Raw genomic sequence first — 56,423 nt, 5'->3', positions numbered from 1 at the left:
AGCGAGGCGGCCTGCCGGCCGGCCTGAGCTCAAGCGCCCGCGTTCCCCTGTTGATCGTGCCCACGCTCCGCGTGGGAATGCATCCTGTGACGCTCCGCGTCACCATCGCACAAGACTGAAGTCCAGTCCCAGAGCCCAGAGCGGGACCCGGAGCGTCCCCGGCGGCATTCCCACGCGGAGCGTGGGAACGATCAGTCTCGGGTGTACGCACAGTAAGCAGGCCGGCCGGTCGGCGCCTCGCTTTTGCTTTTGCGGTACACGCCGCCTCGAGCGAGGGCATGCCGAGCCACAGCGAGGCACCGAACGTCAGGGGCAAGAGCCCTTGGTTACTTGGGGCTTTTCCAAGTGACCCGCCGTAAGGGCGGAACCAATACCCGCCGTGACCGAAATAACGGATATGCCCCCCTCTCGATCACACCAAAAACAGCTAGCCGACGAACTGAACACATCACTCATCATTTCATTGGAACTCCCCATCACCCTCCTTCGTCATCTGCAGTGAGGGAGCCTGGCACTCACTGCGAACTCCCGGAACGCTTGATTAAAAAAGACAGAAGGCGAGGGACGACATGAATACTTCAGACAACACCACCGGGAGTCAGCCAGACCAGCCCAATTCCCCAGGGCCGGAGCCAGGCTATCAACACTTGAAGGAGGACGTAACCGAGGCACTTGAGGGCGCACGACAACAAGCGGACGCTCAATTCGGCCAATACCGCGACACCGCCGCCGACCAGATCGAGGCCCTGGCCAAGGGCGCGAAATCAGTCGTCTCCGAACTCGAAAGCAAGGACACCCTCGGCATGTCCGATTACCTGGCCGAAATGGCGGAGTCCATGAGCGGCCTGGCCGGAAACCTGCGCGGGAAAAGTGCCGAACAGCTGCTGCATGACGGGGCCGAGCTGGCCCGCAGCAATCCAGGGTTGTTCATCGCCGGCAGCATTGCGCTGGGCTTCGGCCTGTCGCGATTCCTGAAGGCCGGCAGTTCCCCGGCGGCAACCTTCACCGATGCCAGCAACCCGGCAGCCGGCCACTCGATGCCACCGTCAGGCGGCTTTGGTGCGCAACGTCCCTATGAAACCTCCGTCGCGTCACGCACTGACAACACGCCGGCCTCACCGAGCGATCATGACCATCCTTCGGACTTCGCGACGACCTCGACACCGGGTTCGACAAACTTCAATGGAGCACTGTGATGAACAGAGAAGATCCAGATTTTCCAGGCTCAAGACCTGTGCACGCGCCTGACCATGACGCTTCGGTCGTCGGCCTGTTACGTCAGTTATCCCGTGAAGTGCCCGCGCTGTTCACCAAGGAACTGGCGCTGGCCAAAGCCGAGCTTCAAGCCAGTCTCACGACGCTGAAAGCCGGCATTGCCGGGGTTGCGGGGGGGGCAATTGTCCTGTTGGCGGGGTTCATCATTTTGTTGATGTCCGCGGTCTATGGCCTCAGCACCGTGATGGCGCCGTGGCTGGCGGCGCTGATTATCGGCGTGGTGGTGATGATCGTCGGGTTCGCCATGCTGCAGTCCGGGAAAAAACAATTCGAGCCGTCCCACTTCAAGCCTGATCGCACGCTGGATGCCTTGAACAAAGACCAGGAAGCCCTGCGGAGGAAAGTCTCATGAACAATGAATTCGACACCGAAGCGGAAAAAAGCCCCGAAGCCATCGAGCGTGAAATCGATGCTCAGCGGGCGAGTATCGGCAACATTGTCGATGCGCTGGAAAGCAAGTTCACCCCTGGCCAGATGTTCGATCAGGCGCTGACGATGATGCAGAGCAACGGCACGACATTCCTGACTAACCTGGGGACCAGCGTTCGCAATAATCCGGTTCCCGCCGTGCTGACATCCGTCGGTTTGCTGTGGTTGATGATGAGTCAGAATCGCCCGCCGTCACCCCGTCCAGGCTATCGCGTAGGTCCGGATCAGGACAAAGTCGGAGAATGGGCCGATGGCCTGGCTGACGGCATCGACAGTGCGCGTGACCATTTGCACCAGTCGGCTGACACGCTCAAGGACGGTTATCAGAACATCAAGGGCAAGGCCGCCCACCTGGGCGACAACCTGGGGGCTGCCACTGACAACATCAGCCATGCCGTGCATGACGCCAGTGACCGATTGGTCCGCAGTACGCAGGTGCTGGGCACTCAGTTCAGTCAGTTGTTGAAGGAGCAACCTTTGATGGTCGCGGCGGCGGGCATCGCCTTGGGCGCCATGCTGGGCGCGGCATTGCCTTCGACAGCGACCGAGCAACGCTACATGGGCAAAACCAGCGCTGGCCTGGCCGACAAGGTAAAGCAACAGGCGAGGGAGGGATTCGAGGCCGTGCGCGATACCGTGACCAAAACCACCGACCACTCGGACGTAGATACGAAACCGGAAGGGGAGTACCGCGCGGCCTCCGATACGCCAGCCGATCTGTCCCGAGGTTTGGGTACCTCATAAAGCGCGGCATGAACGGCGGGAGGTCTGGCACACATCTCCCGCTTTTCTTCCGATTGCCGAGGCCCGTTGAATGATGAAAACGCCTCCGGGAAAAGTGGCGGTTGGCTGAGCCTGTTTCTCGGGTCGGCCCTTGTGGGTATCACCAGGCAGCAGTATGCAAGGCGAGAGGAGAATCGATGGACAGACACCTGAAGTTTGGCATTGAAGAGGAATACTTCATTACTGACCTGGACACCCGGCGTATGACCGAGAATCCTCCCGCCGCATCGATCGAAGCGTGCCAGGGGGTGGTGGGCGATTGTTTCGCGCATGAGATGTTCAAGGGGCAAATCGAAGTTGCGTCCCCCATTTTCACCAGCGTCGCACAAGCAACGGAGTACCTGTTTTCTGCGCGCACAAGGTTGCGGCAAACGCTCGAAGGGTACGGGCTGGGACTGCTCAGTGCCGGCAGCCACCCGTTGGCCGATTGGCGTTTGCAGCATGCCACCGACCTCCCTCATTTTGTTCAACTGTTTGAAGACTACCTGCACGTGGCAAGGCGTAGCGTGCTGTCCGGCCTGCACGTGCATGTTGAAGTGCCGGCGCATGTGGATCGTATTCAGGTGATGAACGAAGTCTTGCCGTGGATGCCGTTGTTGTTGGCACTCAGCACGTCGTCACCCTTCTGGGACGGCGCCGACAGCGGTTTCATGAGCTACCGGCAGACCGCGTGTGATGAGTGGCCGCGGATGGGCATTCCAGAGTTCTTCGAAGATCAAGGCGCCTATGACGCCTACGTCGCCTTGCTGATCCGCACCGGCACGATCAAGCAGGCGGGTGATTGCTGGTGGGGTTTACGTCCTGCCGCGAAATACCCGACGCTGGAGATGCGCATGACGGACGCCTGTTCGCGCCTGGATGACGTGTTGTGCATTGCCTCTTTGTTTCGCTTGCTGGTGGCCCATGCCATTGACCAACCTCGCCCGGGATTGAGCTATTCCCAGACGTCGCAATGGATCCTCAAGGAAAATCGCTGGCGGGCGAAACGGTCCGGCATCCACGCAGCATTCATCATTGAAGGCTACGAACGACCGTTCTCTGCCGAACAATGGTTGTTCAGGGCGCAACAGATTCTTGGGGATACAGCGCAGAAGATGGGCGTGGAGGACGTGTTCGCCCAGGCCCGCCGAGTTCTCCGGGACGGCACCAGTGCAGACCGGCAGCGGAGCGTCTATGCGCGAGCCTTGCGCGGGGGGGACAATGTTGACGCCGCACTGTCGCAAGTCGTGGGTCAGCTGCTGATGGAAACAGTGCAAGCGCCGTGCATCAGTGAAAGGGTGTTCACTTAAGACAATCTCCAGTCGAACAAGGCCCCTGTGGCGAGGGGGCTCGCCCCCGTTGGGTCGCGAAGCGGCCCCCAGCGTCCGTTCAGACAGAACAAGTTGTCCGGTTTTGCGACTGCTTCGCAGCCGAACGGGGCGGTGCGACGTGTCGCCAAGCCCCCTCGCCACAGGGGGCTTGCTCGGCTGAAGTCCCGCGCGCAGCTATTTCAGCCCTGCAACGGCGGTGTCCGAGGCGGGATCATTCGTTTGCTGTCGATCGATTCAAACGCCGAAGCAAAGCGCAGCAGCGCTGAATCGTCATAGGCTCGACCGGCAAAGGTCAGCCCGACCGGCATGCCAATGTCCGGCATGACGCCCATCGGCACCGTCACCGTCGGCACACCGAGGTGGCGGATGGCGAGGTTGCCGTTGGCGACCCACACGCCGTTACTCCAGGCGATGTCCGCCGACTGCGGATCGACATCGGCATTGGCCGGCCCGACGTCGGCCACTGTCGGGAACAGCACCGCATCGAGCCCCAGCCGGTCCATCCAGTCTTCCAGGTCGATTCGACGTGTCTCTTCCAGCCCGCGCATGCCGTCCGGCAGCGTGGTGATCTGGTCCCACGGCGTGATGCCACGCTCGGCCATCTTCACGTATTCGTCCATGCCCGCGGCGAGGTCGTCTTCGCGATTGGGCAGGGTGCCCGGGTCGTGGGGGAAGATCAGCGGCCCGTCGACATCGGCCAGGCGGTTCAGTTTAGGATCACCGTTGGCCCGCAGAAAATCATCGAACGCCCAGGCCGACAGGTCCCACAACTCATGGTGCAGGAACTCCTTCGATACCAGGCCGCGGGTGAATACGGTCGGCGCACCCGGACGATCGCCTTCGCAATTGGAGACCAGCGGGAAGTCGACTTCGACCACCTCGGCGCCCGCGGCTTCGAGTGCCTTGCGAGCGTCTTCCCAGAGGCCGATCACGCTAGGGCGGGTGTTGATTTTTTGCCCCGTCGGGCCACCGATGCCCGGCGCCTCGCTGGTGCCCGCGTCAGGATCCGCATTGATGTACATGCGCGGCACGCCGAAGCGCTTTCCAGCGAGCGCATCGGTGGTCGCGGCCAGCCCGGCATAGGACGCGGGGCGCACCGAAGCGACGCTCGGAATCGGCACCCAAGGTTGCAGCCGCCACAGATCGCCGCGGGTGTCGGGATCCTCCGCCACCACCACGTCGAGCACCTCGAGCAGGTCGGCCATGGTTCGCGCGTAGGGCACGACCACGTCCATCGTCGGTGTCAGCGGCCAGTTGCCGCGCACCGAGATCACCCCGCGCGAAGGGGTATAGGCGCACAAACCATTGTTCGAGGCCGGACCGCGTCCGCTCGACCAGGTTTCTTCCGCGAGGCCGAAGGCCGCGAAACTGGCGGTGGTAGCAGTCCCGGCGCCGTTCGATGAGCCCGACGCAAAAGGGGCCGTCAGGTAGTCAGCGTTGTACGGGCTCTCGGCACGGCCATAGACCCCGCGCTGCATGCCGCCATTGGCCATCGGCGGCATATTGGTCTTGCCCAGGCAGATCGCCCCGGCGGCGCGCAGCCGTTCGATGGTGAAGGCATCGCGATAGGCAATCAGGTTTTTGAAGGCCGGACTGCCAGAGGCCGCGGTGAGGCCTTTTACCAGGTAACTGTCCTTGGCCGTGTAGGGAATGCCATCCAGCGGACCGAGCGTTTCGCCCTTCGCCCGACGGGCATCGGACGCCTGCGCTTCGTTGAGCGCCTCGGGGTTGCGAACCACCACCGCGTTTAGCGCGGTAGCCGTGTCGGGACCGTCGTAGGCGTCGATCCTGGCAAGGTAGGCCTGGACCAGCTCAACCGCCGTGGTCTGGCCCGACGCCAGCGCCGCACGCAATTGGGCAATGGACACTTCGGTGACTTCGATCATGCTGTTACCACTGACGGCTGATGGGGGAGGAGGTGAATGTGTGCCTCTCGCCGGGACTTGGGCTCAGCGGCATCACTTGTCTCAAAAGGGCTGTTCATATCGATTTCTCGTTGCACGGCAATACGCGACAGGGTCTGGTCTTGAAACCTGGGCCGTCTATTTAGCACCAAGGAAGGCACAGAAGGAACCGCTGAAACGGTTTATGCCTGTCACAAAGCTTCCTGTTCCAGCCATTCCAGGAGCTCGGAAAAGCCGCTTGAGCGCTTCACCCGCTCTGGATAGACCAACGTGTAACGTCTGCCGATGATGATACGGCCGGCATGCACCCGCGTCAGTTGCTGGGTGAGCAACTCGTCGCGCGGGAGCACGACGTCGACGAGCGCGATACCCTGGCCGCCTGGTTCGCGGTAATGTTGATGAAATACCAGAGCTGGGTGTCGCCGGGCTTGATGTCCATGATCCCAACCCGCTGGTCGAGGCGTCCGAGCGCTTGATTCAGAGGAGATGCAACATGGACCGAATCACCGGCGGCTGCCTGTGCGGCAATGTTCGAATCGAGGCGTCAGGACGGCCCTACCGGGTTGGCCTTTGTCACTGTCTCGACTGCCGCAAGCATCACGGTTCCCTGTTCAACGCCAGCGCGATCTTCCCTCAGGAGGCGGTGAAGATCGAGGGCGAAACACGCGACTACGCCGGCCGGCATTTTTGTCCGCGCTGCGGTTCATCCGTTTTCGCGCGTTCCGCCGACGAAATCGAAGTGAACCTGGGATCCCTGGATGCGCCTGATCAACTGATACCCACCTACGAAAGCTGGATCGTGCGTCGTGAATCCTGGTTGCCGGCATTTGCGCTCACCAGACACTACGAACACGACCGTGAGGGTACGGGGCGTTTTGAGGATTAGGCTGTTCTGCGAAAGCAGTCAGGCCTTGACCCAGCGTTGACGGCTCCAGCTGCTCAATGAGTCGACGGCGAACACCAGCAGCAACATGGCCAGGATCACCGTGCTGGCTTGAGCTTCCTGGAACAGGCTGAGGCTGACATACAGCATTTGCCCCAAACCACCGGCGCCGACGAAGCCCAGCACACTGGCCATACGGATATTGTTTTCCCAGCGGTACAGGATGTAGGCCAGCAGCTGCGGCAACAGGTTGGGCAGTGTGCCGTAACAGAACGCCCAGACGGCATTGCCACCCTGCAGGCGGATGGCGTCTGCCGGTTCGGGCGGGGTGTTTTCCAGCGCTTCGGCAAACAGCCGGCCGAGCACGCCGGTGGTGTGCAGGGCCAAGGCGAGGGTGCCGGCATTGGGGCCGAGTCCGGCGGCCAGCACCATCAGCGCCGCCCATACCAGTTCCGGGACCGCACGCAAGGCATTGAGGACCAGACGCGACGCACTCTGGAAAGGCCAGCCGAAACGCCCGGCCGCGGGCAATGCCAACAGCAGCCCGAATACCGCCGCGAGCAGGGTGCCCAAGGCGGACATGGCAATGGTTTCCAGGGCGCCATGGACGATGGCTTGCAGATGGCTTGCGCTCAGGTCCGGGCTGAGAAAACGCTGGGCATAGGCGCCCATCTGCTTCAGATTGCCGGCGCCGCCGAGTTCGCCGAGGTCGATGCCCAGGTAGATGAACGAGGCGACGACCGCGGCGCCAATGCCCAGGACCAATGCCAGGTTGATCAGGCGATTCATGTCAGCCTCCAACGCAGCAGGCGGCTGAGTTGATCGGCGAGCAGCACCAGGACGAGGAACGTCAGTAACAAACTGGCCACTTCCCCCCCGGCGAACATGCGTAACGACAGATCCATTTGCTGGCCCAGACCGCCGGCACCGACGAAGCCCATCACCACCGAGGCGCGGATGGCGCACTCCCAACGGTACACCGTGTACGACATCAGCTCCGCCGCGACATTGGGCAGGATCCCGTAGCAAAACGCTGCAAGCCGACCGCTGCCTGAACGCAGTAATGCATGGGCCGGGCGCTGGTCTACCGACTCGAAAATTTCCGCGTAGACCTTGCCCAACATGCCGCTGTAGGTAATCGCAATGGCCAATACCCCGGCGGTCGGGCCGAGGCCGACGGCGCGCACGAACAGCAGGGCCCAGACGATTTCCGGCACGCTGCGCAGGAAGATCAGTAATCCGCGTACCGGCCAACGCAGCAGTTGGCCGCCGAAGCTTGGGCGACCGGCACGGGAGGTCGCCGACAGCGACAGGGCGCGACTGGCCAGCAGGCTGGTGGGGACGGCTAACAGCAACGCCAGGGCCATGCCGGCCGTGGCGATGGCCAGGGTCTGCAGAGTGGCCTGCAACAGCAGCTCGATGAACTCCGCGTCATGGGCTGGCGGCCAGAAGGCGGAGACAAACCGGCCCATCTCGCTCTGACTGTCACTCGCCACTAAAACGCCGAGGTCCAATTCGCTGAAGTGGATGCCCGGCCACAACAGGGCGATCGCCAGCAGGCTGAGGAGCAAACGGGGCAGGGCGGCGGGATCGCGCGAGGCAGACGTCAGCATCGGGGAATCTGCACACTCAAGGACACGGGAGGCACCGGCGAGGTGTGCAACTGCTCATTGGCGTAGAGCTTGTCGAGCAGCTCGCGGTCGACGTCGCTGGCCGCAAGGTCGAACAGGATCTGCCCGTCACGCAGGCCGATGATCCGCGAAAAGTGCGCCAGCGCCAGCTCCACCGCATGCAGGCTGGCGACCAGGGTGACGTTGTGCTCCCGGGCATGGCGGCAGAGCACCGAAAGCGTGTGCTCGGCCAGCACCGGGTCCATCGCCGAAACCGGCTCATCGGCCAGCAACACCTCGGGCGCTTGATACAACACCCGGGCAATGCCCACCCGCTGAAGTTGTCCGCCGGACAGTTGCTGGCATTGGGCGAACAACTTGTCGCTCAGGTCGAGCCTGGCCAGCGCCGCGCGGGCGCCCGGAATATCCAGCGGATGCACCAGGTTCAGCAGGCTCTTGCCCAGGCCCCACTGCCCCAGCTTTCCGGCCAGCACCGCGGTGACCACACGCTGGCGCGGTGGCAGGGGCGGCGATTGATGGATCAGACCGATGCGCGCGCGTAAACGCTGGCGCTGCCGGGCAGACAGCTGCCACGCTCGCTCACCGAGCACCTGCAACTCGCCGTTGTCCGGTCGCAAAGCAGTGGCCAGCAAGTTGAGCAGGCTCGACTTGCCGGCGCCAGACGGGCCGATGATGGCAACCTGTTCGCCTGCACCGATGTGCAGGTCCACACCACGCAACGCTTGGACGCCGTTGGCGTGGGTCAGGGTCGCCTCGGTCAGACGCAATGTCATTTCAGCAGTTCGGCAGCGCGTGCGGCTTCCTCGATGCCTTTGTAATTGTCAGGATTGGTCTCGATGAACCGGCTGGCAGCCTGCAAATCGAGAATTTCCTTGTCCTTCGGGTTTGCCGGGTCGAGTTCGAGGAAGGCGGCCTTGATCTTCGCCGCCAGCGCCGGGTCGAGGGTTCCACGCACCGTCCAGTTGTAGTCGAAGTAGGTCGGGGTAGTCGCAAACACTTTGACCTTGTTGGTGTCGACCTTTCCGGCAGCGACCAGTTTTTCCCACACGCTGGCGTTCAGCACCCCGGCGTCCACCTTGCCGGCCTGGACCCAGGCGACCGTGGCGTCATGGGCGCCGGAGTAGCCGACGCGGCTGAAGTAGGTTTCGGGCTTGATGCCATCCTTGAGCATGAAATAGCGCGGCATGAGACTGCCCGACGTGGAGGACACCGAGCCGAAGGCGAAGGTCTTGCCCTTCAGGTCGGCGAGGGATTTGACGTTCGGGTCGGCGGTGATGAATTTGCTGGTGAACTGGGCGTCCTGTTCGCGCTGCACCAGTGGAATGGCATTGCCGGTCTTCAGGCGTGCCTGCACGAACGTGAAGCCGCCCAGCCAGGCCAGGTCGATGCGGTCGGTGGCCAGCGCCTCGACCACCGCCGGATAGTCGCTCACGGGCACGAACTCGACCTTCATGCCCAGTTTTTGCTCCAGATAAGCGCCAAGCGGCTTGAACTTGCGCAGCAGTTCGGTAGGGGCTTCATCGGGAATCGCGCTGACTTTCAAGGTGTCGGCGGCCTGCGCCAACAGGCTGCCAAATGTCAGGGTCAGGCCGACGGCCAATGCCAGGGTACGCTTGAGCATGGAAGCTCTCCGGTGAATGAACAGAAAAATATCGATGCGCCTGGCACAAGCTGAATCGAGCCTGGCGCTTTGTGAGGGTAGACGAAGCGGGGGCATATTAACCGCTTTTGACCTAGTCAATATGTGTCGCGAAGGACTGCACAACCATCGCTCGAACTGAACCTTGACCGCACTGTTGGCATTCAACCGGCATTTTAATCTCTCTCATTGTTTTCTGACGCAAACAGGCCTGCGTGTAGGCTTTTGGGCGAGAGCTACCCGTCCCTGTTTTTTAATGCCTTAAACATGTTTCAGCGCTCACGTTTAAAGACACTCGGCGTTACGTCCTGACGGCTACAACGCCTTGCGTCGTTGCCTACGCGTGCGCCGGAATCCGCCGGCTTGTGCGGCTTTTGGGGTGGGCTAAATCGTTTCCTGGTCACTGCAAAACAGTGATCGGGTTTGGTAGCCCGCCTGCAAATAGCCGTATTTCAACCCCTTATGCAGCCTCTTTTTTGGGGCTCGGTTTTATATGGTGGTCATGCGCGGGGCTCCTTTGTGAGCGCCGGGTTTCCTATTGCAGCCGGTCTACCAACCCGCGTATAGCCGCCACCCTCGTTTGGTAGCAAGGGTGATGGTTTGGGCGGCTCCGCTAGCCAACTGACAGGTTAGGATCGTCCGCTCGCGGACACCCAGTCGGCGGCTCGTTCGGCGATCATGATTGAAGCGGCATTGGTGTTTCCGCCAATCAGTGTCGGCATGATCGAGGCATCCACCACGCGAAGCCCCTCGATCCCATGCACACGCAATTGGCTGTCCACCACCGCATCCTCGTCGATTCCCATTTTGCAGGTGCCGACCGGGTGATAAATGGTGTCGGTGCGCTGGCGCAACAGCTCGATCAGTTTTTCGTCGCCGTGTATCCCTTCGCTGTGCATATCCTTCAGACCGTAACGTGCCATTGGGGCTTGCTGGATAATCTCCCGGGTCATTCGGTATCCAGTGAGCAGGGTCTCCACATCATCGTCATGCCCCAGAATGTTGGGATCGATGCGCGGTGGGGCGCTCGGGTCATTCGATTGCAGGCCGACGCTGCCGACGCTCTTGGGGCGCAGCACGCAGACGTGGCAACTGAAACCGTGTCCCCAGTGCAGCTTGCGGTTGTGGTCGTCAACCATCGCGATCACCGAATGCAACTGGATATCCGGACGCGCAAGGCTGGCATCGGTTTTCAGAAAACCGCCGCCTTCGGCGAAGTTGCTGACAAAAGGACCGCGTCGATGCCGGACATAGTCGATCAATGCCTTGCCCATCTTCGCGCTGCCGCGCAGGGAGACGCCCAGCAAGGACGTATCGTGGCTTTTGTAGCTGAGTACGACATCCGGATGGTCTTGCAGGTTTTGCCCGACCCCGGGTAGTTCGTGCTGCACCGCAATCCCCTGTGGCTTGAGTTCCGCTTGCGGGCCAATCCCCGAGAGCATTAACAATTGCGGGCTACCAAAGCATCCGGCACTGAGGAGTACTTCCTGGCGAGCCTTGATCGTCTGGCGGTTGTCCCTGATGCGCAGCTCAACGCCGACGGCCTTCTTGCCTTCCAGCACGATGCGCTCGGCGGCGACTGAAGTCAGCACGGTGAGGTTCTTGCGGATAGGGCGAATCGGTTTGAGGAAAGCGGTGGCCGTGCTCCAGCGCCGACCGTCGCGGATGGTCACGTCGAACTGACCGATGCCTTCCTGATCGATGCCGTTGAAGTCGGGGTTATGGCGGTGTCCGGCCATCTGCCCCGCCTCGATAAAGGCTTGGGTGGCCGGATGTAACGGGTTCCTGCCGACATACAGCTCGCCTTCTGCCCCGTGAAAATCACAGGCTCCGCGGTGGTTCATTTCACTCTTGCGAAAGTACGGCAGGACGTTGGAGTACGACCATCCGGGATTCCCTAGGGCCTGCCAGTCGTCAAAGTCGCTGTGATGACCACGAATGTAAACCATGCCATTGATAGAGCTGCTGCCACCCAGCACCTTGCCGCGCGGTTGATAGCCGCGGCGCCCGTTCAGACCAGGTTGCGGTACTGTTTGAAACGCCCAGTTGACATGTCGGCTCGGCAGGATCGCAGCGACGCCCACGGGGGCATGGATCAGAGGCGAGCGGTCTTCGGGACCAGCCTCCAGCAAACAGACCGTGACGTTGGGGTTTGCACTCAGGCGATTAGCCAGGACGCAACCCGCTGAGCCGGCACCGATGATTACGTAGTCGAATTCCATCACAGAACGATCCCGAGCAAGTGAACAGGGGCTGCTTCGCAATGAAGCAACAGTGGTTACCTGGGTGGATTGTTGGCTTAAACGCTCAGAAAATTATTGATCTCTCGTGACATTTATTTGATCTTTGATGACATGACATCTTTGATCAGAACGACCTCATTTACCGGATTCCGTGAAGTGACGAGCCAGCTCGGCGGGAATGCTGACCTTATGCTTGAACGCTTCCGCATCAATCCGTACCTGCTGATGGACGAGGACGCGCGCGTGCCGTTACGTTCGTTGGTAGGGTTGTTGGAGTTTGCTGCGCGAGAGCTGGAGTGCCCTGATTTTGGTCTGCGCATGGCCGAATATCAGGACTTGCATATACTCGGGCCGATTGCGGTGATTGCCCGAACTTGTGCGACGGCGGGAGAAGCGTTGGCGCAAATCATCCGTTTTATCGGTTACCACAGCCCGGGCATCCAGCTTGATCTGGACCTGAGTGAGGCCAAGGCGCCGCGCTTGGTGATCGATATCCGGCTATCCGGACTCAGCCCGCGACGGCAAATGGAGGAGCTGGCGATGGGGGTGGCGCATAACGGCATGAAGGTGCTATACGGCGACAACTTCGTTGCCCAGTCGGTGTTATTTTCAGCGCATCACTCACTCGCGCAGGCACGTTATCGGCGCTACTTCAAAACGCAGGTGTACACCGGCCAATCCTGCAATGCCCTGGTTCTGCGTGACGAACAATTGAGTCAACGCATCGAGCAGCAGGCGCCTTACCTGCATCACGCACTGGAACGCTATTTCGATCAGTTTGACTTGCAAGCGACATCCGATGTTGTCAATCAAGTTGAGCGTCTGGTGCTGCGCATGATGCCGATACAGCGGTGCCGTTTGCCATTAATTGCCGAGCAACTCGGCATGCACGTGCGTATGTTGCAACGCAGGCTGGCCGAGGAGGGGCGAAGCTTTGACGAACTGGTCGAGACGCTGCGCCGCGAGCGTGCCGACCACTATCTGGCGGAAAGACACATGCCTATGTCTCAGGTTGCCGGTCTTCTCGGCTATAGCGAACAGAGTGTGTTCAATCGCGCTTGCCAGCGCTGGTTTTTCATGTCCCCGGGCGCCAGACGTCGTCAGTTGCTCGAATGAAATCGGTTCATGTCCCAGTCTTTTAACCCCCTTGCGGTACCACCCGAGCATCATTACCTGAGCCCTCGATATAAACGTTCATGCCTTTACCCAGAGACGGATTGATAGGCTGGGTCACCGATACGAGCACGCCACTTTTGACCCGCACGATGATCTGCTGTGCCTGGACAGGTTGGTCGTACTTTTTCTTCTCTGCATAATTGCCGCCAACGGCACCGGCCAGTGCGCCAGCTACCATGGCGACATCCCGCCCGGTGCCGCGGCCGATCAGGCTGCCGATACCGAGACCACCAAGGCCACCGAGTACAGCGCCGACTCCACTGTCGTGATTGGTCTGCATCTGCGTCAGAGAAATCTGCTCAATCTTTCCTGAGCGAATTTCAATTTCACCGGCACCACCATCGGTTGATCCGACGGCGGAGCAGGCGCTGATCAGCACAGTCGCCAACGTGACCGTCAGCCAGGACAGAACAGCTTTCATTGTTGGTCACCTCATTACTGGTATTTGATGGCAATGCCTTTGAGCTTGCGTCCCTGGATCGTTTCTATGTCACGGCTCCACAGCGGGCCTGTGACGTAGGCGGCGACGGGCTGAATCTGGTCGTAAACGACGACTACCGCGTCTGCGCCAAGCTTGGCGGCTTCCTCACGCAGTTTTTGTTCGACCTGCGTAATGGGCGGCGCCGGGTCGACCGTGGCATCGATCAGGATTTCGCCCAACCGTACATTGGGGCGCGTCGGTTCTGCGCGTAATACCTGGACTTCACTGGGCAGGGTTGGCGCGGGATGCTCAACCCCGACGTACGCGGTCGTCTGGGCATCGACCGTCGCGCATGCACTCAGCATCAGCATACTGGCGATGAGCGCTGCGGCGAATAACGGCATTTGCAATCTTGAGAATCGAAGCGATGAACAGGTCCACATGTCAGTTGCCCTCTGCTTGAGGCTTGTTCAACCGCCAACGTGTGTCGGCGGTTGAAACAGGGCTCAGCTGCGGATGAACGCCCAGAGATCGGCATTCAATTTGTCGATGGCGGCCTTAAAGTCTTTCGTGGTGATTTTCTGGCTTTCGTTCGACAGCTGGCTGCCAAATACCTTGCGTACGACTTTGGCTACGGTCTGATTGGTTTTCGCGTCGATAAACTCGGCTTCGATGAACAGGTTAGTGTCCTGATCCCGGTGACCGGTGGCTGCCTGCGTCGCCCCGACCACGGCCGCGACCGGCACCACTTCATACCATTTCATGCCTTCGTTGGAGGCACTCACACCGGTGATAGCTGCGCGCAGGAGCAGGGGTTTTGACCCGGCCGGTGCTGCGCTCTCGTTTGAAACCACCCGGTATTTCTGGCCGAGCACGCCTTTGGCCTTGCTGGTCATGTAGTTCTGCAATTCGTCCAGCGTCTGCTGGTTGACCCGCTCGTTGGGCTTGGGCGCCGGATAGAGTTCCAGCTTGTTGAACACCACCGTGTCGTAAGCGTTTGCGTTCCACGACGGACTCACCCAGCGCATGGCCTTCTCGCCGCTGGTGGTGGTCACTTCTTCCAGGTTGTTGTAGTTGGGCAGAAAGCCGGAGTATTGGTCCTGTTCGGTGACTTTCGAGGTACAACCGCTGAGCAACAGACCGGCCAGTGTGGCGCCGACAAGCAAGTTTCGGGGCAAGTTCATAGTGGTGTGTGCTCCATGGATAAAGTCGAATTTTTGGTAGCAACGCTTCAGAATCGCCAGGTCATGTTTCCGGTCACAGCTTGAATCCAGGCGTTGTCGAACTGACCGGAGGTTCGAGTGCCCGACACGGATTTGGTCTGGTCCACCGACATATCGCCGAGCCAGACCATGGCCCAGCTGACGTTGACATCGGTGTCCTTGTTCAGAGCATAGGTGGCCCCCGTTGCAATGCGCCAGGATTCGCCCATGGGCACGGTGAAGGTGCGATTGCTGTCCGAGACGGCGCTGCTGTCATACGCCACTCCAAAGTTCCACAACAGTTGCTCGGTAGCCTGGTATTGCGCGCCGAGGGAGAGATGCCAGGTGTCCTTGAAGTTGGCGTCGACGGTTCTCGATTGCGATCCCAGCGCCGTGGTGTCTACCTGCACGGCGATGTCACCGAACTCCGACCAGTCCTGCCAGTTGACCGACGCCAGTAACGCCCATTGCCGGTCGAGTTGCTGGAACAGACTCAGAGTGACGGTTTGCGGCACCGTCATATCCAGTTGGGTGTGGGTGCCATTGACCCGCTCCAGCAACCGGCCATCGCCCTTGACGTCCAGCCCGTCTTCGAACTCCAGGTCGACCTTGCTGGTGTAAGTCAGACCGATGCGCGTGCCGGGTTGCGGGGCGTAAATCACGCCCGCGTTGGCACCAAAACCCCAATCCTTGTCCTTGTATTTGAACTGCCCGTCGCTGCGGTCGGTGAAGCCGAACGGCGAGCGGTCGATGGCGGTCTGTGCTTGCAACATGCCGTACATGGCTCTCACGCCGAGCCCCACTGACCACTGCTCGTTAAAGCGGTACGCCACGCTTGGCACCATCGACAAACCAAGCAGGCTGGCGTTCTGCGCGAAGTAACGCCCCGACCATTCGTTGTCGTAATTGACCGCCAGCCCAAAGTCGCCGTACTGGCCGAAGCCGACGCTCCAGTGGTCATCCAGTTCATGGCTGATAAAGAAGCTGCCGCCGGGAATCGGATCGAGAGCGTTGCCACTGCCGCTGCCCGTGACGTTGGTATCGGAATCGCGGTCAAAGGTCAGGTCGCCATAAAGCACCTGCAAACCGCCGGTGATCTGCGTGCCCGGCAGATAACTCATGCCCGCCGGATTACTGGCGATGGTCGAAGGGCCTTGAGCGCGGGCGGCGGCACCGGCATTGGCCAGGCCAGTGTTATCCGTGCCGATTTCGTAGAGCATGATGCCGCCAGCCCAGGTTTGCTGACAGCAGAGCGCAAGGAGCGTAAGGGTGGGCAGGGCTGCTGTTCTGATTTGCATACTAACCTCGGCAAACATCCGTTATCGAATCAGCGTAACTGGCGGCCACATGCCCATGGACTCATCAATAGGCGCCCCACGCACCCTCTAAATCGAATTAGCAATCATCGAGAAAAGCTGAACTAAGCTGAACGGGGCCGGTTCGTTCGCTAACGGTCCAACATAAGTGGTAGTCCATATTCTCAATATCGAGAAGGAGCTACTTATGAATAAAGGCTGGACCCGCGGCATTTTGGCCAATCACATCTGGGCGCTGGAAAACAACCCGCCCGATGACAAAGACAAAATCAACCAAACCTTTCTGCAACCGTTCTTTAGCTACACCACCTATACCACCTACGGCATCAACGCCGAATCCACCTACGACTGGCAAACCCGCGAATGGTCAGTGCCGATTAAGCTCTTCGTCACCCAGCTGTTCAACGTAGGTCGTCAACCCATGAGCCTGCAAGCAGGGCCGCGTTACTGGGTTGACAGCCCGAAAGATGGTGCTGAGGGCTGGGGATTTCGGGTGGCATATACGCTGTTGTTTCCCAAGTAACTCCAACCACAACCACAACCGCCAGAGCCCAAGCCGCAGTGAAGGGGGGTAGAGGCGATAGGTTTCATGGGGCTGCGGTATCAAAAGGGTAGATTTTGCCCCACTCTTTCGCCATATCCACTACTGTCCAGTTCTGCGCCCGTGCTTCATCCAATACTTTGTCCAGCTTGCCGACCTTCGACTCTCGGTCGTACGCCCATTCACGCTGTGCATCGGTGTGATGCACAAGTCCCATAAAGCGCTTGCCGTCGCCTGCGGCGGTCCATTGCAACATTTGCTGATCGCCATCGGAGTTACCAAAAGCGAAGATCGGTCGGCGGCCTATAACGGCATCAATACTGACGGGTTTACCAGGGCCATCATCGTTATGAGCGAGCTTTGGCGTGCGCATGATTACCGGTTTGCCTGCGTTATATTGATACTCACCGGTGAAGGTGGTGCCGATCACCTGCTCCGGTGGAACGCCATACACTTCCTCCGTCCAGGCGCGCATGAACTCCACTTCGCCTCCCGACACGATGTACGTTTTGAAGCCGTTGGCTCGCAAATAGGCCAGCAATTCCAGCATCGGCTGATAGACCATTTCGGTGTAAGGCTTATGGGTTTTGGGATGGACGGCCTTGGCGAGCCATGCTCGGACATTGGCCAAAAAGGCTTGAGTACTGATCTCGGTATGGGTGGCATCGATGATCTTCATCAGTCCCTCCATACCGCTGTCAGCCAAGGTTTTCTGGTCATTGTCCAGCACTGCCTTGAATGGCTGCTGTTGTTGCCATTCAGGATGCTGTGGTGCCAGGCGTTTGACTTCCTCAAGGGCGAACAGCATCTGAAAATACAGGGGCTGTTCGCTCCAAAGCGTGCCGTCGTTATCGAACACTGCAATGCGTGCAGCCGATGGCACAAAATCCTTGGAACCATCAGCCGTCACTGCCTGGACAAATTCAACAATGGCATGTTTGGAAGGGCCCTCGCGCCAAGAGGGTAAGGGTTCGGCCGCATGCAGCAGCAGCGGCCACAACAAGACAAGCCAGAGCCAACGCGTTGACCGACGAACCAACGAGATGTCGTTCATGGATTACTCCCCGTAAATCCGGCGAGAAGGCGGACCATTAAATACCCACTGCTTGATTTTTCACGAGTGGTGGATATTCGCCAACTTCAAGCTGCGAAGTGGCGACCTCTGATGAGACCGCCATTTTCGGCTGATTGATCAGTTGCCGGCTGGCATCGGCAGGTTGATGCCTTCTTTCTTCAGAGCCTCACGCACGGATTGGAATTTCTGGTACTGCGAAAGCGTGATAGGACCGTCATAACCCATACTTTGCAGTTTGCGCGGTGGGTATTCGACGTAGGTTTTCATCAGCTTCATGATCGCGGCCGTGATCGGCACCATCGTCCAGGTACGCTCTGTAAAGGTGGTCATGAAGAGGTCATAGCGCTCTTGCGGGTCTTGCCACAAGTCAAAGACTTGCGGCACGGTGGCCACATATTTTTCTGCGCCTTTCCACCCCAGGTTAGCGTCCACCGCCAGACCACCGGTATGCGCGCCATCGTCACCGCGCAAGTTGAACACGGCCTTATAGTTGCCAACACGGGCCGCACCCGGGGTCAATTCGTTCTCGGTAAAGTAGAACCATTCTTTGCGTGGGGAAGGGGCCGTGCCGGTGAGCACGGGTGTCATGTCGTAACTGTCGAAGATGATCGGCTGACCCTCGCGATCTTTCTCAGGCAGCTTCACACCAGCAACGGAGGCGAACGTCGCCATCAAATCCAGGCCACCGAGAATCTCGTGGTTTTTTGTGTCTGGTTTGATTTTCTCTGGCCAGACGGCAATTGCTGGAACCCGGTTACCGCCTTCACGCACTGTGCCCTTGGTCCCGCGGAACGGCGTGTAGCCGGCATCCGGATAAACATCTTGCCAGGCGCCGTTGTCAGTGGTGTAAACCACCAGGGTGTTCTTATCCATCCCGAGCGCCTTGAGTTTGTCCATGATGCGACCTATGCGGGTATCCAGTTCGACCACGGAGTCGGCGTACTTGGATTTAGACATGGACTTATGAACAAACTCCGGTGCTGGCATGTTCGGCTGGTGCACCTTCATGAAGTTGACGTTGATAAAAAACGGCTTGTCCGATTTGGCCGCTGTGTCGAGAAACTCCAGTGCGGCTTTTTCAACATAGTTGTCAAAGAACGGGATACCGACCACACCGGGTTTGCCATCCACGACAGGCGTATCCACGTACTGGCCGTTGACCTTGAATTCTTCGACCGGTTTTTCGCCCGCCTTGCCGGACATAGCGCCCTTGGTCACTCTTTGAAACATCTCGCGGGTTTCCGAATCCATGTCCGGGAACCATTCGGGGTCGGCATAGGTGTAAGCATTGAGGTGGTACAGGCCGACGTATTTCATCACGTCGTAACCTTGCGCATTGGGCAAGGCATAATCCGCTTCGCCCAAGTGCCACTTACCGGTGAAATAGGTGTCGTAGCCGCCGGTCTTCAGCACCGAGGCCAAGGTCCATTCAGCTGCCGGCAAGCCACCGCCCTGGCCTTGCATGGCTACGGTGGTCATGCCGCTACGATTGGGAATACGCCCGGTTTGCATGGCCGCCCGACCAGGCGTGCAGCTTGGCTGGGCATAAAAAGAATAAAAAGTGACCCCCTCTGCCGCCAGCTCATCGATGCTGGGCGTAGGCATGCCTCGACCGACCCCACCTCCGTAGGGGCCAAGGTCGCCATAGCCGGTATCGTCGGAGACGATAAACAGGATATTGGTCTTTTCCGTTTGAGCCGCGTGGGTCAGTCCGTTCAGTGACAAAAGTGCAGCAAACACGATAGATAGCCTGAAACGATCCGATAGCTGTTCCATACCAGGATTCCTCGTTGTTTCATGGTGTTAGCAACCGGGTGATGAGTGCACATCAACATTGACCCTTGGTGCATTGACCACCGAGCAATTAGCCTAGGTACTGCGTACAGAATCACTTCCCCCTTATTGCCTGACCATGCACGGATTAAGGCGCACGAATGAGTCTAGTGCGGTTTTGTCAATTGAACGTGGCGATTGCAATGTTTTAGCGGGTGTATGTAACGCCAGGATTACAAACTGTATATACACCCATCATGAATACGATAAACAGCAAGGCAATCGCCAGATAGGGCGGCGTTTCTATTCACAAATGAAATAAGCAAAGTCATTGGGTCGCTTGCGCAATATCGCCGCAAAAAATATCGACGTTGCCATCCTCGGGTGAGGTTCGCACGACAACGGAATACTTGCCGGAGAGCAGGTCTGGCATTTTTATCGGCGCGCTTCTGTAAAAGGACCATCCACCGGTACCCGCATTGGGTTCAGTGTTTACCTTGTCGTTCATTGCGTAGGCGGCTGGCCCTGGTTCCCGGCAACTGCCTTTGTTGATGAACGTGTATAAGCGCGGAGGCATGACGGTTCCGATTGGAACGCCTGTGACGTAGAAGTCAAAGTTGGTTTGATTGCCTACGCCGGTCAACGTGGTATTGGCAACCTGCCCCGGATTTTTGTGGGTCGCTGCCAGAGGAAGGTTCATTGATTGGTTTGATGAGCTGGTGCAGCCGAAGAGACTTGCGGTGATCAATAGTGTTGCGAGGGGGCTACAGGGTTTCATTGCCAACCTCCAATAATGGAAGAAGTGCGTTGGGGGGACTATTGGGTATAGCTCATTAATACGGCGTTACGCTCATGAGCATCTACTTTTATAGCCCCCCAAATCCCTGAAAACCCCGATTTACAATCAGACTTTGTGACCCCGAATGCTCACCAGCCGGAGCACCTGCAAGTAAGTGGGTGGTTTCGGTACGATGCCACGGTCGCGCAAAAGCGCATGCAATTGTGGCAGGCGAAAATACGGCACTGACGCCATTAGATGATGCTCGATGTGAAAGTTGACTCGAATAGGTGCCACGCAAGCGCGGGCGATCAAACCAGCCTGTGTAGTACGAGTATTGCGGAGTACGTCCGGGCTTGATTCCAGACAGGCATGTTCCGCCATGGAGCGAATGCGGATGAACAGCGGGAACGGTGTGATATAGGCCAGCACCCAAACGCCGTATAACCAGGCATTTCCGCTGATCCATAACGCAGCAAAGAGCACTCCGTTCGTGAGCAGCATACCGCTGGCGTTTCTGAAGAAAGTTCGTGGGTAGTCCCACCAATGACGACCTGCCTGTGGCAAGCGGCGGATATCGCTGGTCAGCGACCATTGCAGTACGCCGGCGTCCATCAGTAATCGTCCCACCAGGAACTTGAGGCCGGTAACTCCAGAAAGATCACGCAAACACTTGCGCATCAACGAGCGGCGAGTCGTAGGCAGCCCCGCCACCAGACAGAGATCGGGATCTTCAACGGTGGAGGTTTTGGCGTGATGGGTCAGATGATAGGGACGGTACTTGCGCAGTTCGTTCCAGATCGGCCGGGCGCACAACCAATCGACCAGTACATCATTGCACCATTTGGTTTTGAACAATGTGCCGTGCGCGGCGTCGTGCTGCAAAATTCCGAAACACAACTGGCGTCCGGCAATAATGACGACACCTACGATCAGGGCGAGGCTGAATCCCCACAAGGGCAAAAGTTCGCGGGCCCAGGCCAGACCAACAAAGGTCAAGGCCAGCACACCCCAGGTAGAACCCACCGCCCAGGCGCCCCAGCCGTCTGAGCGTTCACTAAAGGATTTGATTTCGTCGCGGCTGAGAATATCGCTGATCTTGGTCTTGTTATGCATGTCTATCCTCGACATCAAAGGCCTGTAGCCGGCCTGGGTGATGAATCAGTTGTGTCTTTAAGGCTGTTGTAAAAAGGTGCGCCAGATCTGGTGACCCTGATCCACGAAACGTTGGGTACAGGCAAAGAATTCGGTGCGCAGCGCCACATCGACCAAGGGCTCAGGCAGCAGGGGATCGAAAACTATCTGGCGGATTGCTTCGCGACCGAGGATGAAAGATTCGCGTGCGGCCGTATTCAGTCTCAGTTGCTCGGCGCGTAAGGCCCAGCTCTCCAGTTGCTCGCCATGGCGGCGGTAGCTGTCGTTAAGCAACTCACCATTCCACAGGCTTTGTATCTGCTGTACTTGCGTGTCTTCGAAGCCCGTGGCCTGAAAAACCAATGCGGCCGGCTCCAGGCCAAGCTCGATCAAACGTCGACGCAACGACTCGATATCAGGCTCGATGTTGTTCGGCCGGACATACAGATCCTTGCCCTGTTCCGCGAAACCCATCATGTGCAGCGCGCGCTCACGCTGGCGCAAGATGTTGCGGTCACTGCGCCCCAAGGCGTTGCACGCGACCATTAGATAACTACCGTCCCACGGCCGCAGATGCTGCTCGACGCTACGCCAACCAAACAATTGCGCCGAGATATCCTTGGCCTGTGGTCCCAGCTGATAACTGCCGCGCCCCGCACCTTCAAGCAGTGCTTCGATAGAGAGGCGCGCCAGGGTGACCCGAACGTTGTTTTCACTGATTCCGAAGAGCTCACAGGCGACGATGGCTTCCCTGACCTGCAAGGGAATGCCGTTCTTGGCTACCAGCAGTTCGAGTACCAGGCTTTTTACGCAAGGTTTCATTGTGTTTCCAAATCATTACGCTTTCGGCAGAAATCTAGCTCAATCGGTAATATTACACAATTGGTAGATGAAAAATTAAATGTGTAATGATTCGGGCTGGGTGCAGGCAGGTGAGAGCGAGCAAGTGATAGCGGGTATCGGAGGATGTGCTTTGCCAGGTGCCGGGTGAACCGCTGGCGGCGATCCTTGTTTCACTTCATCTGGGTCAGAAGGCTTTCACGCTGACAAATCTCTTCTTCCACTGCCCTCACTTCCCTCATGTAAACCTCTACAGCGGGTGGCAGAGAGCGCTCTTTAAGGTAGATGAAGCCATAACGGGTACGCAGTGCCAGGTCATGGAGGGGTAACGGTACGATCTCGCCCGCCAGGTACTCTCGCTCAAAAGTCGATAAAGTCCCTATAGCCAGCGCATTACTGTTCTCGACGAATTTAACGATTTGCATGGGCACGTCTATTTCGATCGCCGGAACAAAATCACCCGTCAACGCATCATAAGCGCCGGCACAGCCCAACGTTGACGGGAGCAAATGGGTAGCCAGCCGCAGCGGAATGCGCGAGCCCACCCATGGATAACCGAGTGTTTGCGCTAAGTTCAGTGAACGGCGTTGCGACAGCAGCGGATGGCCGGGGCGACAAAACAGGCGTCCTTCGTGCTCACCCAACAGCTCACAGGTGAACGCTTCCCTGCCTTGCAATGTGCTGATTTCGGCGATCCCCAAATCCACTGCCCCGGTGGCGACCTGATGAGCAACTTCACGCCATCCGGCGACATGTGCAGTGACCTTGATTTGCGGATGCCGGGCATGCAATCGCGCGATGCTGGCATAACCGCTGGTGATGCTGGGGTAGGGACCCAGAGCGACCCTGAGGGCTCCGATTTCTCCACCCGCCAGCAAGGCGATGTCCCGCCGCAGGTCCTCCTCGGCCACTAACAGGCGTTGGCTTTTTTCCCGAAGCAAATGACCAAACGCAGTCAACACGACGCCTTCTGTGCGTCGGTCGAACAGCGTGACCCCGAGCTCGGTCTCCAGCAATTGGATGCTTTTGCTCAGCGCCGGCTGGGAAACCCCCAACGCTTTTGCTGCCCGACCAAAGTGCGCATGTTCAATCAATGCCAAAAACTGACGTAAGCGGCGTGGTGTCATCTCATAACCTTTATGTTATCGAAAAGTATCAAAACGGAATTTTTCGGAATGAAATGAATATGCTATTCATGGCCTGACGGGTCAAGCTGACGACGCACAAAACAGGCACCGTGCGCAATCAACGGCATTGACGCTCATTGGCACACCCTTTGGCGCAGGAACCCTTTCATGTACAACAAGACCCTCCATCTGGCACTGGCAATCACCCTTGGCAGTGGCGTCAGCCCGGCCATTTTTGCTGCCGATGCAAACGGCTTAAGTTCTGATCCAGCCTCAACACAAAATGCGCATTTCGACAGCAAGGGCAAAGCGCCTTCGCCTTACACGATCGAGATGCAAAATGGTTTGCGCAAGGCTCTTCCGTTTGCGGACAAGCGCGATTTTGAAGAAGCGAAAAAAGGCTTCATCGCTGCACCGTCCTACAACAAGATCATGGCCGAGGCCGGGAATGTCGCCTGGAACATGGGCAGCTATAACTTCCTGCTGGAAGGCAAGGACTACGACAGTATCAATCCGTCCCTGCAACGCCAGGCGGTACTCAACATGGCCTTCGGTCTGTATGAAGTCGTTCCGGAGAAGATCTACCAAGTGCGCGGGTTTGACCTGGCCAACATCACCTTCATCAAGGGCGATACGGGCTGGATTGTGTTCGACACCCTGATGTCGAAGGAAACCGCCAAGGCTGCCCTGGACTTCATTAATGAAAAACTCGGCCAGCGCCCGGTCGTAGCGGTAGTGATCTCTCACTCCCATGCCGACCATTTCGGTGGTATCCGCGGAGTGGTCGATGAAGCCGATGTGCGCAGCGGCAAGGTCCCGCTGATAGCACCGACAGGTTTTATGGAACATGCCGTGGCTGAAAACGTCTACGCCGGCAATGCCATGAACCGGCGCGCGTTCTTCCAATATGGTGTGATGTTGCCGCACAGCCCGTATGGCCATGTCGACATGGCCATTGGTAAAAATGCCTCCATTGGCAACATGGGGCTGATTGAGCCCAATCGCTATATCGCGAAAGATTTCGAGACCCTGACCATCGACGGTGTGGAAATGGAGTTTCAAAGCACACCCGGCACCGAAGCGCCGGCGGAGATGAATACCTGGTTCCCGCAATTCAAGGCATTCTGGGCCGCCGAAAATATTACCGGCACTATCCATAATATTTACACGCTGCGTGGTGCCCTGGTCCGTGATCCACTGGTCTGGTCGAAGAACATCAATAACGCCTTGTATCGTTACGGACAACAGGCCGACGTCATGTTCGCGGCGCACAGTTGGCCACGTTGGGGCAATGAGCGCATTCAGGACGTCATGCGCGCGCAACGCGATGCCTACGCCAACCTGAACAATGCCGTACTGCACGCCGCCAACCAGGGCGTCACCATCAACGAGATTCAAAACGTCTACAAGTTGCCCGAAAGCCTGAAAAACAATTGGGCGACCCATAGCTACCACGGTTCGGAAGAGCACAATAGCCGCGCCGTGATCAACCGCTACCTGGGTTACTGGGATGCCAACCCGGCGACGCTGATGCCGCTGTCTCCGAAAGATTCGGCGCCGCTGTATGTAGAAATGATGGGCGGCGCAGACAAGATCATGACCAAGGGGAAATCCCTGTTTGATCAAGGCAAATACCGCGAAGCCTATGAAATCCTCAATAAGCTGGTCTATGCAGAACCACAGAACAGCAAGGCCAAGGATCTGCTTGCGGATGTCTATGAGCAGGTCGGCTATCAGAAGGAAAGTGCCGGGGTGCGCAACAGCTTCCTCGCTGCAGCGTATGAATTACGCCATGGCATGCCCAAAGGGGTGCCGCCAAAATCCACCGGGCCAGACCTTATCCGCGCCATGAGCACGGAGTTGTGGCTGGAATACCTCGGCATCGCCCTGGACGGAAGCAAAGTCGCGGATCAACACCTCGTTTTGAATCTCAAGACGCCTGACAACGGTGAGCAATTTGTGGTTGAGTTGAGCAATTCAACACTGACCAACATCAAGGGGCAGCAAGCGAAAAATGCCGACCTCACTATCACCGTTGACCGCTCTGATCTTGAAGGCGTAATGGCAAGGAAAACCGGCTTCGATCAACTCGTCGCGGCCGGCAAAGCCACATTCGAAGGCGACCGTAAACCCTTCGAACTGTTGATGGCCGCCATCACCCCGTTTACCCCAACCTTTGAGCTACTGCCTGGCACCAATCAGTAATCCATATGGGCTGCGCGTCATCCTGTTTCAGGGGTGACGCAATCTTTGCTGCCTGTCGCCAACGTCAGCTTTGGGTCGACAACAGCTCTTAGTCAGAAGCAATCGGCCAATAGCTGCCGATTACGAAGGACGTCGACCCCGAACGGACAAACCTGCTGCCCCTATCTGAATGCTATGCGTAAATCATCAATGACCTGGTTGATTGAAGGCCCTTGAGCTTCCGGCGGCTCAGGACTCTCCCCAAATTCACGCCAGATGAACAGCGTGAGTTCCGCTCCGTCAGTCAGTGACTGGGCGTTCTCGTTGCTGGCGAATGTCTGCAAAAGCCTGTACCTGGCATCTTTCCAGAAAAGCGCCTCGACCCAGGCATACACCGGAATAAAGTGAAAGTGGATGGGGTAGCCAGGGTCGTGACCGAATCGACTGATGTAGAGCCATTTCGGCTTCAGCTGCAATTCAAGGGTTTTCTGGATGTTGGCCATCAGCCCACCTAACTCCGCCAGTGCACCCTCGGGAAGTTCAGCCAGCGAGTTGACGTGAGTCTTCGACCCCAGCATCAGATAGCCGGGAAGCGCCGACGACATGTGATGATTGAGAAGCCAGTGGGTGGTTTCAAGAATGATGAAGTGTGGTGCTACTTCCATGTGCTGATGTCCATGGTCATGGGGCACACAGAGTATCAAGGCATCGCCCATTGTGAATGGCTGCAATCGAACATCCGACCTGTTGAACACATTCCTCGTCAGCGCGAAAACCTATCGCCGGAAGCCACGGCTTGATGGCCGCAGACCGTGCAGTCCCCAGCCGCCGGCCACCTCTGTGTCTATGCGCTGCTCACATCGGATTAATGCCGATTCATCACTGTTCTTTCAAAGGCTCGGGGCACATTCCTGGCCAAACCCCGACGCCGTACTGCGCGTCATTCTCCACCTGACGAAGAGCTCGGCCACCCGTTCACGGAAATCGGGCAGGACGGCGTCGCGGATCAGGTCAAACGTTCTCAAGGAGAGGCCTCATCAATCTTTTTCAGGTGTGATTGAGTGTGTACGAGTCTGCACGGCGCGCAACTATTGCGGGAAGTAATAGTGACAATCACGAAACACAAGTTCTGCTTTGTCGGTAATAACCGGAAAATCGCCCCCATCGAACACCGCCCGTGACGCTGTCCCGTCGCGTGACGAACCGGACTTTTTATTTTCAGGATGACATCCATGCGCCCTTTGTTTATGCCTGCCATGGCGTTTGCCTCTTTGTTGCTCGGCGGTTGCGCCTCTGCTCCGAACGACCCGACGCTGACCTTGCAGACCCGCAAGACACCGGCCCAGTACGCCGATTGCGTCGTGCCGAAATTGCAGGGCAGTGCGTTGAACCCGACTGTCTCGCAGACCCAGCGCAGCTACCGGATCGTAGTGCCGAGCAAAGTCTCTGCGGACAACGTGCTCGAAGCCTACAAGGCCGGCAGTGGCGGCAAGGTGTTCATCTACGAGCGGCACCTGCTGGCCTCGAATTTACTGCCCTCGAGTTTTGGACGCGCCGCCCAGGATTGCATCTGACCCCGGCCCGTCAACGTTTTTCAAGCGCTCCTTTGGTTGGCCGCAACCAACCAGTTTTCTGCCCCGCACCGCGTTTCGGTTGCGGGGCTTTTTTTGGTTCCTCACGTATCGCCTGGTCGATATCGCGCAGATGAAGGCGGGTTTCTGCAGCACGAAATAATCCTGTCCTCAGGACGAAAAGCATCGTAGTTTACGCGCCATAAATACAAGGACGTCTGGGGTGTAAATGGGCGCTTATCGTTTGCTGTTGGCTATTCTTGTGGCCGTTTCTCACATGGGCAAGACGTTCGCGGGGCTTAACCCCGGCGTGGTTGCCGTTATTTCCTTTCTGATCATCAGCGGCTTCGTAATGACCTCGCTCATCGAGCGCAATTACAAGACGCCGCAGAAAATCGGTCTGTTCTACATGGACAGGGCCTTGAGGCTTTACCCTCAATTCCTGTTCTACTTCTTGACCTCTTGCGCCGTGATTTATTGCCTGCTGCCCGGCACGCCTCAAGCCGCCGAGCTGATGCTCGGGAACATCGCGGCGAGCCTTACTATGGTGCCCCTCGGCTTCTACATGTTCGGGGTTGCTGGGTCGCTGATTTTGCCGCCGGCCTGGTCACTGGGGCTCGAGATGTGTTTCTACCTGGTGATCCCTTTCCTGTTGATCTACAAGTCGAGGGACGTTGCGTTTGCCGTGTCAGTCGCCGTATTTATGACCGCGTGTCTTGGTTTCATCAACACCGATGTGTACGGCTATCGCCTGTTGCCGGGCGTCTTGTTCATGTTCTTGTGCGGCAGCTACCTGTACAAACCGCAGGCGAAGGGATTAGCGATCGCTGCCAGCACTGCCGTGGTGGCTGCCTTGATGTTTGCGGCAATCGAAGCGGGGCTGATTGAGCGCCGGCCGTTTAACGCGGAGGTGACAGCGGGTATAGCGTTAGGTATCCCTGCCGTGTACGTGCTGACGAAACTCAAGTTTCATCGGGTTGACGAGCTCCTCGGGAACATCAGCTATGGCGTGTTTTTGAATCACTTTGTGGTGATGTACTTTCTGCGTGCTTTCTGGCCCGTTGCCTACGACGCGCACATCGTTGCAGCCGTTTTGATCCTGTCGTTCGGGTTGAGTTGCGTTTCGTACTACTACATCGAACGGCCGGCCCTGAAACTCCGACATGCGCTTCGGGCTGGCGTGAGGTATGGCGCGGTTAAACCGCAAGGCGGCGAAACAGCGGCTTAGTGCAGGTGATGGTTGGAGTAGCCGTCGGCGTCCATGACGGGGCCCATTATGTAGCGATCAGCCTCGGTTCACCGAATTTTCCTACCCGAGCGTCTGGGCTGTCCCGGCGTAGCCTACCTGCACTTGGTCTACTAGCTGATGCCTGCGCAGAGCATGGAGGTTGCTGAGTTCAACGCTCACCACCTTGACCACACGCTGCTGGCCGAGGTTCGGGCCGCGTTCCCTGGCGCATTCATCTGGTGCGGTGGCCTCACTGATGGCTGCGCTCGGCACCGGGTTGGTGGGCTTGATCGCCTTAGGCAGACCCTTTATCGCCAACCCGGATCTTGCGGAACGTCTCAAGCACGGCTGGCCGTTAGCCGAAGCGGACCGATCAATTTATTACACCCGATGCGGCGAGGTGGGTTACACGGACTTCCCTGCACATACCCTCGGGTAGTGCTCCACACAGTCTTCGACGGATAGCGGTGGTGGCGGACGTCCGGTGTCGGGCGGTTCTGCCAACGCCCGCGATTCGCCGTCTATTTCCGGGTTGTGCAGCCTGTGCGCACCACAGGGACCTGTTCCGGCAATTTAAGCTGATATCATTCGAGCGCTGACAAACCGAGTGGAACACCATGAATCGTCAAAAAAAAATAAAGCAGTTATTAAAGGCGCACGCCAAAAAGGCCAGTGCCAAACTGGCACCGGCAAGCAAGTCTAAATACATTAGTAAGGCTGACCGATTGAAGCTCGCGGCTGAATCCAGTCTCGACTCCATCACGTCCTCTGAGAGCGAGTGAGTTACAGGAAACTGTGGTCTGTCGTGTCCAGCGATTGTTTGGCGGCGCGCAGACTCACTGTTCGTGTCGCATCCGTCCCTGGAGCGCCCAATGCCGCCCATCACCACGCGCCTGGTGGCGCTGTTTGTTTTTTGCCTGACGCTTGAAGTGTCAGCCCAGACCAACGCCTGCCCGGCTGGCGAGAAACAAGTGTGCCTGGACGGGTGTATCTGCCTGCCAGACATGGGACTGACGGATGACCTCTACCAGATCGCCGCGCCGGCCTTGACGTTGTGGCTGACCCAGGCCCGCGCTGACGCCGCCATCACCGGCCTGCAACCCATTCCACCGCACATCCGGGAGCAACTGCTGCGCTGGTACGATCCCGGCGTCCTCGATGCCGCGCGCTACAAAGTCAGCGACAACGGCCAGTTCAACGCCGCCACGGCCATGCTGCAAAACCCGGATGTCGGTGCCGTGACGCTGATCGACATCATCCTCTTCCGGGACGCTGAAACCGCAGAACAGAACATCGCGCTCTGGGCTCACGAGCTCAAGCATGTGCAGCAGTTTCAGGAATGGGGTGTCGACGGGTTTGCCCAGCGGTATACACAAGATTTCAATGCTGTGGAGGCGCCGGCTTATGCCATACAGGCTGAGGTCAGGCGGACGGTGCGGGACGGAGCTGTAACGGGATCAGTCATGGAGCCTGTTCCGTAGCACTGCTCACAGCAGCGTTACACTGTGCTCATCCTTGAACCAGATCTGGAGCGGCGCATGAAAGTTGGTGTGATTTCCGATACCCACGGCTTGCTCCGCGCCGAAGCCCTGGCTGCCCTGGCGGATTGTGAGCAGATCATTCACGCAGGCGACATCGGCAACGCCGAAATACTCGATCAACTCAAGGCTATCGCCCCCCTGTACGTCGTTCGCGGGAACAATGACCTGGATGCACCGTGGGCAGAAAAACTCCCCGACCTTCTTCGTTTCGATCTCAACGGATGGCAAACGCTGCTGGTGCATGACTTTGCCGACGTCCCGGTCGGGCTCGACTCAGCCATTAAGCTGGTGATCACCGGCCATTCGCACAAGCCACGTATCGAGTGGCATGGCGAACGGCTTTACCTCAATCCCGGCAGCGCGGGGCGGCGGCGCTTCAAATTGCCGGTGACGCTGGCGCTGCTGGAGGTGTTCGAGACCTCCCTGGAGTCGCGCCTGGTCTCGTTGCTCGAATAATGTCTGCGGGCTGGATCAACGGGATTTTTTCCAACAAACAACGGCTCGTTGATAAAACGAGCCGTCGTTGTGAAAGGGCTATTTCAGATCGACCTCAAAGGTGATCCGCATCAATCACAGCCTTGGCGAACGCCTGCGGATCTTCCTGCGGCAAGTTGTGGCCGATGCCGCCGCTGATCAGCCGGAACTCGTATTTGCCGGTGAAGCGTTTGGCGTAATCCTCGGGGGCAGGGTGCGGTGCACCGTTGGCATCGCCTTCAAGGGTGATGGTCGGCACGCTGATGGACGGCGCGGTGGCCAGTTTCTGTTCGAGCGCCTCGTATTGCGGCTCGCCCTGGACCATGCCCAGGCGCCAGCGGTAATTGAAGACGGTGATCTCGACATGGTCGGGGTTGTTCAGCGCCTTGGCGCTGCGGTCGAACGTGGCGTCGTCGAACGCCCATTTTGGCGAGGCCAGTTGCCAGATCAACTTGGCGAAGTCGTGGGTGTTTTTCTCGTACCCGGCACGACCGCGGTCGGTGGCGAAGTAAAACTGATACCACCACTGCAATTCAGCCTTGGGTGGCAGCGGGTTTTTACCGGCCGCCTGATTACCGATCAGATAGCCGCTGACCGAAACCAGCGCCTTGACCCGTTCTGGCCACAGCGCCGAGACGATGCCGGCGGAACGCGCGCCCCAGTCGTAGCCACCGAGCACCGCTTGTTTGATCTTCAGTGCATCCATGAAGTCGATGACGTCACTGGCCAGCGCGGCCGGTTGGCCATTGCGAAGGGTTTTATCGGACAGGAAACGCGTATCACCATAACCACGCGCATACGGCATCAATACGCGATAACCCTTCGCCGCAAGCAGCGGGGCGACTTCGTCATAGCTGTGAATGTCATACGGCCAGCCATGCAGAAGAATCACCACCGGCCCGTCGGCCGGGCCAGTTTCGGCGTAGGCCACGTTTAGCAGTCCCGCCTTGATGTGCTTCAGCGGGCCGAACGGGGAAGGGGTTGCATAAGTGGTGTCGGCCTTGATTGCATCCGGCTGTGCGGCGGCGGGCGTTTGCGCGTGGGCAACGCCGAGCGCGCCGAACAGGGCAAACGCCAGGATCGACGAGCTGACCAGGCGGCGGGTGTTGCCGGTTTTGTTTTGCATTGCCATCTTCATGGTGATGTCTCCGTTGCAAGGCGTTGGCCAGGGGTTCTGGCTGAGCCCCTTGAAACCTTGAGAGCATTTGAACGCGGCGACGTGTCTGGCCTGTGTCGAAACGCAGGCCCGGTGAAAACGGATGTATCAAGAGGATAGCCAGACACACTGTAATACATGGCGATGCAGGGAAATTCCGGTTTTGGCCGAGAGACGTCCCGCGCGCGGATTGGTTCACACTTGTTTGCTCAAGCCTTGCTATTCCAGGCCACCGCACACAGCGCCAGTCCGGCCACATTGAGGGTGACGGGATTGAAGGCATCCTTGAGCATGGACGTATTGAAAATCGCGACATCCAGCAGCAGCCCAGCCAGTGCTGTCGAGGCAGTAATCAACGGCCAGGTGATGCGTGGCGCGAGCAATATCCATAAGGCCAGGGCAATCTCCGCGACCCCGGTGGCATAGGCAAACAACTCCACCAGGTCAATGCCATGGGCTTGAATCATGGTTCGCTCGCCAGGACTCAACCACAACAGCTTGGGTACCAGACCATGGTAGCCAAACATGAACGCCAGGCTTCCCCGGGCGATCCAGTGGATGCGTTTCAAGGCGCTCACGTTGGCGTTTTCAAGAATCGACGTTCATGGTCGGGAGTGGGCAACAGGCAGGTGCCGTATTTCCCAAAAAGCCGATATCGATTCAGCGCAATGCGGTCGTAGGCCCAATCGCGCAGCCTGCGTGGGCAGGCGCGCAACAGTCTCAATGGACGCCAGGCGCCGGGCAATTGGGCGATGACTTCGAAGACGGCATCCGAACGCACCCAGTAGTGCCGGTCGCGGATCACGGCCATGGTATCGAATTGATCCAGGGGTAAACCTGCCCACGCCAGCAGTGCCTGCCCCTCGGGCGATTGCACTGCGGCCAGCCGCACGCGTCGGTCGCGGTCGTGGCGGATCAGGAACCTTGCCCAGCCGTTGCACAGTTTGCACACGCCGTCGAACAAGACCACGGTCTCGCCTGGCTGGAGCAAGGGCGCGGGAGAGGGGCGGAGGGTGGGCGCTGGCATAGAGAGGGGTCCATGGGAGGTATCCCGGATCATACCCGCGTGCCAGCGCGAAAGTCTTCACGGGAAGCGGCAGCCTCTATCGAGACTGCCGTTGTACGGTCAATAAAGGGCCTTGTCATCTTGGTGTCACCTAAGGCGTGGCAGGATCATCACAAACCGTCTTGAACACCCAGCGCAACCCGTCCGCGGGCAGATGAATTTGCCAGGAATCTTCACCATGAAAGGAGACGCCTCCCTGTTTGCGGCCATTGACCTGGGCTCCAATGCGTTTCGCCTGATGATTGGCCAGTCGGTCAGACGCAACCAGCAGATCGTGATCCAGGAAGTCAAAACCCTGCGCGAGCCCGTCCGTTTGTCGGAGGGATTCCAGGGCGGTGCGCTGGATGAGTTGGCGTTGGATCGGGGGTGGCAGGCGCTCGCGCGATTTGGCAAAAAACTGCGCGGCTTTGAGGCCGGACGGGTGCGGGCCGTGGCGACCAGCGCGGTGCGCGAAGCGGACAATGCCCAACTGTTTTTGACCAGTGCCGAGCGCCATCTCGGTTTTCGGATTGACGTGATCTCCGGGCACGAAGAAGCCCGGCTGGTGTATGCCGGGGTTGCCCACACGATACCGAGTGCCGCGAGTATGCGACTTGTCGTGGACATTGGTGGTGGTTCCACCGAGTTGATTCTGGGGCAGGGCACCCAGCCGCTGTTGACCGAAAGCATTGCCATTGGCAGCGGCACCTTTGGCACGCGTTACTTTCAGGGCGGGTGCATTACGGCTCATGCCTTGCTGGAAGCCGAGCGTGTGGCCACTGTGCAGTTTGAAAAGGTCGCACGTCGTTACCGTGCACTGGGTTGGCAGCAGTCCATCGGTTCTTCAGGCACCGCGCGGATGCTCGCCAAAGTCCTCAAGGCCAACGGCTTGAATGACGATGGCCAAGCCGGAATCACTTACGGCGGCCTTCTGCGCTTGTCGTTGCGTCTGCTTGAAGCGGGGCATGTCAATCAGCTCGGGTTGGCGGGCTTGCAACCCCATCGCCTGAGCAGTTTGCCGGGTGGGCTGGTGGTCATGCTGGCTGCGTTCAAGGTGTTTGGCATCTCGCAGATGACACCTTCCGAGGCGGAGCTGAGGCTCGGAGTGCTTCATGGGTTGATGGCCAGGCACTGACTGCTTGGGGCAAGGGTTTCGACACCGTTGGTCCCTCGGAGCCGTGAGCGACCCCGAAAGGGATCGCTGCACAGCTCACCGTCAGTTACGCACTCACCACAGCTAGCGGCATTTACTTGGGTAGATCAATTTTATCCAGCACCCGGTTTGCGGTGATCTCCGCCATCATGATGCTGTTGGAAATGCCCAGCAGGGCGTAGCGCGACTCGCCCTCCAGGTGATCCACCAACTGGTGCACCATCACGTCGACCGAGGCCAGGGTCTCGACCAGGTAGACCCCCAGTGTTTCGGCCGTGGCCTCGGGGTCTACGGAAAACAGGGTACTGCGCGTTCTCGGGGTGGCTTTGATGTCGGCGTTCGACGGGAAGTGGAAGTCGGAGGGCGCGTTCGGCGGCTTCGTTGAGTTTTTTGGAATCGATGGATTCGTAGGGGGAAACGTCGTCCGTTTCGGGTGGATTTGGCGTAGGTTTGAACATGGATGAAACCTCTTACGTCGTTTAAATGAAGGCCATCACTCTCGCTACCAAACGAGGGGTGGCGGCCATGCTCAGGTTGGTAGACCGGGACGTAAGAAACCGGCGCGCCCGAAAGCGCCCTGTGCATGACCACCATAAAGCAGAGTCGAACAAACGCTGCGAATCATGGTGCTTAACACCTTACGTATACCCCGGGGCTACCAAACCCCATCGCTGTTTATCAGCGACGGGGAAACGATAAAACCTAGGCTCAAGGCGCACAAGCCGGCGGATTCTGGCGCAGTCGTAGGTAACGGCGCAAGGATGTGTAGCCTGAGAGAGTGACTGGAGATGTCGATTAAACGCCGATGTTTAATCGGACTTCGCCTTCAGGATCGGACGGAAAATAGAGACGTCCCCTTTTCTTCTGCATGGCGGTGATTGCCTGGACGCAAACCGTCAGTCAGCGACACTGGACGGCGGGCAAACGGCAACTATCTTGAAGCGGGCGAAAACCATCCTGAAGGAGCGGCAACTCGATGAAGAAGGAAATGATCGGCGCAAAGGACGGAGAGGGTGAAGAGGCCTCTTCGCTGATAGACGCGAGAATCAAGGAACTGAGCGATTGGCGGGGCGAAACGCTCGCCAAGGTCCGGGCACTCATCCGGCAGGCCGACCCTGACGTAGTCGAAGAATGGAAGTGGCGGGTTCCTGTGTGGTCGCATGCGGGCATCATCTGCACCGGTGAGACGTACAAGAACGCCGTGAAGATGACCTTCGCCAAGGGGGCTTCGCTGGAAGATCCTTCAGGGCTTTTCAATGCCAGTCTTGAAGGTAATACGCGACGGGCGATAGACGTGCATGAAGGGGATGAAATTAATGAGAAAGCGTTGAAGGAGTTGATTAACGCTGCCGTCGCTCTCAACACCTCTCGAACAAAAGCCGCCGTCAACCAAAGGGTGGCAAATCACCTTCTTTAGCTGATACCAATTGGCCATCTCATCCGTTAAAGTGTGCGCCGCCCGAGAGATGGATCCCGGGCAACATCTCATGGAGTTTTTCAGTGAAGTACCTCAGTAAAGTTGTCGCTGTTGCCTTGTTCGGTCTGGTTCTGGCGGGTTGCACCGGCACACCGATGAACACCCAGCATTATGAAAGCAGCCAATACACCGTCCTGGGCCACAGTGAAGCGAGCGCCACTGGCCTGCTGCTGTTCGGCGTGATCCCGATCCAGCAGAACAACCGTTTTGTTCGCGCTCAGAACGCGGCGATCAAAGCCAAGGGCGGCGACGCGATGATCAACACCCAGGTGCAGGAAAACTGGTTCTGGGCCTGGGTCCTGACCGGTTACACCACCAAGATCTCCGGTGATGTGGTCAAGCTGAAAAACGTTCAGTAAGCGCAGAACTTTGCCTGTTGACGCGAAAAAGCCCGGTTTAACCGGGCTTTTTCGTTGCTGGGGTTTGGAGAATCGTGGCGATCAGTGGCGCTCCGTCACCCTGGTCTGCTGCGCCACCCGATTCCTTCCCGACCACTTCGCCTGATAAAGCTGCTGATCGGCGCGTTTGATCAGTGCGGTCGTATTGCTGTCCGATGACTCGGCCAGGCCGATGCCGATACTGACCGTGACGTGCCCGACCGTGGCAAAAGTGGCTGCGGCAATCGCGGCGCGGATCTTCTCGGCAACGACCTCGGGGCTCTCGGGTTCCTCGACCTCCGGCAACAGCACCGCAAACTCCTCGCCACCGTAACGGGCCACGAAATCAGTGGCGCGGGTGTTGTCCTGAATCAGTCGGGCGAGTTGGTGCAGCACTTCATCGCCGATTGCATGGCCGTGGGTGTCATTGATTTGCTTGAAGTGGTCGGCGTCGATGAATAGCAGCGCAAAGGGCCGTCCGGTGCGTTGAAACAGCAGGTTGCACTCGTCCAGTTTCTCGTCGAATCGGCGCCGGTTGTACACGCCGGTCAGCGCGTCGTGGGTGGCCAGCTTCAACAGATCGGCATTGGCCCGGGTGAGGGCGGCGGTGCGTTGCGCAACCGTGGCTTCCAGCGACGCATTGGCCTCTTGCAGCTCGCGCTCCTTGCCGAGCAAGGACTGGGTCATGCCCTGAAGGGACTGGCCAAGCTGGGCAATTTCTCGCACCGAATGGTCCCGGGGGAACATCACGCCGGGTTGTTGGTTCTGTACCTGTTTGGCCGACTTTGCCAGCTTCTCGATCGGGCGGCTGAGGTACAGCGCCAGGTAGTACGCCACCAGGCCGAACACGATGGCGGCAATCACGCCCAGCACCAGTAACTTGTAAAACAGGATGCGTGCGGGCTCAAGTGCGATATCCAGCGGTTGCCGTACAGCGATGTACCACGCAAGGTCGGTGCTCGAGGGGGTAGGCACCGCGACAACGCTGGTCAGGTAACCATTGCCCACTGACCAGCCAGAGGTGTCGGAATGGTTTTCCTGCACCACCGGCATGTCCGACAGTTGTTGCCCCATGAGCGGTTCCGGGTAGAGCACTTTACCGTCGTGATCGACAATCAGTGCTTCCACCTCAGGCGTCGTACCCTTGCGCAGTACGGCGGAGTCAACAATGCGGGTCGCCCAGCTCCAATGGGCATGCGCGCCCAGCACACCGATCACCTGGCCCTCGGCATTGCGAATCGGTGCGGCGAAATCGATGAAACGCAACGGCTCGCCATTGGCGGTGCCCGGCAGCAGCTTGGCCAGCAGGACCGCTTCATGAGGATCGCCGGTATAGGCACCGCGCAACCCAAGCTGAAACCAGGGACGTGCTTTTACCGATTGATTCACCAGAAGGCCATTCACGGCTTGGCGCACACGCCCGTCGGCATCGGCCACGCCCATCCACGCATACTCGGCGCGGGACTGCGAACGCAGCTCCATCGACGACAAGATATCCGGATCGTCCAGGTCACCACGTTTGAACAGCGGGGCGCGACTGAGCAGGGACACTTCGAGTTGACGTTCATGCAGCTGCGCGCCCAACAACTCGGCGGCGGACCTTGCCGTGCTCAACAACGCATTGCCGCTCGCCTGCTTCATCTGCTCGGTGGCGATGTGGCCCACGTAGAAACCGACACTCACCAGCGTGAGCAGTGACAATCCGGCAAACCAGAGTGTCAGGTGGCTTCGCAAGCTGGCTTTGATCATGGGCGATACCTGACGTTTTGAAGTCGTAGCATGGTATGCGCAATGGTCGGGTGGGTGCCAGTGGCGGCGCTTTCATAGCCATTGATCGATACCCGCATTCGCCAGCGCGATGACGTGAAACAGAGTCAGCTGTACACGTCGGACTGAAAAGTCCTCAGTCGGCACGACCGCGCATTTCGGCGAGAATCCGTGCGGCGTCCCGTGCCAGGGGCGAAAAGCAGAAACAGGCAGGATTGGAGCAGTAACGGCTGCGCTCGCCCGAGGATCTAGGGTTGCCGTGGTTGCGCATCTGATTAACGCAAGGCCGGGTGTTTTTCTGGCTGCGTGAAGGTGTGGTGGAGGGACGGGGTGCTCATGTCGGGTTCGTCGCCAATAGCAGGGGTGAGGTCGATGCGGCCTATGCCGCTGCAATGAAAGCAGGCGCTACCGATAACGGCGCTGCCGGCGCACGGTTGCATTACGACCCGAACGATTACGCGACCAACGTCCTGGACCTGGATGGGTACATTAAGGCTGGTGCTGAAGGCACAGCAAGCGCTCGATCTGTGCCAGCTCCCAAGTGCTGAGCAAACTGACCGGGTCGGTGCCGTAACGTTGCCAGCAGTCGAGTTCACCCGCGCGGCCGTCCGGGGCCTGGCAACGTTGGCAGTGCAGCAGGCGATTGCCGTCGAAAACCAGGCTCAGGCGCCAGCCTTCGATATCGACGTGAACGTGGCCGGGCTCGGGTTGTTCGTCGAGCCGTATCAGAGGCCGAACGTCCAGCGCAGCGTCGCGCAACTGCTGGTAAACCTCGCGGGCGGTCAGGGGTGGCACAGGGTTCTCCGGTGAAATCGCGGGGAGCACAGGATAGAGCCTGCGCTTGCCGCTGTCAGCGGATAGCTGGCGCGTTACTCCACCGTCTGGGGGCGTCGGGCAGGCTGACCTTCCTCTTCTCGAAGCTCACGGCTCATGTCGTTGCAGCTTTGCGACCAGTCTGTCAGCCACTGCGGCATCGGTGGCGATTGCTCCGCCAGGCCCAGCTCCCGGGCGAACTCGCCGGGGGCGACCGTGCCTTTGCCTGCACGGAACACGCCGCGCATCACGACCACGCCGACCACGCGTCCTTTGCTCACGAAGCGGTGCTCCATAAAGCTCCACTTATCGTCCCAGCCCAGCATCCGGGTGTGAATCTCGAACACTTCGAACAGCTTCAGCTCGCGACGGAATTTGCCCCAGGTATCGCCAACGATCGGCACCGCTTTGTTGCGCAGCGCCACCCGGAATGCGCCGCTGCGCAGCACGTAGTCCATGCGTCCCAGGTCGGCCAGGGTGAAATAGCGGCCATTGGTCACGTGGCGGTTGAGGTCGAGATCCAGCGGCCAGACACGCAGGCGGATGACGGTAGTGGCCAAGGCATCAACCGGCTTGCGCCACGGACGACGAAACAGCATGAGGAACAGTCGGAACCAGAGATTCATAAGTACGCCGATGATTGAGTGACCGGTGCACTTTAGGCAGGAGGGATCAGGTAAGGTAGGTGCACAAATGACTTTTTTCATGCGAAAAGCGCAATTGGATCATGTATGTACGTCACTCGTTTACGGGCGGACCAATGTTTCGCCGCCAGCGCCACGAACCTGCCATAGATGATCTGGAGCAGGACATGAAGAAAGCCGCAGCACTCACTCTGGTCTTGCTACTTACGGCCGGGTTGTTCGGCGCTCAGGCACAAGCGACCGGCGATCCCGAAGCCGGCGCGACACTGTTCAAACGGATATGCGGTGGCTGCCATCAAGTCGGGGAGTCGGCGCGGGGTTCGTTCGGGCCGCAACTCAATAGCATTTTTGGACGCCCGTCGGGTAGCACGACGGATTATCAATACTCCGACGCCATGAAATCGGCCGGCATCGTCTGGACTCGCGAAACCCTGACTGCGTACCTTGAAGCGCCGAAGGAAGTGGTTCCTGGCACCCGCATGATTTTCTGGGGACTCAGCGATCCGGAAAAGATCGACAACCTGTTGGCGTACCTTCAGACCTTTCAGCCGCAGTAGGGCTTCCCGACGTTCGCCAAGGATGAAAATATCGATGCAACGATCCACCTCGCGATTGCTGTTAAGTCCACCTCGAACCGAAGACCTGGCCAGCCTGTTTGCTATCTACGGCGACCCTGGCACGAACCAGTACAACCCGGCCGGGCCCCTGACCCTGATCGACCAGGCTGAAACGCTGCTGGAAGACTGGATCCGTCACTGGGCCATTCACGGTTACGGACTGTGGGCCATCGCCACTCGTGCTTCCCCTGATTGCGTCATTGGTTTCGGCGGGATTGGTTTGCGAAAGTTTGGCGAGGTCGAGCGGCTAAACCTGGGTTATCGATTGGCCGTAACCGCCTGGGGCCAGGGCTATGCGACCGAGTTGAGCAGGGCGGCGCTTGAATATGGATTCGATGAGCTGGAGGTGCCTGAGATTTTTGCGCTGGTCAGGCCTGCCCACGCCGCCTCGATAGGCGTGCTGGAAAAGATCGGCATGCAGCGTGTCGAGGTGCTGGACGATGTACCGGGGCAGGCGCCCAGTCTTGTTTACAAGATCAGCCTGCCCTTGATTGGGGGCTGATTTTTTGCGCATGAAAAGCCTGGCTGGTTGGGTCGGGCTTTCATTGAGCTCAACGGTGAAGCGATGTTGACTTCGATGTGTCAGGGGTAGACTCTTGGTTTCGATGATTTTCAGAGCTGTAACTTGAATGTTTTTTCTGAATATAAACCCCAGTCATTGTTTTATCTGATAGTTGTTCATGGGTGTGTACTTACATGATGTAGGTGCAATCAATCAATGGAAGTGATGTTGCTCACTTCCGGGAGGCAAGGATGCACGACGAAGTTGCTTTTCTATCTTCAATTCATTGTTTTACTCGTCATCTGTGCGAGCGGCTTTGCTCGAGTGATTTCGCCTGCGCCACTCGACTACATACGCCTGAGTTCAGTTGCAAGTTACGTAACTACCCTCTTGCCTACTAAGTGAAGTGCACATTCAGTTTTCGATAACCCGCCCTCATGGTCTGCATCGCGCACAGCGGGATACATATAAGCGTTAAATAATAAGACGGAGTCGTCATGGCAAATCACTACCGCGAACTGCTCGCAACCCCAGGCGTCACGGGGTTGGTGGTCGCGAGCTCCATTGCCCGTTTGCCCCAGGCAATGATCGGCATCGGCATCATTATCATGTTGGTGCAGCAGACGGGTCTTTATTGGCTGGCCGGTTCGGTCGCGGGCACTTTTACATTAGCGAACGCGATGTTCGGCCCGCAAGTATCGAAACTCGTCGATCGGCGAGGTCAAAGTCGCGTTCTGCCGCTTATGACTGCCTTCAGCGTCGGCATGTTACTGGCGCTGATACTTGCGGTGTATATGAAGGCTCCGCCTGTACTGCTTTTTATTCTTGCGGCACTGGCGGGCACGATGCCAAGCATGCCCGCGATGATAAGAGCGCGCTGGTCACAACTGTTCCGTGGCAAACCGCAATTGCATACGGCCTTTTCCCTCGACACGGTTATCACTGAAATGGCCTTTATTATCGGCCCACCCCTGGCCATTGGTTTGAGCACCCATTTCTTCGCCGAAGCCGGACCGCTGGTGGCCGTCTTGCTGCTGGTCATCGGTGTGACGGCTTTTCTGCTGCAGCGGCAGACAGAACCGAAGGTGGTCGTCGGCGGCAGGAAGAACGCAGGCTCGGCTTTGCTGATCCCCGGCCTTCGCACCATCGTCCTGGCGCTGCTGGCGATGGGTGTGATTGGCGGATCAGTCGATGTGGCTGTGGTTGCCTTCGCCAACGCGCAAGACTGGCCAGCGTCTGCCAGCTTCATCCTGGCCGCCTACGCGCTCGGCTCCCTGATCGCAGGCCTGACGTTCGGTGCGCTAAGGTTTTCCTTGCCGGTTGAAAAACAGTTCTTCGTTGGGGTCCTGGTCACGGCCGTCACCGGCGTACTGCCGATTTTCTCACCGAACGTCTACATCCTCTCGGGGATGCTGTTTGTGGCCGGCATGTCATTTGCGCCAACGATGGTCGTGGTCATGAACCTCGGTACGATCATTGTTCCGCCGTCCAGGATCACCGAAGGACTGACGTGGATGTCGACGGGCATCAGCATCGGCGTAGCGCTCGGTGGCGTGGCGGCGGGCCTGGTCATCGATGTCTATGGCGCGCGGGCAGGGTTTGGTGTCGCCATTATCGCGGGGCTGTTCATGGTGGTGGTCGTGCTTCTGGGGCTGCCTGCACTTCGCGCCACGTCAGCGGTTTGCGCCGAGCCGAGCTTCCAGTCATCAGCCAGCTAGAATGATCATTCCTTCCCCATTGTTGGAGAACCAGAATGGTCAGCAAAAACACGATTTGTCTCTGGTACGACGGCGCCGCGCTGGAGGCTGCAACGTTTTACGCCAAGACGTTTCCCGACAGCGCGGTGGGCACCATCCTTCGTGCGCCTGGCGACTATCCGGCGGGCAAGCAGGGCGATGTGTTGACGGTCGAGTTCACGGTGATGGGCATTCCTTGTCTCGGCCTGAACGGGGGCTCGGGGGTCAAGCACAACGAAGCGTTCTCGTTCCAGGTGGCGACCGACGACCAGGCCGAAACGGACCGCTTGTGGAATGCGATTGTCGGAAACGGCGGTCAGGAAAACGTCTGTGGCTGGTGCCAGGACAAATGGGGACTGTCATGGCAGATCACGCCCCGCGTGCTGACGGACGCCATCAACCATCCTGATCAAGCGACGGCCAAGCGCGCGTTCGACGCCATGATGCAGATGGGGAAAATAGACGTCGCGGCGATCGAAGCGGCAGTCAAGGGTTAACCCGGACTGACGCTGGGGTGATCGACGTTATCGCGCCAGTTGTTCCACCAACTCAGGCGTTACGTAGTGCGGTCCGTCGAACAGGTACAGTAGATAACCGTCATAGGCCGCCAATTGCGGCTTGAGCTCGGCGGCGGTTGCGGAGCGGAATCCGCCACCGAAGTTGGGGCGGAAGGCCTCGACGATGATGCGCACCCGGTCTTTGCCCAAGCGCTGGCGCAAGGCGTCGGCGTAGGTCCTGGCGACCGGTGCGGTGCGGGCGTAGACACCGACGCCGTCCTGGAAGAACACGCCAATGTCATTCGGCAGCCACTGCTTGAGCCATTCGGCCGTGGCGACGGGGCCGATGTTGGCGCCGTCATACACGCTGATCCATAACGGTCGCGGTAACTTGGCCAGCAGGGCAGGCAGCTCCTTGGCGCGGGTCCAGCTGGGGTCGACTTCAGCGGGGAAATACCAGCCGGTGACATGCAAGGGCGTCGGCAATTTGGCGATGCGTTCCGAGACCGCCGCCAGTTGCTCGATGTTGTCCCGTGAGCGGTTCTCGCTGAAATAGCCGGCCAGGCCGAGGATGACGTCTTGCGCCCAAGGGGCCTTGGCGATGCGTGACCAATCGGGCAGAACCGGCACGCTGGGCAGGCCGGTACCGGCAACGAATGCCTGATCGTCGACGACGGTCCATTGCACCAGCAGCTCACGAGCCCCCAGCTTTTCCCAGTGGCCGTTGATGCCGACGGTCTTGTTGTCCGGCTGCCAGACGATGCCGACGATCCCAGGGGTCTGGGCCTTTTTGTCCGTCACGTAGAGCACGCCGGTCCCGGTGCCGAGAATGACGGCAAACAACAGACCCACAACGGTCGCGCGACTGGCGGTGTAACCAATAATGTTCACGGAAGGGCCTTGTTGATGCGCTGATGCCATTGGCTCAGCGAGGTGACGCCTTTGGCGTTCCAGTGGGCTGCGGCATCGGGGCCGAGGTGGAATTGGCCCTCATTGAATTGCCAGACGATCACTTGCGGCTTGTGTTGGGCGAAATCCGCAGACTCCAGGTATTGCAGCAGCGTAGCCCACGGGCCGACATCGCCGGGATTCCAGGTCAGCGCGACGGGACGGTCCAGCGCATTGGAAAGCTTTTGCGTAAAGCCCAGGTAAGGTTGGACAAAGCTGTTGCCGATCACCTGAACCGGTGCCGGTGCGTCATCGATCAGCAAGTCGTTCTGTGCCTGTTGGCGAACGGTGTAGATGTCGCGACCAATCGATTTACGCTTGATAGCCGGCAGGAAATTGCTCGCCAGATCACCGAACGCGCGTCGGTCGAACCACTCGCCCAGCGCCGCGCCACCGCCGGGTTCGCCTTGCAGGCGGTAACGCTCGGTAATCAGTTGCGCCGTGGCGTCGGCGGTGTTTTCCGCGCTCCAGGCTGTCCAGTGGTAGTCGGCGCGGTAAAACGCGGTCTGTTTGCCGTGTTCGGTGCGTTGCAGGACGGGCTTGATGTTCAGCGTGGTCAAGCCTGCCTGGGTCAGGTCGCTCTGTAAGTGCTCGTAGCGCTGCATCACGGCCGGGCTCAAGGGCTGATTGGCGGGCAGGCGCGAGGCATAAAACGGCGCTTTCATTGGCACTACCAATACGACCAGGTCGATGTGTTCCCGGGCAAGGTGCTGCTGGAGTTGTTTGATCAGCGCAATGTTGCGGGTCGCCCCTGGGTTGTCGACCCTTTTCAAGCTTTCCCAGGCCGGGAACAACCAGCCACCTTCGCCGGTAATGACCACCGAGGCCGCTTCAACGCCGGTGCCCGACAGGCTCAACACCACACCGGCGATCAGGGCGGGAACCGGCAAGCGAGATTTCAATTGAAGGGTCATGGCGCGGTCTGGTCGACAAGGCCGATCAGGCGTGGAGCCTGCCGGGAGCCGACCAGGAACAGGCTGTAACGATCGCCGGCCCTGAAGGGCGCCAGCTTGAACGGCAGGCTGATGTTCTGCTCGCAACTGGCAACCAGCGTCGCTTGCACCGGGTTGATCGTGCGCTGGGCCTGGCCGTTGAACGGCACCTGATTGAACACAGGGGCATGGTTAGCCAGTTTGACCCCGGCCTTTTCGCAACCGTTGGCCAGGTTGTAGAGGTTGAGTTCGGCGCGCAGGTCTTTGCCGCGCAGCGGTGGGTCGATGACCAGGCGGGGTGCCCGTGCCGGGTCGCTGTCGAGAATCAGCGTGACCCACGCACTTTTCGGTGCGCTCAGGCCCTTTATCTCGCGACCGTTGACGGTCACTTGTAGCGGCTGTCGCGAGTCCACGACCTGAAAAGGACTGGCCACCGTGGCTTGGGTGGAAAGGGCGAAACTCGCACCCTGGCCCACCTGGACCTGCATGGCGGTGTCGGAGGGGTTGACCACCCGCACCCACGCGGAACCCTCGGGCAGTTTTGGCGCGTACAGCTGGGCAATTTCAGGGGCGGCGTTTGCCCAAATCGGTATCAAGCCAAGCCCCAGCCACAAACAGAATCGAATGTTCATGCAAGTCCTCAATAGGAATAAGTCAGGCGACCGAAGACACCTTGAGCGCGATCATCGCCCAGCACCTTGACGCGGTACTGCAGGGAGAAGTCGACATAGGAGCGGGGGGCGTTGTATGCATCTTCGCGGAACCAGTAGCGGACGTTGTTGCCGACACCGACGCCGCCGGCCTTGCCGGACGATGAGTCCGACTTGCCGTCGGAGTCGGTCCCGCTGTTCATCTTCGAGTCGTAATCGAACGCGGCCACCACATGGGGGAACGTCACCCAGCGCGAGCCTGCGCCACCGATGGCATAGCTGCGGCCGACCTGCCATTCGCTGTTGAAATAGTCGCGCGAGTCGTTGACGTAATGTCCGGCTTCAGCGAACAACTGCGAGGTCCACCAGCTGGAGGCATCGACCCGAAGATCAGTCCCGACGCTTGCGCCATAGCCCAGACGCAGCAACCAGTCACCGTCGACGTCCGACGACCCCAGGGGGAAGGTGCGCTCGACGGCGGCCATCACGTTCAGCGACGTGAAGGGTTTGACCCGTACACCCACGGCGCCTTGCAACGCATCGAAACCGGTGTCCGAATCGCTGTTCTTGCTCCACAGCGTGTCAGTGACGCGTCCGTAGAGTTCGACAAACCGTGCGTTGCGATAGCCCAACGGGCGCCAGGACAATTCGGTGCTGTTTTGCAGGCTGTCATTGCTGCCATTGCCGCCGCTCGGCGCTGAGCTCAGGCCGCTGCTGGTGCTGTTGCCGCGATAACTGGTGGTGTTGGTCAAACCCCAGGTGCGTGATACATCGGCCACGGCGCGGCGGGTGTCGAACAGCTGCTGCGGGGACAGGTCCAGGTCGCCGGAATGCTGCGCGTCGATGACACGCTTGAAGTAGCTGACGGCTTGCTCGTCGTCATTTACCCGCATGGCGTTGTAGGCCGCATCCTGAGTGGCTGTCGGCGTGAGACGGGTGTCGGCATCGGCCTTGCGGAACGATGCGTGGGCACCGTCATCGTCGCCGGCCTGGACCGACAAGTAAGCGATTTGCAGGTCGCTCATCGATTCCAGTTCGCCGGTGTCCCGCGCTTGTTGCAGCCGTTCGCGCGCGGTTCGGCGCTGGCCGATGGCGCTATACAAACTGGCCTCTTCGTAAGCGGGCAGGCTGCCCAGCGCCAAGGCCCGGGTGAAGTCCTGGCGAGCCCCTGCGTCGTCACCTGATTGCTGGCGCAGACGACCGCGTTGGGCCAGCAGCCGCGCATCATCGCCGGTGAGCTTGAGGCCCTCGCTGGCGGCCGCAATGGCTTCTGGCACTCGTTTCTGGTCACTCAAGGCGCTGACGAGCAACCGTCGATACGCCGGATTCTGCGGCGCACGGGCAATGGCTTCGTTGGCCAGGACGACGGCCGAGGCGGGATCTTTGCCAGCCAGGGCCGCATAGGCCTGGCCGGCCTTGTCGGTTCCACCGTCGCGCTGGTTGCCCGGCCAGATATCGCAGACCAAACCGAAGGCGGTTTCCTGACAGTTCAGGGCCGGGGCCGGGAACTGGGCAACAGCGTTAAAGCCGTTGTTTTTCTGTCGCAGCGCCATTCGGGCGGCGGTACGTCGGCGGGCCACTTCGCCGCCTTCGTCGTCGGCCAATGGTTGCAGCTGATCGATCGCCCGCTGGGGCTCGCCATGGGCCAGCGCGGCGTCGGCGGCGAAGAAACGAATGTCGCGGGTTTCCGTTTCCAGCAGACCATCGATGGCCAGGGCGTGATTCAGGTCAGCCTGGGCTGCCGCTGTTTTGCCCTGACGATCCAGAGCGTAGCTGCGCAGAATCCACGGTGCGATTTCGCCATCGTCCTGAGCCAGTGCGCCGGACGCGGCCAGCTCGGCCCCTCGGTATTCCTTGGCCGCGAGCAGGGCGCTGATCAGCAGCTGCTGATTGGCACCGATTTCAGGCGCCCAGGCGACGGCTTTCCGGGCCTGTTCCACGGCCAACGGCACTTGGCCTTGCTCCAGGGCGCGATAACCCTCGACTGCCAACGGTGCGGCCAATTGCCGACGAATCGCTTCGCGGCGCATCAGCAAGGTGTCGTCGTCCGGGAACACGGCCAGTGCCTGGGTGGTGGCTTGGTCCGCTTCCTGCAGATGCTGTTGACGCTGCAACGACTCGATCAGCAGCAATCGATAATCCATGCGTTTGGGTGCCTGAGCGATGGCTTTGCGTGACGCCTGCGCCGCTGCACCGAAATCGTCGCGATCATAGGCCTTGAAGGCCTGGGCCGCGGCGCCGAACCCGGGCGCCTGACGCGACTGCGGGTAGCGCTTGGGATGATCACGCAGGTCCTTGTCGCGTTGAGCCAGCACGATCAGCGTGTTCAAACGGGTGATGTCGGCGCGCTGACGCAGCGCTTCGCGGGCCTTGGCGATGGCCAGGTCGTAGTCTTTGCGCTCGTAGGCGCTGTACGCCTCGTTGGCGGTGACATAGGCCGGGCCGGTCAACGGCAATGGCAGCGTTTCGGCATGAGCCAGCACAGGTATCAGGCTCAGCCCCGTGGCCATGAGGATCAGCAAGGGGCGATTCATGCCGGAAGCTCCGCAGGGTAGTGGCTGTGCTGACGTGCCACGGCCTTTTCGATGGTGGCGCGGGGCAGCACGCCGTTGTCGACCAGATAGTCGCCGATGCGTCCGTGACGCTGCGGGCGGTACTGCAACATGGTGCGGTTGAACACGTCGCGATCCAGCAGGCCCATTTCGATCAACAGATCACCCAACAGTGGCGCGCGGGCATCCGGTAGGGACTGGCCTTCGCGCACGTTCAGCAGGCGCAACTGCGCGACGATTTCGCTTTCCCGGGCAATCAGTTGCACCGGCTCGCTGCCCAGTACTTCGCTGACTTGTTGCAGACCTTCGGCCGGCAACGGACTGGCCACGGCCAATTGTGCTCGGCCGTCGGCATTCAAACCCACCGGCACCACACGCCAGCGCAGCGCGAATTCATCATCCAGGGTAAGAGTCGACGCCTGCGCCTTGTGGGCCACATCGAACACCCGCGGCAGGTCGTTCTGGAAGGCGATGGCTTCGGCCAGTGTCTCGTCGTCCAGCCAGCCATTGCTGAGCAAGATCCGCCCCAATGGCATGTGCCGGGTTTTCTGTTCGGCGAGGGCGCTTCGCAGGTCGTTTTCGTTGATCGCCTGCCAGGACAGCAACACGCTGCCCAGTTTGCGCGGGGCGGCGGCGACCAGGTCGGTGGAGGGGAAGTCGTGCATGGTCTTGTCCCACACCAGTTTGCGGTTCATGACCTTGCCGACCAGGAACATCCGCCAGGCCCGTGACGCGGCCATGAAGTTGACGAAGTTGCCCACCACCATGCGCGGGATCGACAGCAAACCGTGCTGCCAGCCGTACAGCACTGTGGTGAAATAACAGCGGTGCGCAATGCGCCAGGCCAGCGCGACACCGTTGGCCAGCAGCAGGTAGTAGATGAAGCCGTTGGTTTCGAACGGCGTCGGGAAACTCACGTCCCACAAGCCGCTCTGGCGCAGGATGATCAGGCCCAGCAGCTGCACCAGAATCACATAGGCGATGATGCTGACGAACGCCGTCACCACGCCTTTGCGATCACGGAACAGCAAATAACGGTTGGCCAGCGAGCCGTTCCAGCCCATTTGCTCCCAGCCTTGCAGACCGATGCCCAGTGTCCAGCGGGCCTTCTGGCGGAATGCGGTGCGGAAGGTATCGGGAAAGAATTCGCGCACGCACAACGGCATCTTCAGGGTCGATTCGTAAGGCTTGCGGAACCAGGATTTGCGCAGCACGCGAAACTGCACCGGGAAGCGCACGAAGATCGCGTTCATGCCGACCTTGGCCAGGCGTGCGCCGACGTCGTAGTCCTCGGTAAGGCTGTCGGTGTTGAACGGCTGGTTCTGGGTTTCCCCGGCCAGCACGCGCAAGGCACGATGGGAAAAACAGGTGCCGACCCCGGCGGACGGTACCGTGTCGGTCATGCTTTCACGCACCACCAGGTCCTTGCCGTGCCATTCGGCAAATTCGTCCATGTAGGTGCCAGCCACCCATTCGTACCAGTTGCGCTCCAGCGACACCACGGGCAACTGGATCATGTCCTTGCGCGGCAGCAAGTAGTTGAACAGACGCAATTCCATCGGGTGCAGTACGTCTTCGCTGTCGTGCAACACGACGCCGGCGAAGGTCATGCCGTGGGTTTTCTCGTGCAGGAAGATCGCCTGGATCACCCAGTTCAGGCAGTCGGCCTTGCAGGTCGGCCCGGCATGCGGGACTTCCACGCGATGCAACTGCTTGTAGCGCCGACGCATGCGCTCAACTTCATCGATGGTGCGCTGGTCGTTGATGTAGGTGCCGACGAAAACCACATAGTTCTGGTAATCGAGGGTCGACACCATGTTTTCGATCATCGGCGCGATGACGTCATATTCCAGCCAGGCCGGGACCATGATTGCCAGCGGCTGTTCATCCCGGGCCATCAACTGCTCGGCGGTCAGCGGCCGGTATTTTCGGTCCGCGGTGAACTTGCGAAACAGGCGGCGAGACCAGTACCACAGGTCTATGAACAGATCGTCCAGGCTGGAAATCAGGATCAGCACCGCGACCACGATGGTCGAGATCTCCAGGAAGCTGTAGTAGTGGGCCAGCCAATAGGGCCAATAAAGCGACGTCATCGAAGGGTTCCGTTACTGGCGATTGCGACGGGCGTTACGGCCAGCCAGCAACAGGATGAGAACCAACAGGATGCCACCCGGAATCAGCCACAACAGCGACGGTGTCCGCCAGGCGTCCAGGCCCTTGGGTTCTTCGTTGTCGATCAATTGGCTACCGCTTGGATCTTGAGTGTCGAAAGTGGTCAGGGCGCCGTTGTCACCGAGGATGGCTACGTCGCCGCGGGTCAGCAAAATCTGTTTGGCGAAGCGTGGCGTGTCATTGCCCAGCGCGCGATAGACCATGCCGTGCTGGCCGCCGGCATCCACCACTTGCAACGAGGCCAGGTGGTTAAGGGGATGTACGTCAAGCAACACTTGATCCTTGTGATTGATGCGCAGGCGCCCCTGTTCATCAACCTGCACCGACTCCTTGCTGTCCTTGATCGGCAGCTCGAAGGCGAGGAAGGCCTTGTCCAGCGTGACCGAGGCTTTCGGGTCGGTGACGACCTTCAATTGCGCCCGCAGCGGCGAGACACCGGCGGCATCGGCGACCGAAATCACCTGCGGCAAGCTGCTCGCCGGGTGCTCGAGGTAGGCCCGCGGCACGAGGATTTGCGTGTCCTCGGCAAAGCGCGCGGCCATGCCGGAGAAGTCATTACCCAAGGCGGTTTTTTCCAGCACGATGTGGCTGGTCGGCAGTACCGACACCGGGAAGGCTTGCGGCGTTTCCAGGCAGCGATCACTCACTGGCTGACGCTGGAACGACACGCGCAGCACGTTGGTCGCGCCCACGGCGTAACGCGGGATGCGCGCTTCGATGCGTTGCTTTTCACCGTTGGCCACCAACTGCTGCGCACCGATCAGGTAGTCGTTGAGAAACAGCGAGGCCACCGGCGCAGTGTCCGAAGCGCCGGGCGCGGCAGACACGTCGACCACAGCCTTCACCGGCAAGCGACCGTCGTAGGCCACGCTGCCCAGAGGGAATGAAGTGCTCCAGTCGGACTTGGCCAGCACGTCGATAGCGCCGGGATTACCACCCAGGCGCGACAGCGCGACACGGCCGTCGGTACTCAAGGGCAGCTGCGCTTCGCTGACGGTCAATTGGCGACTGCGTGCCAGTTTGTTCCAGGCTGTGCTGAACAGGGCCAGCGCCTTGCCGGTGGCATGCGGCGCGATCATCAGTACCGGGCGCGTGCCCACCAGGGCCAGACGCACATTGTCTGTGCCATCGGCGGCAAGGCCGGCATTGATATGCTTCTCACGCCATTGCGTGAAAGCGTTGGCCGCCGTGGCGTCGAGGCCCTGGATCTGGCTCTGCAGCGCGTCGAGGGATTCATTGACCGCTTGGAGCAGTTGCGGGTCGTTGACCGCCAGATCCGCCTGGACGTTCGGCGTCTGGCCCAATACCAGCAATGCGCCGATCTCCGCCGGGTTCGCCAACGTGTGCGGACCTTTGCCGTTGAGGCTGGCGAACGCTGGAATACCTTGCAGTTCGGCCGGAATGCGCAGACCGCTCAGGTCGACGCTGTCTTGTACGGCAGGGAAGGGCAGAATTTGACTGCGCTTGCCAATCCGCTCCAGTGCCACGCCCAGACGCCACGCCGAATCGTAGCTTTCGGCGGATAAGGTGCCGGGCGCGACCATGATCCCTGGCTTGCCGGGCAATGCCGTCCACGCTGCCCCGACGTCCCGCAACTGGCTGGCGTCGTAGCTGTAAGTCAGGCGAGTGTCCGGTTCGATACGCAAGACGTTGCCGATGGCGCGTTCGTCTTCGCATAGCACGCGGGACACGATCGATGACCAGGCAATGCCCAGGCGCACCGAGCCGCTGTCCCGCGCTTTCTTGTCCACGCCCAGCGTGGCGCTGGCGTCACCCTGAGGTTCGCTCAGGCCCTCAGCGCGCACCGGATAACCGTCCAGCGATAGGAGCAGCGTGTTGCGGCCACCTTCGCCATTGAGGTAGCTAGCGTCGAAATTCAACGTGGCATCTGTCAGCGGAACACCTGCCGGCACCGGCAGATACAGCTCGCGGCGGGCATCGGTGGAGCCGAGGATGATCGGTGCGTCGATCCCCAGATCGCTCAAGCGCACCTCACGCTCTTGTCGGGTGTCGGCGTTGAGCCGGTTGATCGCCTGGGTGAGCGGGCTGTCCGCGGCCAAGGCAAAGGTCGGCATGAGCGCGAGCAGGCTCACGCCACAGGCAAGGGCGCTGAGTGCACCCGTATGGATGGCAACGGAAGACTTCATTCAGGTAGATCTCGAGCTGATAAGGGGAGGAGCGGTTTGGTTTATCGAGAGGTAAAAGCCGGGTAATTTTTCTCGGACACAGACTGTGCAGACGGGTAGTGCAGGAACTTGGGCAAGGGCAGGCCGGCCACGATGAAATCGTCCACCGGGCGGCCCATCAGGGCATCGACGATGCGCGCGCTGGCCTTGCCGTCGCCGTAAGGGTTGGCCGCCTGGGAGCAACGACGCCACAGCAAGTCGTCATCGAACAGCGCGTTGACGCCGGCGATGATCGAGTCTGGCGAGGTGCCGACCAGGCGCACGGTGCCCGCCGCGACAGCTTCCGGGCGTTCGGTCACATCCCGCATGACCAGCACCGGTTTGCCCAGGGACGGCGCTTCTTCCTGCACACCACCGGAATCGGTGAGGATCACATGGGCCCGTTGCATCAGGCGCACGAAGGCCAGGTAGTCCAGCGGCTGGACCAGGTGCACGTTGGGCAGATCGCCCAGATGCTCGGTGACCGGGCCCATGACATTCGGGTTCAAGTGCACCGGATAAACGATCTGGATATCCGTGCGCCGGGCCAAATGGCTCAGGGCCTTGCAGATATCCAGGAAGCCTTCGCCGAAGTTCTCCCGACGATGCCCGGTCACCAGCAGGACCTTGCGGCCGGCCTGCAGGAACGAGAACTGTTGGTCCAGGCTGGCACGCAGGTCGGCGTCCTGTTCGATGCGCCGTGCGGTCATCTGCAACGCGTCGATCACCGTATTACCGGTGACGAAGGTGCGACCCTGCAGGCGTTCGTCGAGCAGGTTCTGGCGCGACTCGTGGGTTGGCGCAAACAGCATGTCCGCACCCAGGTCGATGCAGCGGCGGTTCATTTCTTCCGGCCACGGGCTGTAGATATCACCGGTTCGTAGCCCGGCTTCCACATGGCCGACCGGAATGCGTCGATGGAACGCCGCCATCGCGGCGACCATGGCCGAGGTGGTGTCGCCGTGCACCAGCACCCGGTCCGGGCAGGTCATTTCCAGCACGGGGTCAATTGCGCCGTAAAGCGCCGCCGTCAGCGAGTTGAGCGTTTGATGCGGCGTCATGACATCGAGGGTGTGATCGGCCTTGAGGTCGAACAGATCCAGCACCTGTTTCAACATGCTTTGATGTTGGCCGGTGATGCATATCTGCGAGTGAATGCCGGGTTCCGCAGCGAGGGCTTTGACTAACGGCGCCATCTTGATGGCTTCTGGACGGGTACCGAAGATCGAAAGGATTTTAATCCTTGAATGATGGCGAGCGATGATGCCTTCCTCGCGCAGTTTTAGTGCGCAGCACAATGCAGGCTTAAGTTTTATTGAGACTTGAGCAAGCTGTGTTATCTGAGTTTTGATTAATGCCGGGAGATCAGCGTGGCGCTGATGATCACTTCATGTGAGAGGGTGTATCGCCTGTAAACCCGGAAGCGGCGGGATTATTAGCATCGAAGGGAAATGTTTGAAAGAGTTATATGAGGTTTTTTATTTAATAAATAAGTTTGAAACTTTTGTAATTGTGGTCTGTCTTTTTTTGGTTTTGTGTTTTTTAAAAAGTTTTGTTTTGGTTGTTATTCGCGTTTTAAGTGGTTGATTTTAATGTGGATTATTATTGTGTGTCCGTTCGTCGGTACGCGTGAATTATTGTTTGGTTGTGACAGTCGCGATTGACCGTATTCACGGTGTTGTTTTTTAAGTGTCAGTCACTTATATGGCGCCTGAATAATGTCACGATACACTGGATGATCTTTTTGAACTAATAAAGTTTCTTGTAAAAGCGCTGTCGCGCAAGAGTAGTGGGCAGAGTGTTCTGTTGTGAAATGGGAACTTCGCCGAGGTACTTAACTGGCGAACTTTCGCGCACCCATTCATGTCGCAAGTGCGGACGTCGTCTGGTTCGCTGCCTCCAGGTTACTCAGCAGCCATTCGACGAAGCTTCGTGCCAACGGATTGTTCTCGCTGTCACGGTGATTCAGCAGGGCCCAGTTCGGACCGCGAATGGTGTCTTCCACCAACGGTTGCAACAGTCCGCTATCGCGCGCTGGCCGACTCAATAGTTGGCTGACCAGCGCGATGCCAAGCCCCGAGCACGCCGCGTCCAATAGCAGGCCGGGGTCGGAGAAATTCAACCCCTGATCCTTCTGCCCGACATCAATGCCAGCCTCCACGGCCCAATGACTCCAGTCCATTTCTCGCTCGCCGTGAAGGGTGGTGCGCTGCTCGACGGGCACCGCCAGCAGGTCCGGGTGACAGGCCGGGTAGAGGCGGTCGGCGTGCAGCACCTTGAAGCTGCACTCGGCCTGGGAGCTGATGTCGTCACGCACCGCGAGGTCGATGGTCTGGGTGGTCATGTCCGGGACTTGATCGGTGCTGAAAATCCACAGGTCGACTTCCGGGTGCTGCCGGCGAAAATCATCCAGCCGCGGCAGCAACCAATGACGGGCGAATGTCGGCGTGGTGTTGAGCACCAGTTGGTTGGGTTTCTGGTATTGCCCGAGGCGACGAATGCCGACCGCCAGTTGCTGCAACAACGCCTGGGTGGTGCTGAGTAAATCGTGACCGGCGTCGGTCAGGCTGACGCTACGTCCACTGCGAAAAAACAACGGCTGCTCAAGGTACGCCTCCAGCGTGCGGATCTGCTGGCTGATGGCCGACTGGGTCAGGTGCAACTCGTCGGCAGCCTTGTGAAAACTGTCCAGGCAGGCGGCGGCTTCAAAGCCACGAAGGGTGCTGAGCGGAGGCCAGTGCTTGAGCATATTGATAAGGTCCTCTAATCACTTTTCTGCAAAATCCATCGTTTGTTGGCCCTGTTTTGCAGCCATAGCATGCGTGCCAAGACTGCGAAGGCAGTTTTCATTGAGCGCAATGACTTAACTCAAGGGTGCTTGTCATGCAGCAGAGCGAACTTCAAAACAGTGGCTGGTGGATGCCGGCAGTGTCGGTCATTGCCAGTCTCGGCGCCGCAGCGTGGTGGTCGCCAACCTCGACAACGACCCCGATTCATACGACCGAAAAGTGGCATTGGCGCATTTGGATATCCTCAAAAACGCCACCGATGCCGACGGTCGAAAGCTGCAAGTGCATACCCTTTCGCCGCCGCTCACTCCACGCAAAAAGCCAGTGCAATAGCAATAGCCCAGACTTTGCTGCCGGTTACATCAATTACTGTTTGGTGAATGGCGCGATCATTGCGCCCGAGTTTGGTGACAAGGCGGCGGATGCGAAAGCGTTTGACCTGTTGTCGCAGCTGTACCCAGCAATGCATTCGCGATACAGGCTTCAGTGATGACACAGGTGGAACGAGGCAATCGCTGTTATTCAGCCGCGGACGTTAACAGGGATGGCAGCGCTCAAGCTTGGGTGCTGGATGGAACGTAAGCACGTCATCAATGACTTCCCCGCTACACAAACGTAATCTTGCCGATTCGACAACTAAAACAAGACAAAGAATCAGGAGTCATTGATGCAACCGATCCGTCTCGGTCTGGTGGGCTACGGCAAGATTGCCCAGGACCAACACGTTCCCGCGATCCACGCCAACCCCGCGTTCCAGTTGGTGTCTGTCGCAACACAAGGGCAGCCCTGCGCCGGGGTCGAGAACTTTCAGTCCCTGGGCGAGCTGCTCGAAAATGGTCCGCCGGTCGATGCGATTGCGTTTTGCACGCCGCCACAAGGTCGCTTCGCTCTGGTGCAACAAGCGCTGGCCGCTGGCAAGCACGTGCTGGTCGAAAAACCGCCGTGCGCCACGTTGGGTGAAGCGATGGCCTTGGTGAGCCAGGCACAGGAGCAAGGCGTCAGCGGTTTGTTCGCCTGGCATTCACGCTACGCGCCCGGCATCGAAGCCGCCCGTGCCTGGCTGGCCACCCGCACCCTGCAGAGCGTGCAGATCGACTGGAAAGAAGACGTGCGCAAGTGGCACCCCGGTCAGGCATGGATCTGGCAACCCGGCGGCCTGGGTGTCTTCGATCCCGGTATCAATGCATTGTCGATTGCAACCCATCTGCTGGCGCTGCCGCTGTTTGTCGAGTCTGCCGAACTGCGAGTCCCCAGCAACTGCCAGTCGCCGATTGCCGCTTCCATCAAAATGTCTGACGCCCGTCACCTCGACGTCCGCGCAGAGTTCGATTTCGACCACGGTCATGAAGAACTCTGGAGCATCGTGATTCGCTGCACCGAAGGCACCCTGCGACTGGACAACGGTGGCGCACTGTTGAGTATCGATGGCGTGCGTCAAGCCGTATCGGAGGAGGGCGAGTACGCGGCGGTGTATCGACATTTCCAACAGCTGATTGGCGACAACGCCAGTGACCTGGACCTCCAGCCGCTGCGACTGGTTGCCGACAGTTTTTTTGTCAGCAGTCGGGTGTCGGTTGAGCCGTTCTACGATTAACGGCCGCTCGGGTAAAGGCAGAGGCAAGCGTCAGTCGGCAGAGAACCCGAAAATGGCGACCTTGGTTTCCTGCCCGGTTCTTTCTTGTGTGGGCGGGTTGTCTGGAAAAGAATTTTTAGCTGGGGGTTGACCACGTATTTAGATGCTGTACTATTCGCCTCCCGCTAACGAGCAGTTTGATGTTTGCTCTGGCTTAAGCGATTGATTTTATTAGTAAAATTAGAAGCTTTTTAGGGTTGCTATTTGATTGGGTGCGCTGTAAAGTGCGCGCCTCGGTTGAGACGAAAGATCTTAACCAACCGCTCTTTAACAACTGAATCAAGCAATTCGTGTGGGTGCTTGTGGAGTCAGACTGATAG

General features: G+C 59.1%; 52 protein-coding genes and 4 pseudogenes. 24 read left to right on the top strand and 32 right to left on the bottom strand.

Features of this window, described 5'->3' with window-relative positions; translation table 11 throughout:
• Window positions 1–569 precede the first annotated feature (569 nt).
• From ACIQV9_RS18125 to ACIQV9_RS18110, 4 genes are all read left to right on the top strand, one after another.
• Entirely contained in the window at window positions 570–1,196 is a 627-nt protein-coding gene (locus ACIQV9_RS18125; protein ID WP_403104142.1) for a hypothetical protein, read from the top strand.
• Complete coding sequence (locus ACIQV9_RS18120; protein ID WP_403104140.1) at window positions 1,196–1,627, top strand: phage holin family protein; 432 nt, start codon at window positions 1,196–1,198, stop codon at window positions 1,625–1,627. The genes ACIQV9_RS18125 and ACIQV9_RS18120 overlap by 1 nt, the downstream gene beginning before the upstream one ends.
• A complete protein-coding gene (locus ACIQV9_RS18115; RefSeq protein ID WP_403104137.1) occupies window positions 1,624–2,448 on the top strand; it encodes a DUF3618 domain-containing protein in 825 nt (274 codons plus the stop codon). Before ACIQV9_RS18120 ends, ACIQV9_RS18115 begins: the two co-directional genes overlap by 4 nt.
• Window positions 2,449–2,624: 176 nt before the next feature.
• Complete coding sequence (locus tag ACIQV9_RS18110; RefSeq protein ID WP_403104135.1) at window positions 2,625–3,776, top strand: carboxylate-amine ligase; 1,152 nt, start codon at window positions 2,625–2,627, stop codon at window positions 3,774–3,776.
• 200 nt (window positions 3,777–3,976) lie between these two features.
• Here ACIQV9_RS18110 and ACIQV9_RS18105 read toward each other — a convergent pair whose 3' ends face one another.
• A complete protein-coding gene (locus ACIQV9_RS18105) occupies window positions 3,977–5,683 on the bottom strand; it encodes an amidase (protein ID WP_403104133.1) in 1,707 nt (568 codons plus the stop codon).
• A 320-nt stretch (window positions 5,684–6,003) separates the two neighbouring features.
• Here ACIQV9_RS18105 and ACIQV9_RS18100 point away from each other — a divergent pair, with 320 nt between their 5' ends.
• Together ACIQV9_RS18100 and ACIQV9_RS18095 are read left to right on the top strand one after the other, a co-directional pair.
• Complete coding sequence (locus ACIQV9_RS18100) at window positions 6,004–6,177, top strand: hypothetical protein (protein ID WP_403104131.1); 174 nt, start codon at window positions 6,004–6,006, stop codon at window positions 6,175–6,177.
• Window positions 6,178–6,194: 17 nt separating this feature from the next.
• Window positions 6,195–6,587, top strand: a complete 393-nt coding sequence (locus ACIQV9_RS18095; RefSeq protein ID WP_403104128.1) for a GFA family protein — start codon at window positions 6,195–6,197, stop codon at window positions 6,585–6,587.
• An 18-nt stretch (window positions 6,588–6,605) separates the two neighbouring features.
• Here the strand turns inward: ACIQV9_RS18095 and phnE are convergent, their stop codons facing one another.
• From phnE to ACIQV9_RS18070, 5 genes are all read right to left on the bottom strand, one after another.
• On the bottom strand, window positions 6,606–7,373 hold the full coding sequence (gene phnE / locus ACIQV9_RS18090) for a phosphonate ABC transporter, permease protein PhnE (RefSeq protein WP_403104126.1): 768 nt from the start codon (window positions 7,371–7,373) through the stop codon (window positions 6,606–6,608).
• Complete coding sequence (locus ACIQV9_RS18085; protein WP_403104125.1) at window positions 7,370–8,197, bottom strand: PhnE/PtxC family ABC transporter permease; 828 nt, start codon at window positions 8,195–8,197, stop codon at window positions 7,370–7,372. The genes phnE and ACIQV9_RS18085 overlap by 4 nt, the downstream gene beginning before the upstream one ends.
• Window positions 8,191–8,988: a phosphonate ABC transporter ATP-binding protein gene (locus ACIQV9_RS18080; protein ID WP_403104123.1), complete on the bottom strand. Its 798-nt coding sequence runs from the start codon at window positions 8,986–8,988 to the stop codon at window positions 8,191–8,193. Before ACIQV9_RS18080 ends, ACIQV9_RS18085 begins: the two co-directional genes overlap by 7 nt.
• Complete coding sequence (locus ACIQV9_RS18075; protein ID WP_403104120.1) at window positions 8,985–9,836, bottom strand: putative selenate ABC transporter substrate-binding protein; 852 nt, start codon at window positions 9,834–9,836, stop codon at window positions 8,985–8,987. The genes ACIQV9_RS18080 and ACIQV9_RS18075 overlap by 4 nt, the downstream gene beginning before the upstream one ends.
• 647 nt (window positions 9,837–10,483) lie before the next feature.
• Window positions 10,484–12,076 (bottom strand): GMC family oxidoreductase, encoded by a 1,593-nt coding sequence (locus tag ACIQV9_RS18070; RefSeq protein WP_403104117.1) that lies wholly within the window; start codon window positions 12,074–12,076, stop codon window positions 10,484–10,486.
• Between the two features lie 96 nt (window positions 12,077–12,172).
• Here ACIQV9_RS18070 and ACIQV9_RS18065 point away from each other — a divergent pair, with 96 nt between their 5' ends.
• Window positions 12,173–13,213 carry an AraC family transcriptional regulator gene (locus ACIQV9_RS18065; RefSeq protein ID WP_403104114.1) on the top strand — a complete coding sequence of 347 codons (1,041 nt, stop codon included), beginning with the start codon at window positions 12,173–12,175 and terminating at the stop codon, window positions 13,211–13,213.
• 22 nt (window positions 13,214–13,235) lie between these two features.
• Here the strand turns inward: ACIQV9_RS18065 and ACIQV9_RS18060 are convergent, their stop codons facing one another.
• From ACIQV9_RS18060 to ACIQV9_RS18045, 4 genes are all read right to left on the bottom strand, one after another.
• Entirely contained in the window at window positions 13,236–13,694 is a 459-nt protein-coding gene (locus tag ACIQV9_RS18060) for a glycine zipper 2TM domain-containing protein (RefSeq protein ID WP_403104111.1), read from the bottom strand.
• Window positions 13,695–13,708: 14 nt separating this feature from the next.
• On the bottom strand, window positions 13,709–14,098 hold the full coding sequence (locus ACIQV9_RS18055) for a hypothetical protein (RefSeq protein WP_403104109.1): 390 nt from the start codon (window positions 14,096–14,098) through the stop codon (window positions 13,709–13,711).
• A 102-nt stretch (window positions 14,099–14,200) separates the two neighbouring features.
• The gene (locus ACIQV9_RS18050) at window positions 14,201–14,878 is read right to left on the bottom strand and encodes a DUF3313 domain-containing protein (protein ID WP_403104106.1); all 678 of its coding nucleotides are present in this window, start codon (window positions 14,876–14,878) and stop codon (window positions 14,201–14,203) included.
• Between the two features lie 47 nt (window positions 14,879–14,925).
• Window positions 14,926–16,194 (bottom strand): OmpP1/FadL family transporter, encoded by a 1,269-nt coding sequence (locus ACIQV9_RS18045; protein ID WP_403104103.1) that lies wholly within the window; start codon window positions 16,192–16,194, stop codon window positions 14,926–14,928.
• Between the two features lie 199 nt (window positions 16,195–16,393).
• Here ACIQV9_RS18045 and ACIQV9_RS18040 point away from each other — a divergent pair.
• Window positions 16,394–16,735: pseudogene (locus ACIQV9_RS18040) on the top strand (transporter); the annotation flags it as partial.
• 64 nt (window positions 16,736–16,799) lie between these two features.
• Here the strand turns inward: ACIQV9_RS18040 and ACIQV9_RS18035 are convergent.
• The 6 genes from ACIQV9_RS18035 to ACIQV9_RS18010 all read right to left on the bottom strand — a co-directional run bounded on the left by ACIQV9_RS18035 (window position 16,800) and on the right by ACIQV9_RS18010 (window position 23,480).
• Window positions 16,800–17,807, bottom strand: a complete 1,008-nt coding sequence (locus tag ACIQV9_RS18035) for an HAD family hydrolase (protein ID WP_403104100.1) — start codon at window positions 17,805–17,807, stop codon at window positions 16,800–16,802.
• 138 nt (window positions 17,808–17,945) lie between these two features.
• Window positions 17,946–19,604 carry an arylsulfatase gene (locus tag ACIQV9_RS18030; RefSeq protein WP_403104097.1) on the bottom strand — a complete coding sequence of 553 codons (1,659 nt, stop codon included), beginning with the start codon at window positions 19,602–19,604 and terminating at the stop codon, window positions 17,946–17,948.
• 325 nt (window positions 19,605–19,929) lie between these two features.
• Complete coding sequence (locus ACIQV9_RS18025; protein WP_403104094.1) at window positions 19,930–20,379, bottom strand: hypothetical protein; 450 nt, start codon at window positions 20,377–20,379, stop codon at window positions 19,930–19,932.
• A gap of 126 nt (window positions 20,380–20,505) precedes the next feature.
• Entirely contained in the window at window positions 20,506–21,495 is a 990-nt protein-coding gene (locus ACIQV9_RS18020) for a fatty acid desaturase family protein (RefSeq protein ID WP_403104091.1), read from the bottom strand.
• A gap of 57 nt (window positions 21,496–21,552) precedes the next feature.
• On the bottom strand, window positions 21,553–22,335 hold the full coding sequence (locus tag ACIQV9_RS18015) for a PaaX family transcriptional regulator C-terminal domain-containing protein (protein WP_403104087.1): 783 nt from the start codon (window positions 22,333–22,335) through the stop codon (window positions 21,553–21,555).
• Window positions 22,336–22,526: 191 nt separating this feature from the next.
• Complete coding sequence (locus tag ACIQV9_RS18010) at window positions 22,527–23,480, bottom strand: LysR family transcriptional regulator (protein WP_403104085.1); 954 nt, start codon at window positions 23,478–23,480, stop codon at window positions 22,527–22,529.
• A gap of 168 nt (window positions 23,481–23,648) precedes the next feature.
• On the opposite strand from ACIQV9_RS18010, the gene ACIQV9_RS18005 reads away from it, so the two are divergent.
• Window positions 23,649–25,685: an alkyl/aryl-sulfatase gene (locus ACIQV9_RS18005; protein WP_403104082.1), complete on the top strand. Its 2,037-nt coding sequence runs from the start codon at window positions 23,649–23,651 to the stop codon at window positions 25,683–25,685.
• 161 nt (window positions 25,686–25,846) lie between these two features.
• Here the strand turns inward: ACIQV9_RS18005 and ACIQV9_RS18000 are convergent, their stop codons facing one another.
• Complete coding sequence (locus ACIQV9_RS18000) at window positions 25,847–26,329, bottom strand: HIT family protein (protein WP_403104079.1); 483 nt, start codon at window positions 26,327–26,329, stop codon at window positions 25,847–25,849.
• Window positions 26,330–26,896: 567 nt separating this feature from the next.
• Here ACIQV9_RS18000 and ACIQV9_RS17995 point away from each other — a divergent pair.
• The 5 genes from ACIQV9_RS17995 (at window position 26,897) to ACIQV9_RS17975 (ending at window position 30,460) form a co-directional block, all read left to right on the top strand.
• Entirely contained in the window at window positions 26,897–27,238 is a 342-nt protein-coding gene (locus ACIQV9_RS17995) for a hypothetical protein (protein WP_403104076.1), read from the top strand.
• 226 nt (window positions 27,239–27,464) lie between these two features.
• Window positions 27,465–28,463, top strand: a complete 999-nt coding sequence (locus ACIQV9_RS17990; protein ID WP_403104073.1) for an acyltransferase family protein — start codon at window positions 27,465–27,467, stop codon at window positions 28,461–28,463.
• Window positions 28,464–29,080: 617 nt separating this feature from the next.
• Complete coding sequence (locus tag ACIQV9_RS17985; RefSeq protein WP_403104070.1) at window positions 29,081–29,245, top strand: DUF2986 domain-containing protein; 165 nt, start codon at window positions 29,081–29,083, stop codon at window positions 29,243–29,245.
• Between the two features lie 90 nt (window positions 29,246–29,335).
• Complete coding sequence (locus ACIQV9_RS17980) at window positions 29,336–29,944, top strand: DUF4157 domain-containing protein (protein ID WP_403104067.1); 609 nt, start codon at window positions 29,336–29,338, stop codon at window positions 29,942–29,944.
• A 57-nt stretch (window positions 29,945–30,001) separates the two neighbouring features.
• Entirely contained in the window at window positions 30,002–30,460 is a 459-nt protein-coding gene (locus tag ACIQV9_RS17975; RefSeq protein ID WP_403104064.1) for a metallophosphoesterase family protein, read from the top strand.
• Between the two features lie 94 nt (window positions 30,461–30,554).
• Here the strand turns inward: ACIQV9_RS17975 and ACIQV9_RS17970 are convergent, their stop codons facing one another.
• The 3 genes from ACIQV9_RS17970 to ACIQV9_RS17960 all read right to left on the bottom strand — a co-directional run bounded on the left by ACIQV9_RS17970 (window position 30,555) and on the right by ACIQV9_RS17960 (window position 32,661).
• Window positions 30,555–31,616, bottom strand: a complete 1,062-nt coding sequence (locus tag ACIQV9_RS17970; protein WP_403104062.1) for an alpha/beta fold hydrolase — start codon at window positions 31,614–31,616, stop codon at window positions 30,555–30,557.
• A gap of 227 nt (window positions 31,617–31,843) precedes the next feature.
• Complete coding sequence (locus ACIQV9_RS17965) at window positions 31,844–32,212, bottom strand: DoxX-like family protein (protein WP_403104059.1); 369 nt, start codon at window positions 32,210–32,212, stop codon at window positions 31,844–31,846.
• A complete protein-coding gene (locus tag ACIQV9_RS17960) occupies window positions 32,209–32,661 on the bottom strand; it encodes a thiol-disulfide oxidoreductase DCC family protein (protein ID WP_403104056.1) in 453 nt (150 codons plus the stop codon). Before ACIQV9_RS17960 ends, ACIQV9_RS17965 begins: the two co-directional genes overlap by 4 nt.
• 217 nt (window positions 32,662–32,878) lie before the next feature.
• On the opposite strand from ACIQV9_RS17960, the gene ACIQV9_RS17955 reads away from it, so the two are divergent.
• On the top strand, window positions 32,879–33,814 hold the full coding sequence (locus ACIQV9_RS17955; RefSeq protein ID WP_403104053.1) for a Ppx/GppA family phosphatase: 936 nt from the start codon (window positions 32,879–32,881) through the stop codon (window positions 33,812–33,814).
• A gap of 112 nt (window positions 33,815–33,926) precedes the next feature.
• Here ACIQV9_RS17955 and ACIQV9_RS17950 read toward each other — a convergent pair.
• A pseudogene (locus ACIQV9_RS17950) lies at window positions 33,927–34,290 on the bottom strand (DUF6124 family protein).
• Between the two features lie 518 nt (window positions 34,291–34,808).
• Between ACIQV9_RS17950 and ACIQV9_RS17945 the strand changes: the two are divergent.
• Both ACIQV9_RS17945 and ACIQV9_RS17940 read left to right on the top strand, forming a co-directional pair.
• The gene (locus ACIQV9_RS17945) at window positions 34,809–35,249 is read left to right on the top strand and encodes a DUF1801 domain-containing protein (RefSeq protein WP_403104050.1); all 441 of its coding nucleotides are present in this window, start codon (window positions 34,809–34,811) and stop codon (window positions 35,247–35,249) included.
• 83 nt (window positions 35,250–35,332) lie between these two features.
• Window positions 35,333–35,668, top strand: a complete 336-nt coding sequence (locus ACIQV9_RS17940) for a hypothetical protein (RefSeq protein WP_074878077.1) — start codon at window positions 35,333–35,335, stop codon at window positions 35,666–35,668.
• Window positions 35,669–35,749: 81 nt separating this feature from the next.
• On the opposite strand, the gene ACIQV9_RS17935 is transcribed toward ACIQV9_RS17940, so the two are convergent.
• On the bottom strand, window positions 35,750–37,435 hold the full coding sequence (locus tag ACIQV9_RS17935) for a diguanylate cyclase (RefSeq protein ID WP_403104047.1): 1,686 nt from the start codon (window positions 37,433–37,435) through the stop codon (window positions 35,750–35,752).
• Between the two features lie 302 nt (window positions 37,436–37,737).
• On the opposite strand from ACIQV9_RS17935, the pseudogene ACIQV9_RS17930 reads away from it, so the two are divergent.
• Window positions 37,738–38,001, top strand: a pseudogene (locus ACIQV9_RS17930) (hypothetical protein); the annotation flags it as partial.
• Here the strand turns inward: ACIQV9_RS17930 and ACIQV9_RS17925 are convergent.
• A complete protein-coding gene (locus ACIQV9_RS17925) occupies window positions 37,943–38,248 on the bottom strand; it encodes a hypothetical protein (protein WP_403104044.1) in 306 nt (101 codons plus the stop codon). The pseudogene ACIQV9_RS17930 and the gene ACIQV9_RS17925 overlap by 59 nt on opposite strands.
• 74 nt (window positions 38,249–38,322) lie before the next feature.
• A complete protein-coding gene (locus tag ACIQV9_RS17920) occupies window positions 38,323–38,892 on the bottom strand; it encodes an acyl-CoA thioesterase (protein WP_403104041.1) in 570 nt (189 codons plus the stop codon).
• Window positions 38,893–39,077: 185 nt separating this feature from the next.
• Between ACIQV9_RS17920 and ACIQV9_RS17915 the strand changes: the two genes are divergently transcribed.
• The 4 genes from ACIQV9_RS17915 (at window position 39,078) to ACIQV9_RS17900 (ending at window position 42,262) form a co-directional block, all read left to right on the top strand.
• On the top strand, window positions 39,078–39,467 hold the full coding sequence (locus ACIQV9_RS17915) for a c-type cytochrome (protein WP_403104039.1): 390 nt from the start codon (window positions 39,078–39,080) through the stop codon (window positions 39,465–39,467).
• 34 nt (window positions 39,468–39,501) lie between these two features.
• Entirely contained in the window at window positions 39,502–40,029 is a 528-nt protein-coding gene (locus ACIQV9_RS17910; protein ID WP_403104036.1) for a GNAT family N-acetyltransferase, read from the top strand.
• Between the two features lie 497 nt (window positions 40,030–40,526).
• Entirely contained in the window at window positions 40,527–41,747 is a 1,221-nt protein-coding gene (locus ACIQV9_RS17905) for an MFS transporter (protein WP_403104033.1), read from the top strand.
• A gap of 35 nt (window positions 41,748–41,782) precedes the next feature.
• Window positions 41,783–42,262, top strand: coding sequence for a VOC family protein (locus ACIQV9_RS17900; protein WP_403104030.1), 480 nt, complete (start codon window positions 41,783–41,785; stop codon window positions 42,260–42,262).
• A 27-nt stretch (window positions 42,263–42,289) separates the two neighbouring features.
• Here ACIQV9_RS17900 and ACIQV9_RS17895 read toward each other — a convergent pair whose 3' ends face one another.
• From ACIQV9_RS17895 to ACIQV9_RS17860, 8 genes are all read right to left on the bottom strand, one after another.
• Window positions 42,290–43,153 carry a hypothetical protein gene (locus ACIQV9_RS17895; RefSeq protein WP_403104027.1) on the bottom strand — a complete coding sequence of 288 codons (864 nt, stop codon included), beginning with the start codon at window positions 43,151–43,153 and terminating at the stop codon, window positions 42,290–42,292.
• Window positions 43,150–44,124 (bottom strand): twin-arginine translocation pathway signal, encoded by a 975-nt coding sequence (locus ACIQV9_RS17890; RefSeq protein ID WP_403104024.1) that lies wholly within the window; start codon window positions 44,122–44,124, stop codon window positions 43,150–43,152. The genes ACIQV9_RS17895 and ACIQV9_RS17890 overlap by 4 nt, the downstream gene beginning before the upstream one ends.
• Complete coding sequence (locus ACIQV9_RS17885) at window positions 44,121–44,774, bottom strand: alginate O-acetyltransferase AlgF (protein WP_403104021.1); 654 nt, start codon at window positions 44,772–44,774, stop codon at window positions 44,121–44,123. The genes ACIQV9_RS17890 and ACIQV9_RS17885 overlap by 4 nt, the downstream gene beginning before the upstream one ends.
• 8 nt (window positions 44,775–44,782) lie before the next feature.
• Window positions 44,783–47,326 carry a bacteriophage N4 adsorption protein A gene (locus ACIQV9_RS17880; RefSeq protein ID WP_403104019.1) on the bottom strand — a complete coding sequence of 848 codons (2,544 nt, stop codon included), beginning with the start codon at window positions 47,324–47,326 and terminating at the stop codon, window positions 44,783–44,785.
• Window positions 47,323–49,437 carry a glycosyl transferase family protein gene (locus ACIQV9_RS17875; RefSeq protein ID WP_403104016.1) on the bottom strand — a complete coding sequence of 705 codons (2,115 nt, stop codon included), beginning with the start codon at window positions 49,435–49,437 and terminating at the stop codon, window positions 47,323–47,325. Before ACIQV9_RS17875 ends, ACIQV9_RS17880 begins: the two co-directional genes overlap by 4 nt.
• 12 nt (window positions 49,438–49,449) lie before the next feature.
• Entirely contained in the window at window positions 49,450–51,663 is a 2,214-nt protein-coding gene (locus ACIQV9_RS17870) for a hypothetical protein (RefSeq protein WP_403104013.1), read from the bottom strand.
• Window positions 51,664–51,704: 41 nt separating this feature from the next.
• Entirely contained in the window at window positions 51,705–52,943 is a 1,239-nt protein-coding gene (wecB, locus tag ACIQV9_RS17865) for a non-hydrolyzing UDP-N-acetylglucosamine 2-epimerase (protein WP_403104309.1), read from the bottom strand.
• A gap of 599 nt (window positions 52,944–53,542) precedes the next feature.
• The gene (locus ACIQV9_RS17860) at window positions 53,543–54,430 is read right to left on the bottom strand and encodes a LysR substrate-binding domain-containing protein (RefSeq protein ID WP_403104011.1); all 888 of its coding nucleotides are present in this window, start codon (window positions 54,428–54,430) and stop codon (window positions 53,543–53,545) included.
• Between the two features lie 211 nt (window positions 54,431–54,641).
• Here ACIQV9_RS17860 and ACIQV9_RS17855 point away from each other — a divergent pair.
• Together ACIQV9_RS17855 and ACIQV9_RS17850 are read left to right on the top strand one after the other, a co-directional pair.
• Window positions 54,642–54,930: pseudogene (locus ACIQV9_RS17855) on the top strand (agmatine deiminase family protein); the annotation flags it as partial.
• 207 nt (window positions 54,931–55,137) lie between these two features.
• Window positions 55,138–56,064 carry a Gfo/Idh/MocA family protein gene (locus ACIQV9_RS17850; RefSeq protein ID WP_403104008.1) on the top strand — a complete coding sequence of 309 codons (927 nt, stop codon included), beginning with the start codon at window positions 55,138–55,140 and terminating at the stop codon, window positions 56,062–56,064.
• Window positions 56,065–56,423 lie beyond the last annotated feature (359 nt).

It is taken from the genome of Pseudomonas sp. NPDC099000, from assembly GCF_044759925.1.
In the GTDB taxonomy this organism is placed as follows: domain Bacteria; phylum Pseudomonadota; class Gammaproteobacteria; order Pseudomonadales; family Pseudomonadaceae; genus Aquipseudomonas.
This window is presented reverse-complemented; position numbering and strand designations above follow the sequence as displayed.

Bases quoted from the DNA above. Each gene is read 5' to 3' on its own strand.
- ACIQV9_RS18125 (WP_403104142.1), top strand. From the start codon at position 570: ATGAATACTTCAGACAACACCACCGGGAGTCAGCCAGACCAGCCCAAT.
- ACIQV9_RS18120 (WP_403104140.1), top strand. From the start codon at position 1,196: ATGAACAGAGAAGATCCAGATTTTCCAGGCTCAAGACCTGTGCACGCG.
- ACIQV9_RS18115 (WP_403104137.1), top strand. From the start codon at position 1,624: ATGAACAATGAATTCGACACCGAAGCGGAAAAAAGCCCCGAAGCCATC.
- ACIQV9_RS18110 (WP_403104135.1), top strand. From the start codon at position 2,625: ATGGACAGACACCTGAAGTTTGGCATTGAAGAGGAATACTTCATTACT.
- ACIQV9_RS18105 (WP_403104133.1), bottom strand. From the start codon at position 5,683: ATGATCGAAGTCACCGAAGTGTCCATTGCCCAATTGCGTGCGGCGCTG.
- ACIQV9_RS18100 (WP_403104131.1), top strand. From the start codon at position 6,004: ATGCACCCGCGTCAGTTGCTGGGTGAGCAACTCGTCGCGCGGGAGCAC.
- ACIQV9_RS18095 (WP_403104128.1), top strand. From the start codon at position 6,195: ATGGACCGAATCACCGGCGGCTGCCTGTGCGGCAATGTTCGAATCGAG.
- phnE (WP_403104126.1), bottom strand. From the start codon at position 7,373: ATGAATCGCCTGATCAACCTGGCATTGGTCCTGGGCATTGGCGCCGCG.
- ACIQV9_RS18085 (WP_403104125.1), bottom strand. From the start codon at position 8,197: ATGCTGACGTCTGCCTCGCGCGATCCCGCCGCCCTGCCCCGTTTGCTC.
- ACIQV9_RS18080 (WP_403104123.1), bottom strand. From the start codon at position 8,988: ATGACATTGCGTCTGACCGAGGCGACCCTGACCCACGCCAACGGCGTC.
- ACIQV9_RS18075 (WP_403104120.1), bottom strand. From the start codon at position 9,836: ATGCTCAAGCGTACCCTGGCATTGGCCGTCGGCCTGACCCTGACATTT.
- ACIQV9_RS18070 (WP_403104117.1), bottom strand. From the start codon at position 12,076: ATGGAATTCGACTACGTAATCATCGGTGCCGGCTCAGCGGGTTGCGTC.
- ACIQV9_RS18060 (WP_403104111.1), bottom strand. From the start codon at position 13,694: ATGAAAGCTGTTCTGTCCTGGCTGACGGTCACGTTGGCGACTGTGCTG.
- ACIQV9_RS18055 (WP_403104109.1), bottom strand. From the start codon at position 14,098: ATGCCGTTATTCGCCGCAGCGCTCATCGCCAGTATGCTGATGCTGAGT.
- ACIQV9_RS18050 (WP_403104106.1), bottom strand. From the start codon at position 14,878: ATGAACTTGCCCCGAAACTTGCTTGTCGGCGCCACACTGGCCGGTCTG.
- ACIQV9_RS18045 (WP_403104103.1), bottom strand. From the start codon at position 16,194: ATGCAAATCAGAACAGCAGCCCTGCCCACCCTTACGCTCCTTGCGCTC.
- ACIQV9_RS18035 (WP_403104100.1), bottom strand. From the start codon at position 17,807: ATGAACGACATCTCGTTGGTTCGTCGGTCAACGCGTTGGCTCTGGCTT.
- ACIQV9_RS18030 (WP_403104097.1), bottom strand. From the start codon at position 19,604: ATGGAACAGCTATCGGATCGTTTCAGGCTATCTATCGTGTTTGCTGCA.
- ACIQV9_RS18025 (WP_403104094.1), bottom strand. From the start codon at position 20,379: ATGAAACCCTGTAGCCCCCTCGCAACACTATTGATCACCGCAAGTCTC.
- ACIQV9_RS18020 (WP_403104091.1), bottom strand. From the start codon at position 21,495: ATGCATAACAAGACCAAGATCAGCGATATTCTCAGCCGCGACGAAATC.
- ACIQV9_RS18015 (WP_403104087.1), bottom strand. From the start codon at position 22,335: ATGAAACCTTGCGTAAAAAGCCTGGTACTCGAACTGCTGGTAGCCAAG.
- ACIQV9_RS18010 (WP_403104085.1), bottom strand. From the start codon at position 23,480: ATGACACCACGCCGCTTACGTCAGTTTTTGGCATTGATTGAACATGCG.
- ACIQV9_RS18005 (WP_403104082.1), top strand. From the start codon at position 23,649: ATGTACAACAAGACCCTCCATCTGGCACTGGCAATCACCCTTGGCAGT.
- ACIQV9_RS18000 (WP_403104079.1), bottom strand. From the start codon at position 26,329: ATGGAAGTAGCACCACACTTCATCATTCTTGAAACCACCCACTGGCTT.
- ACIQV9_RS17995 (WP_403104076.1), top strand. From the start codon at position 26,897: ATGCGCCCTTTGTTTATGCCTGCCATGGCGTTTGCCTCTTTGTTGCTC.
- ACIQV9_RS17990 (WP_403104073.1), top strand. From the start codon at position 27,465: ATGGGCGCTTATCGTTTGCTGTTGGCTATTCTTGTGGCCGTTTCTCAC.
- ACIQV9_RS17985 (WP_403104070.1), top strand. From the start codon at position 29,081: ATGAATCGTCAAAAAAAAATAAAGCAGTTATTAAAGGCGCACGCCAAA.
- ACIQV9_RS17980 (WP_403104067.1), top strand. From the start codon at position 29,336: ATGCCGCCCATCACCACGCGCCTGGTGGCGCTGTTTGTTTTTTGCCTG.
- ACIQV9_RS17975 (WP_403104064.1), top strand. From the start codon at position 30,002: ATGAAAGTTGGTGTGATTTCCGATACCCACGGCTTGCTCCGCGCCGAA.
- ACIQV9_RS17970 (WP_403104062.1), bottom strand. From the start codon at position 31,616: ATGAAGATGGCAATGCAAAACAAAACCGGCAACACCCGCCGCCTGGTC.
- ACIQV9_RS17960 (WP_403104056.1), bottom strand. From the start codon at position 32,661: ATGCCAGCGCCCACCCTCCGCCCCTCTCCCGCGCCCTTGCTCCAGCCA.
- ACIQV9_RS17955 (WP_403104053.1), top strand. From the start codon at position 32,879: ATGAAAGGAGACGCCTCCCTGTTTGCGGCCATTGACCTGGGCTCCAAT.
- ACIQV9_RS17945 (WP_403104050.1), top strand. From the start codon at position 34,809: ATGAAGAAGGAAATGATCGGCGCAAAGGACGGAGAGGGTGAAGAGGCC.
- ACIQV9_RS17935 (WP_403104047.1), bottom strand. From the start codon at position 37,435: ATGATCAAAGCCAGCTTGCGAAGCCACCTGACACTCTGGTTTGCCGGA.
- ACIQV9_RS17920 (WP_403104041.1), bottom strand. From the start codon at position 38,892: ATGAATCTCTGGTTCCGACTGTTCCTCATGCTGTTTCGTCGTCCGTGG.
- ACIQV9_RS17915 (WP_403104039.1), top strand. From the start codon at position 39,078: ATGAAGAAAGCCGCAGCACTCACTCTGGTCTTGCTACTTACGGCCGGG.
- ACIQV9_RS17910 (WP_403104036.1), top strand. From the start codon at position 39,502: ATGCAACGATCCACCTCGCGATTGCTGTTAAGTCCACCTCGAACCGAA.
- ACIQV9_RS17905 (WP_403104033.1), top strand. From the start codon at position 40,527: ATGGCAAATCACTACCGCGAACTGCTCGCAACCCCAGGCGTCACGGGG.
- ACIQV9_RS17900 (WP_403104030.1), top strand. From the start codon at position 41,783: ATGGTCAGCAAAAACACGATTTGTCTCTGGTACGACGGCGCCGCGCTG.
- ACIQV9_RS17890 (WP_403104024.1), bottom strand. From the start codon at position 44,124: ATGACCCTTCAATTGAAATCTCGCTTGCCGGTTCCCGCCCTGATCGCC.
- ACIQV9_RS17885 (WP_403104021.1), bottom strand. From the start codon at position 44,774: ATGAACATTCGATTCTGTTTGTGGCTGGGGCTTGGCTTGATACCGATT.
- ACIQV9_RS17880 (WP_403104019.1), bottom strand. From the start codon at position 47,326: ATGAATCGCCCCTTGCTGATCCTCATGGCCACGGGGCTGAGCCTGATA.
- ACIQV9_RS17875 (WP_403104016.1), bottom strand. From the start codon at position 49,437: ATGACGTCGCTTTATTGGCCCTATTGGCTGGCCCACTACTACAGCTTC.
- ACIQV9_RS17870 (WP_403104013.1), bottom strand. From the start codon at position 51,663: ATGAAGTCTTCCGTTGCCATCCATACGGGTGCACTCAGCGCCCTTGCC.
- ACIQV9_RS17860 (WP_403104011.1), bottom strand. From the start codon at position 54,430: ATGCTCAAGCACTGGCCTCCGCTCAGCACCCTTCGTGGCTTTGAAGCC.
- ACIQV9_RS17850 (WP_403104008.1), top strand. From the start codon at position 55,138: ATGCAACCGATCCGTCTCGGTCTGGTGGGCTACGGCAAGATTGCCCAG.